Origin of the sequence: Streptomyces sp. NPDC006544 (assembly GCF_040611715.1) — a bacterium.
GTDB lineage: Bacteria > Actinomycetota > Actinomycetes > Streptomycetales > Streptomycetaceae > Streptomyces.
This window is the reverse complement of record NZ_JBEXOV010000067.1, coordinates 1-40441: the sequence shown is the minus strand read 5'-3', so window position 1 is coordinate 40441 and position 40441 is coordinate 1. Positions and strand designations below refer to the sequence as shown.

The 40441-nt window shown below is 73.4% G+C and carries 29 protein-coding genes; 13 read left to right on the top strand and 16 right to left on the bottom strand.

What is annotated here, in order from left to right; genetic code table 11:
• A partial coding sequence (locus ABZY44_RS26700; RefSeq protein WP_356658029.1) for an SWIM zinc finger family protein occupies positions 1-1080 on the top strand: 1080 nt, incomplete at its 5' end.
• 275 nt (positions 1081-1355) lie between these two features.
• Positions 1356-2912 (top strand): DUF5691 domain-containing protein, encoded by a 1557-nt coding sequence (locus tag ABZY44_RS26695; protein ID WP_356658027.1) that lies wholly within the window; start codon positions 1356-1358, stop codon positions 2910-2912.
• A 112-nt stretch (positions 2913-3024) separates the two neighbouring features.
• Here ABZY44_RS26695 and ABZY44_RS26690 read toward each other — a convergent pair whose 3' ends face one another.
• Complete coding sequence (locus ABZY44_RS26690) at positions 3025-3435, bottom strand: cobalamin B12-binding domain-containing protein (protein ID WP_356658025.1); 411 nt, start codon at positions 3433-3435, stop codon at positions 3025-3027.
• Between the two features lie 186 nt (positions 3436-3621).
• Between ABZY44_RS26690 and ABZY44_RS26685 the strand changes: the two genes are divergently transcribed.
• Both ABZY44_RS26685 and ABZY44_RS26680 read left to right on the top strand, forming a co-directional pair.
• Positions 3622-4416: an alpha/beta fold hydrolase gene (locus tag ABZY44_RS26685; RefSeq protein ID WP_356658023.1), complete on the top strand. Its 795-nt coding sequence runs from the start codon at positions 3622-3624 to the stop codon at positions 4414-4416.
• Positions 4417-4650: 234 nt separating this feature from the next.
• Positions 4651-6129, top strand: coding sequence for a M23 family metallopeptidase (locus ABZY44_RS26680; protein WP_356658021.1), 1479 nt, complete (start codon positions 4651-4653; stop codon positions 6127-6129).
• A gap of 70 nt (positions 6130-6199) precedes the next feature.
• Here ABZY44_RS26680 and pcrA read toward each other — a convergent pair whose 3' ends face one another.
• A complete protein-coding gene (gene pcrA / locus ABZY44_RS26675; RefSeq protein WP_356658019.1) occupies positions 6200-8737 on the bottom strand; it encodes a DNA helicase PcrA in 2538 nt (845 codons plus the stop codon).
• A gap of 208 nt (positions 8738-8945) precedes the next feature.
• Here pcrA and ABZY44_RS26670 point away from each other — a divergent pair, with 208 nt between their 5' ends.
• Together ABZY44_RS26670 and ABZY44_RS26665 are read left to right on the top strand one after the other, a co-directional pair.
• The gene (locus ABZY44_RS26670) at positions 8946-9299 is read left to right on the top strand and encodes a hypothetical protein (protein WP_356658017.1); all 354 of its coding nucleotides are present in this window, start codon (positions 8946-8948) and stop codon (positions 9297-9299) included.
• A 248-nt stretch (positions 9300-9547) separates the two neighbouring features.
• Complete coding sequence (locus ABZY44_RS26665) at positions 9548-10600, top strand: NlpC/P60 family protein (RefSeq protein ID WP_356658015.1); 1053 nt, start codon at positions 9548-9550, stop codon at positions 10598-10600.
• Between the two features lie 82 nt (positions 10601-10682).
• Here the strand turns inward: ABZY44_RS26665 and ABZY44_RS26660 are convergent, their stop codons facing one another.
• From ABZY44_RS26660 to ABZY44_RS26650, 3 genes are all read right to left on the bottom strand, one after another.
• Positions 10683-11795 (bottom strand): alpha/beta hydrolase-fold protein, encoded by a 1113-nt coding sequence (locus ABZY44_RS26660; RefSeq protein WP_356658013.1) that lies wholly within the window; start codon positions 11793-11795, stop codon positions 10683-10685.
• Between the two features lie 96 nt (positions 11796-11891).
• Positions 11892-12614, bottom strand: a complete 723-nt coding sequence (locus tag ABZY44_RS26655) for a response regulator transcription factor (protein WP_356658011.1) — start codon at positions 12612-12614, stop codon at positions 11892-11894.
• Positions 12611-13906 (bottom strand): PspC domain-containing protein, encoded by a 1296-nt coding sequence (locus ABZY44_RS26650; protein ID WP_356658009.1) that lies wholly within the window; start codon positions 13904-13906, stop codon positions 12611-12613. Before ABZY44_RS26650 ends, ABZY44_RS26655 begins: the two co-directional genes overlap by 4 nt.
• A 131-nt stretch (positions 13907-14037) precedes the next feature.
• On the opposite strand from ABZY44_RS26650, the gene ABZY44_RS26645 reads away from it, so the two are divergent.
• Both ABZY44_RS26645 and ABZY44_RS26640 read left to right on the top strand, forming a co-directional pair.
• A complete protein-coding gene (locus tag ABZY44_RS26645) occupies positions 14038-15411 on the top strand; it encodes a PspC domain-containing protein (RefSeq protein WP_356658007.1) in 1374 nt (457 codons plus the stop codon).
• Positions 15398-15622: a hypothetical protein gene (locus ABZY44_RS26640; protein WP_356658005.1), complete on the top strand. Its 225-nt coding sequence runs from the start codon at positions 15398-15400 to the stop codon at positions 15620-15622. The genes ABZY44_RS26645 and ABZY44_RS26640 overlap by 14 nt, the downstream gene beginning before the upstream one ends.
• Here the strand turns inward: ABZY44_RS26640 and ABZY44_RS26635 are convergent.
• The 4 genes from ABZY44_RS26635 to guaA all read right to left on the bottom strand — a co-directional run bounded on the left by ABZY44_RS26635 (position 15568) and on the right by guaA (position 20003).
• A complete protein-coding gene (locus tag ABZY44_RS26635) occupies positions 15568-16032 on the bottom strand; it encodes a DoxX family protein (RefSeq protein ID WP_356658031.1) in 465 nt (154 codons plus the stop codon). The two genes, ABZY44_RS26640 and ABZY44_RS26635, sit on opposite strands and share 55 nt — an antisense overlap.
• Positions 16033-16143: 111 nt before the next feature.
• Positions 16144-17409, bottom strand: coding sequence for a hypothetical protein (locus ABZY44_RS26630; RefSeq protein WP_356658003.1), 1266 nt, complete (start codon positions 17407-17409; stop codon positions 16144-16146).
• A gap of 102 nt (positions 17410-17511) precedes the next feature.
• Complete coding sequence (locus ABZY44_RS26625; protein WP_356658001.1) at positions 17512-18291, bottom strand: class II aldolase/adducin family protein; 780 nt, start codon at positions 18289-18291, stop codon at positions 17512-17514.
• Positions 18292-18416: 125 nt separating this feature from the next.
• The gene (gene guaA / locus ABZY44_RS26620) at positions 18417-20003 is read right to left on the bottom strand and encodes a glutamine-hydrolyzing GMP synthase (RefSeq protein WP_356657999.1); all 1587 of its coding nucleotides are present in this window, start codon (positions 20001-20003) and stop codon (positions 18417-18419) included.
• Positions 20004-20299: 296 nt separating this feature from the next.
• On the opposite strand from guaA, the gene ABZY44_RS26615 reads away from it, so the two are divergent.
• Positions 20300-20644 (top strand): chorismate mutase, encoded by a 345-nt coding sequence (locus ABZY44_RS26615; protein ID WP_356657997.1) that lies wholly within the window; start codon positions 20300-20302, stop codon positions 20642-20644.
• 361 nt (positions 20645-21005) lie between these two features.
• Here the strand turns inward: ABZY44_RS26615 and ABZY44_RS26610 are convergent, their stop codons facing one another.
• From ABZY44_RS26610 to ABZY44_RS26580, 7 genes are all read right to left on the bottom strand, one after another.
• A complete protein-coding gene (locus ABZY44_RS26610; protein WP_356657995.1) occupies positions 21006-22667 on the bottom strand; it encodes a peptidase in 1662 nt (553 codons plus the stop codon).
• 165 nt (positions 22668-22832) lie between these two features.
• Positions 22833-24632, bottom strand: coding sequence for a GMC family oxidoreductase (locus ABZY44_RS26605; protein ID WP_356657993.1), 1800 nt, complete (start codon positions 24630-24632; stop codon positions 22833-22835).
• Positions 24633-24643: 11 nt separating this feature from the next.
• Entirely contained in the window at positions 24644-26272 is a 1629-nt protein-coding gene (locus tag ABZY44_RS26600; protein ID WP_356657991.1) for a succinic semialdehyde dehydrogenase, read from the bottom strand.
• Between the two features lie 124 nt (positions 26273-26396).
• Positions 26397-28106 carry a serine/threonine-protein kinase gene (locus ABZY44_RS26595; protein WP_356657989.1) on the bottom strand — a complete coding sequence of 570 codons (1710 nt, stop codon included), beginning with the start codon at positions 28104-28106 and terminating at the stop codon, positions 26397-26399.
• 114 nt (positions 28107-28220) lie between these two features.
• Entirely contained in the window at positions 28221-31040 is a 2820-nt protein-coding gene (locus ABZY44_RS26590) for a protein kinase (RefSeq protein ID WP_356657987.1), read from the bottom strand.
• A 141-nt stretch (positions 31041-31181) separates the two neighbouring features.
• Positions 31182-33881 (bottom strand): protein kinase, encoded by a 2700-nt coding sequence (locus ABZY44_RS26585; RefSeq protein WP_356657985.1) that lies wholly within the window; start codon positions 33879-33881, stop codon positions 31182-31184.
• 150 nt (positions 33882-34031) lie between these two features.
• On the bottom strand, positions 34032-35687 hold the full coding sequence (locus ABZY44_RS26580) for a glycerol-3-phosphate dehydrogenase/oxidase (protein WP_356657983.1): 1656 nt from the start codon (positions 35685-35687) through the stop codon (positions 34032-34034).
• Positions 35688-36238: 551 nt separating this feature from the next.
• Between ABZY44_RS26580 and ABZY44_RS26575 the strand changes: the two genes are divergently transcribed.
• The 4 genes from ABZY44_RS26575 to ABZY44_RS26560 all read left to right on the top strand — a co-directional run bounded on the left by ABZY44_RS26575 (position 36239) and on the right by ABZY44_RS26560 (position 40346).
• Entirely contained in the window at positions 36239-37468 is a 1230-nt protein-coding gene (locus ABZY44_RS26575; RefSeq protein ID WP_356657981.1) for a nucleotide sugar dehydrogenase, read from the top strand.
• Between the two features lie 69 nt (positions 37469-37537).
• A complete protein-coding gene (locus ABZY44_RS26570) occupies positions 37538-38101 on the top strand; it encodes a hypothetical protein (RefSeq protein WP_356657979.1) in 564 nt (187 codons plus the stop codon).
• Positions 38102-38304: 203 nt separating this feature from the next.
• Positions 38305-38559: a hypothetical protein gene (locus tag ABZY44_RS26565; protein ID WP_356657977.1), complete on the top strand. Its 255-nt coding sequence runs from the start codon at positions 38305-38307 to the stop codon at positions 38557-38559.
• Between the two features lie 11 nt (positions 38560-38570).
• Positions 38571-40346 carry an insulinase family protein gene (locus ABZY44_RS26560; RefSeq protein WP_356657975.1) on the top strand — a complete coding sequence of 592 codons (1776 nt, stop codon included), beginning with the start codon at positions 38571-38573 and terminating at the stop codon, positions 40344-40346.
• Positions 40347-40441 lie beyond the last annotated feature (95 nt).

Below are 40441 nucleotides of genomic sequence, written 5' to 3'. Positions count from 1 at the left end.
CCTCTTCAACGAGCACGAGGTGCTCTCCCACGTGTTCTTCTGGGACGTCGTGCAGGACACCGTGCGCTCGTACCTGGCGCAGGGCGACCCGGACGCAAGCGGGCCGACCGGCGGGCGGCACGGATCGGCGCGGGTGTCACCGAGCTGGAGCAGCGGCTCGCGGACCTGGTGCGCGGGGGCCTGGCCGGGCAGGAGCGGGCGGGGTACGCGGCATGGGAGGAGACCGCGGCCCGGATGGTCGACGCGCAGGCTCCCGGACTGGCTGCGCGGGTGAGGGAGTTGGGGACGATACCCAGTTGCGGCACCGGCTGGCCCGCCCGGATGCTGGAGGAGGCCGCGCTGCTGCACCTGCTGGACCGGGCCTGGCTGGGGATGTCCGGACTTCCGGAGACCTTGGCCTCGACGGTCCGCAGCAGGGTGGGGCTGCCGTCCACGGCGGAGGGCGAAGCGGTACGGGACCGCTGGCTCGTGCTGGCCCAGTACGACACGGCGTCACCCGACGGCCGCCTCACCACCCGCCGGATATGGCTGCGCGGGTTGGCGAGCGGCCGGCCGGCCCTGGTCCTGGACTTCGGTCCGCCGGGGCGGCCTCCGGGGCTCGCGCTGCCCGTCGGGCTGGTGCTGGACGCGGAAGCCCGCTTCCGCCCCGGCTCCGCCGGGCTGCGCGCGGACCTCGGCGAGCGGTTCGCCGCGGCCGAGCCGTACGGGGGCACGCCGACGGGCGTGAGCACGGGCGCGGCACTGGAGGCGTACGGCGCGGCGCTGCGCGAGGACCCCTGGCTGGAGTCCTGGCCGGTGCTGCTCGGGCCGGTGGTGCCGATACCGGGTGGGCCGGGGGGCCCGCCGGGCGGGCCTCCGGGGGAAACGGCATGGCAACTGGCGGACGTGGAAGGGACGTCCGCCCTGCCCGTGCCCCTGACCGGGGCCGGGAGCCGGCCCCGCGCGGGGCTCTGGCAACTGGCCGCGCTCTCGGGGGGCGGGCCGGTGACGGTGTTCGGCGAATGCGGGCACCGCGGATTCACCCCGTTGACGGCATGGCAGCCGGGCTCCTCGGAGCCGGTGGCACTGACGTCGCCCTGAGGGGCACCGGGGGGCGGGAAACGGCGGCGCCGGGGGGCGCCGCCGTGTGCGAACGACTGAGCCGGGGGGCTTTTGTGGACGACAACCACGCCAGTTGAGGCCACGGTCGTGGCGCCGGGGCCCAGGGAGGTCACGGCGCCACGGCGCCAGGGGGACATCGAGCTGCTCCGGTCCCGCGGAGGGGGCGGGACCGGAGCACGGCACACGACACATGGCAAACAACGCATGGCACACGGCAGATGGCAGATGGCACACGCACAGAGGGAGGGGACCCGATGAACGCGGACACGACGACCTACGGGGACTGGGACGAACTGGTCGGCGCGGCCCTGCTGGGGACCGAGCGGCGCCGGGGCAGTCCCGAGGCACTGCTCGGGGCCGCGGCCTTGCAGACCGTGCGGCGCCGGGCGGGCCTGCTGCCCGCCGAAGCGGGCCCGCGGCCGGAGCCCGCGCCGCGCGATCCGCGCCCGACGCCCCCGGAGCCGGCCCGGCAGCGCCTCGCGCAGCTGCTGGCGGGCCGGACCGGCGCGGGCAGCGCAGGCGGGCGGCGGGGGGCCGCGCCGGACCTCACGGAGCTGCTGCCGCAGTGGCTGGCCGCCGCCGGGCTGCACGGCTACCGCGCCCCGGCCTCGCTGGTGCCCGCGCTGCTGGACGCGGCGCGGGCCCGCACCGACCTGCGGCCACAGGCGCTGGCCCTGGCCGGAACGCGCGGGCTGTGGCTGGCCCGGCTCAATCCTGAGTGGCGGTTCGCCCTGCGCGGCGGATCCGGTGGCGCGGGGGAACTGCCCGCGGCGACGGACGCGGCGGGGGTGGAACGGCTGTGGCAGGAAGGGCTGTTCGCCGAGCGCGTGGCGCTGCTCGGCCTCGTACGGGCCCATGAGGCGGCGGCCGCGATCCGGCTGCTGACGACCACCTGGGCCACCGAACGGGCAGAGGACCGGCTGATGTTCCTCGACTCGCTGCGAGTGGGACTGTCGGACGACGACGAGCCGTTCCTGGAGGCGGCGCTGGGCGACCGGAGCCGCAATGTACGGGCCACCGCCGCCGAGTTGCTCTCCGCGCTGCCGGGCTCCGCGCTGGCCGGCCGGATGGCGGAGCGCGCCCTGGCCTGCGTCGGCCCGGAGGGGGTGACACCGCCGGCCGAGTGCGATGCGGGGATGCTGCACGACGGGGTGGTCAAGCGGCCGCCCGCCGGGCGCGGGGAGCGCGCGTGGTGGCTGGGCCAGCTGGTGGAGTCCGCGCCGCTGTCCTGCTGGCAGGAGCGGTTCAGCGGTCTCGGCCCGGCGGAGATCGTGGCACGGCCCCTGGCCGAGGGCTGGGCGGAGGAACTGCACGCGGCCTGGTGCCGGGCAGCGGTCCGCCAGCGCGATCCCGCGTGGTCGCGGGCCCTGCTGGGTTCGGCTTCCGCCCCGCCGGCGGCCGGGCCGGCGACGGCCTCGCTCGCGGAGCGGGCGAAGCTGCTGTCGATCCTGGAGGAGGAGCAACGGGCGGCGTGGGTCGCGGAGTTCATACGGGCCCACGGGCTGTCCGAGGCGTTCCAGCTGCTCGGGGCGTGCGTGGTGCCGTGGGCCGGAGCACTGGGCCGGGCCGTGGTGGAGGCGCTGGACTCCGCGCGCGACGCGGGCGGCTACCCGTGGAGTTTCAGCGGGGTCATGGGCCTGGCCGAGCGCTGCCTGGACCCGGCGGAGGCGGACCGACTGGCCGCCATGACGACGGAACCCGTCGAGGCCGGGGGCGCCGCGGCGTACTGGGCGGAAGCCTTCCAGCGCCTGGCCGCCACCCTCCGGCTCCGCGCCACGATGCACGCCGAGCTGGCCCCGCCCGGCCCGTAGCCGGGCGGGGACGGGCCCCGGCCGGGGGCTCGACTACGGCTCACCGCCGCCGTCACCGTCGACAACGACAACGACAACGACAACGACAACGACAACGAGTACGCCTACCCGCCTACGCCTGCACCTGTCGCACGTGTGCCCGGACCCAGTCGACGATGGCTGTCGTCGTCGCGCCCGGGGTGAAGATCTCCGCCACACCCTTTTCCTTCAGCGGAGCGATGTCCGCCTCCGGGATGATGCCGCCGCCGAACACCTTGATGTCCTCCGCGTCGCGCTCCGCGAGGAGCTCCAGCACGCGCGCGAACAGCGTGTTGTGGGCCCCGGAGAGGATCGACAGGCCGATCGCGTCGGCGTCTTCCTGGATCGCGGTGTCCACGATCTGTTCGGGGGTCTGGTGGAGGCCGGTGTAGATGACCTCCATGCCCGCGTCCCGCAGGGCCCGCGCGATCACCTTGGCGCCCCGGTCGTGGCCGTCGAGACCAGGCTTGGCCACCACCACACGGATCGGACCGGTCACACCCATCGCACTGCCTCCCGAGTGAACGAACGTTAAGTACAGCATTGCGCACGCCCCCGTTTCGCGGTCAACCACGAGGGGGAAATCACACGTGGGATGGCGTGCACCGCTCCCGTGCCGCCACACCGTGCCGACAGCCGCACGGCACGGCGTGGCCGGCCCCGCGGTCCCAGAGGCTGAGGGAGGCCGTCCATGGGGCTGTCCATGTCCGGAGCCGCGCTGCGGGCCGGCGTACTGGAAGTGATAGTGCTCGGCGGGCACATCCTGATGTATCCGACGGGGATGCGCCAGGAGCGCCCCGCCGCCGCCCGCCGCGCCGCCGAGTCCGGCGCCCCCGAGCCGGGCGCCGCCGCACCCCCCGTGCTGCTCCTGCACGGGTTCACCGACAACCGCTCCGTCTTCGTCCTGCTGCGCCGCGCCCTCGACACGGGCGGCAGGCGCCGGGTGGAGACGTACAACTACTCCCCCTTCACCCTCGATCTGCGGGTCACCGCCCGCCGTCTCGCCGAGCGCGTCGAGGAACTGTGCGAGCGCACCGGGCAGGAGCGGGTGGACCTGGTGGGGCACAGCCTCGGCGGTCTGATCGGGCGGTACTACGTCCAGCGCCTGGGCGGCGACGCCCGGGTCCGGACCCTCGTCACGCTCGGCACCCCGCATTCCGGCACCGGCGTCGCCCCTTTCATGGACGCGCACCCGCTGGTCCGGCAGATGCGCCGGGACTCCGAGGTGATGGCCGAGCTGCGCGCGCCCGCGCCCGGCTGCCGGACCCGGTGCGTGGCGTTCTGGAGCGAGTTCGACGCGCTGATGGACCCGGCCGAGACGGCCCGTATCGAACACCCGGACCTGCTCACGGAGAACGTGCAGGTCATCGGCATCGGACACCTCGCCCTGCCCGCGCATCCCACCGTCATCGCGGCAGTCCGGCGCTCGCTCGACGGGCCCGGCCCCGTCGCCGTCCGGCACCCCGGTGCCGCGTCCGCCGCCTGATCGAAATCGGGCTCCCGACCCGCCCTCAATCGAACGCATTTCGAACTCAAGGCCAAGGGTGGCCCTTTGCGCGACCGAAAGGCGGCCGAATGCCCGGTTCCCCCAGGGCTGGACCCCGCCGAAGATTGTCGTGGCGTGTAACCGGCGGGTACAGTCACGCCACTGCTCTCCTCCGAGGAACTCCACATTCCTCGGCCACCCAGGCCCCCCGCTGCCGAGGCGAAAGAGAAGTTGGTGAACGACCGCCCTTCGTCGGGCCAGTACCCCGATCTCGGGTACGACGGCCTTACCACCACCACCTTCGCTGGCGATTCCGCCTATGCGTCCTATGAATCACAGGGCCAGGGGTACAACTACGCCGCATACGGGTCCTACGACACCGGTACCGGCGCGTACGACACCACCGCGTGGAACACCCCGCAGAGCGGCTACTCCCCGCAGCCCGACGCCGGCGGCCACGACGGTTACCTGTCGACCGTCCCCACCCAGGGCATCTCCACGGACTACCAGTCCACCGCCTTCGGTTACGACACGTGGACGACCCCGGGTTACGGCACCGACACCGGCGCCTACGACGCCACCGCCTGGAACACCGCCTCCGAGCCGCAGCACCAGCAGACGCAGGAGCCCCAGCAGGGTTACGCGTACGGCTACGAGCAGGCGCAGGCGCAGCCCCAGGAACAGCAGTACGCCTACGAGTACGAGTACGCGGCGCCCCCCGTCTACACCGAGACCGCGGTCTTCGAGGCCATCGCCGAGGACGACGCCCCCGGCGGCTTCCACGAGGACTCGCTCGGCGACTCCCCCGACGGCCCCCACGGTGACGGAGGCCAGGGCGAAGCCGAGGGCGAAGGCGAAGGCGCCGCCCCCGACTTCCGGGTGCACGACCTCCCCACCCAGGCCATGCCCGTCACGCGGCCCGCCCCGGTGGCCGCGCCGTCCGCGCCGCGCCCCTCGCGCCGCGCCGGGAACAGCCGCCGCCGCACGCCGGCGAAGCGCTCCGCCCTGCTGACCGTGGCCGTGCCCTCCGCCTGCGTGATGGGTGTCGCGGGTGTGGCCGCCGCCTCCGTCGGCGGACTCACCGGCGCGGAGAACCCCGCCGAGGGAACGACCACGCTGGCCGCGCCGGACCCGGCCTCCATCAAGCCGGTCGCGGCGAACAGCAAGCTCGACACGCAGCTCACCGCCCTCAGCGCCGACGCCGGCGATTTCGCGGACCGTGCGAGCCGCACCCAGGAGCGCATCGACCTGCGCCTGCGCCAGGACGAGGAAAAGAAGAAGAAGGCGGAGGAGGAGGCGGCCAAGGAAGCGGCCCGCCCCAAGTTCGCCCTCCCCGTCGCGCGGCACGGCCTCAGCGCGGGCTTCGGCCAGGCGGGCGTGAACTGGATGTCCGTGCACACGGGCATCGACTTCCCCGTGGGCTACGGGACTTCGGTCATGGCCGCGACCGACGGCACCGTGCGCAGCCAGTTCAACAGCGCCTACGGGAACATGGTGATACTCACCGCGCCCGACGGCACCGAGACCTGGTACTGCCACCTCAGCAGCGCCAAGATCCGCTCCGGCAAGGTCAAGGCCGGCGATGTGATCGCGTACTCCGGCGACACGGGCAACTCCACCGGTCCCCACCTCCACTTCGAGGTACGGCCGGGCGGCGGCTCCCCCGTCGACCCCCAGGCGTGGCTGCGCAGCCACGACCTGGACCCGAACTAGGAGCCGGCCGAACCACCGGACCGGGCCGACCGGCTCCCGCCGCCCGACCGGCTCCCGCCGCCCGGGCGGCCTAGAGCTTCTGCACCGGCGCGTACCGCAGCAGCAGCCGCTTCGGCTTCTCGTCCCCGAAGTCGATGGTGGCCTGCGCGTCCGCGCCCGCTCCCTTGACCTCCATGACGGTGCCCAGCCCGAACTGGTCGTGCGTGACACGGTCCCCGACCACCAGCGCGATCACCGGCTTGTCGGAGGCCCGGCGCGTAGCGAAACCGGACGGACCCGTCTTCGACCGCGACGAGGACAGGAACGCCTCCGGCGAGGTGCCGAACGAGCTCTTCGAACCGCCGCCCGAGCCCGAGGACCCGTAGCCCGAGCTCCGCACCGGGCCCGCCGGCTTCTGCGCCGCGCCCGTCCGCTTCCACTGCAGGTACTCGGCCGGGATCTCCTCGAGGAACCGCGACGGCGGGTTGTACGAGGGGGTGCCCCAGGCGCTGCGCATCGAGGAGCGGGTGAGGTACAGCCGCTCCCGGGCGCGCGTGATGCCGACGTACGCGAGGCGGCGCTCCTCCTCGAGCTCCTTGGTCTGGCCGAGCGCCCGCATGTGGGGGAAGACGCCGTCCTCCATGCCGGTCAGGAAGACCACCGGGAACTCGAGGCCCTTGGCGGTGTGCAGGGTCATGAGGGTGATGACGCCGTTGCCGTCGGTGTCCTCGTCCGGGATCTGGTCGGAGTCGGCGACGAGCGCGACCTGCTCCAGGAACTCCGCGAGGGTGCCGGGGCCCACCGGCGGGGCGCCGTTCTCGGCGGCTTCCGCGGCCGCGGCTTCCCTGGCCTGCTCGAACTCGAGGGCCACGGCGGCCAGTTCCTGGAGGTTCTCGATCCGGGTCTCGTCCTGCGGGTCGGTCGAGGCCTGGAGCTCGGCGAGGTAGCCCGTGCGCTCAAGCACCGCCTCCAGGACCACCGCCGGGCCGGCGCCCGAGTCGACGATCGTGCGGAGTTCTTCCATCAGCACGTTGAAGCGCTTGACCGCGTTCGTCGAGCGGGCGGCCATGCCGAAGGCCTCGTCGACCCGGCGCAGCGCCTGCGGGAAGGTGATCTTCTCGCGCAGGCCCAGCGCGTCGATCATCGCCTCCGCGCGCTCGCCGATGCCGCGCTTGGGCACGTTCAGGATCCGGCGGAGCGGGACGGTGTCCTCGGGGTTCGCCAGGACGCGCAGGTACGCGAGGACGTCGCGGACCTCCTTGCGCTCGTAGAAGCGCACGCCGCCGACGACCTTGTACGGCAGTCCGACGCGGATGAAGATCTCCTCGAACACGCGGGACTGCGCGTTCGTCCGGTAGAAGATCGCGACGTCGCCCGCCTTGGCGTCTCCCGCGTCCGTCAGCCGGTCGATCTCGTCGGCGATGAACTGCGCCTCGTCGTGCTCGGTGTCCGCGACGTACCCGGTGATCACGGCGCCGGTGCCGGCTTCGGTCCACAGGTTCTTCGCACGGCGGTTCTCGTTGCGCTCGATGACCGCGTTGGCGGCCGACAGGATCGTCTGGGTGGAGCGGTAGTTCTGCTCGAGCAGGATCGTCGTGGCGTCCGCGTAGTCCTCTTCGAACTGGAGGATGTTGCGGATGGTCGCGCCGCGGAACGCGTAGATCGACTGGTCGGCGTCACCCACGACGCACAGCTCGGCGGGCGGCAGGTCCGGGTAGCCGGTGCCGACCAGCTCGCGCACGAGCGTGTACTGGGCGTGGTTGGTGTCCTGGTACTCGTCGACCAGGACGTGCCGGAAGCGGCGCCGGTAGTGCTCGGCGACCTCCGGGAACGCCTGGAGCAGGTGGACCGTGGTCATGATGATGTCGTCGAAGTCGAGCGCGTTCGCCTCGCGCAGGCGCCCCTGGTACATCGCGTACGCCTGGGCGAGGGTCTTCTCGAAGCCGTCCACCGCCTGACCGGCGAAGGCGTCCTCGTCGATGAGCTCGTTCTTCAGGTTCGAGATCTTGGCGTTGAAGGCCTTCGGCGGGAACTTCTTCGGGTCCAGGTCGAGGTCGCGGCAGACGAGCGCCATCAGGCGCTTCGAGTCGGCCGCGTCGTAGATCGAGAACGAGGAGGTGAAGCCGAGCCGCTTGGACTCGCGACGCAGGATGCGGACGCACGCACTGTGGAAGGTGGAGACCCACATGGCGTTCGCGCGCGGGCCGACCAGGCCCTCGACGCGCTCCTTCATCTCACCGGCGGCCTTGTTCGTGAAGGTGATCGCCAGGATCTGGCCCGGGTGGACCCCGCGCGCGCCCAGGAGGTGGCCGATGCGGTGCGTCAGCACGCGCGTCTTGCCGGAGCCGGCGCCGGCCACGATGAGCAGCGGCGACCCCGCGTGCACCACGGCGGCGCGCTGCTCCGCGTTCAGCCCCTCGAGGAGGGCCGCGGGGTCGATGACGGGCCGGGGGGCGCCGTCCCGGTAGTACGCGTCCCCGCGCCCGCCGCTGCCGTGGGCCACGTCGAACCGGCCCCCGAAGAGATCGTCCGCGCCCGGCTCGGGGGCGGCGTGATCCTCGGGCGGCGGGGGGACCTCGTCGGAGGGGGAGAGGTCCGTCAGGAAGCTGTCGTCAAAGAGGCTGCTCATCGCCTTCCGAGTCTAGGGGGCGGGACCGACAGCGTGTCCCGGGCCCGGGAAATTGGGCTGTACATGCCCGGTGAACCCCGCGCGGACCCCTACGGGGCGGCGCCGCCCGGGGCCTGTCCTCGCGGGGCCCGCGCCTGCCCCACCGGGCCCCGACAGCTTCGTACACCTGACCGAAATCTGCGGGGGGCCACCGCCTAGGCTCCTCGGCATGAACGTTCTCATCCATGTCTTCCTCGGCCTGCACATCATCGGCATCGCCTCGCTCCTCGGCGGCTTCCTGACCCAGATGAAGGCGATGAGCGCCGGCACGGCCCGCTTCGTGCCCGCGATGCTGCACGGCGCGCTGACCATGCTCGTCACCGGTGTGCTGCTCGTCGGCTTCCGCGAGATGGACGGCGGAACCGTCAACAACGTCAAGATCGGCGTCAAGCTCGCGATCCTCTTCGTGATCCTGGCCCTCGTCTACGTCAAGCGCGACGAGGAGCGGGTGGAGAAGGCGCTGTTCGGCGCGGTCGGCGCCCTCACCGTGGCCAACATCTTCATCGCCGTTCTCTGGCACTGATCCCGGAAGGCGGGGCCGGGTACCGGGAGCGGGTACCGGGAGCGGGTCCCCGGGCGGGGCCTCCGCCCCTCCGGGACGACCCGCGGACACCCCGACCGGCCATCGGCGGTCATCGACGGCCGCCGCACGGCGGCCGGACGACAAGATCCGGTCGCGTGCGGCCATTTGCGATCACCCGTCATCCGCCCGTTACCTCCGGGTCTAGCGTCCTCCTCCAAGCCCCGACAGAGGAAGGACGTGAGGCCCTCGTGGCCAGTCATCGAAAGCCCAGGCAGCGCCCGTTTTCCGGCGGCACCGCACGGACCACCGCACGGACCACCGCCGCCACCCTCGCCCTCGCGGGCGCTGCCACCGCCACCGTGTTCGAAGGCACCTCCCACGCCGATCCCCAGTCGACGCCCTCGCAGGTCAAGGCGGAGGTGGACCGGCTCTACGGGGAGGCCGAGGCCGCGACCGAGCAGTACAACGGGGCGAAGGAGAAGGCCGACGACGCGGAGCGGGCGCTCGCCGGACTGCAGGACGAGACGGCCCGCAAGACCGATCAGCTCAACAGCGCCCGCAACACGCTCGGTTCGCTGGCCGCGACCCAGTACCGCAGCGGGACCCTGGGCGCCGCCGTCCAGCTGGCGATGTCCGACAGCCCGCAGGAGTACCTGGACCGGGCGGCCCTCATCGCGCACGCCGGGAACCGCAACGCCGCGGACATCTCCGTCGTGCGCCGCAAGGTCGACGAGGTAGGACAGCTCAGGGAACAGGCCTCCGGACGCCTCGCCGACCTGCGCGCCCGGCAGGGCGAACTCGCCGGCCACAAGGCCGAGATCGAGGCGAAGCTGACCGCTGCGCAGCGGCTCCTGGACAAGCTGACCGCCGAGCAGCGCGCGGCGTACGAGGCCCGGTCCGCCGGCGGCGCCACCCCCGGCCCGGCCGGCCCGGTCCCGCCCCCGTCCGACGGATCGCGCGCGGCCCGCGCGGTGGCGTTCGCGTACGGGGCGATCGGCAAGCCGTACGTGTGGGGCGCGACGGGGCCGGGATCCTTCGACTGCTCGGGCCTGACGCAGGCGGCCTGGCGCTCGGCCGGGGTGTCGCTGCCGCGCACCACGTACACGCAGATCAACGCCGGGCAGCGGATCTCCCGCGACCAGCTGGCCCCCGGTGACCTGGTGTTCTTCTACTCCGGGATCACCCACGTGGGCATGTACGTGGGCAACGGGCAGATGATCCACGCCCCGCGCCCCGGCTCGACGGTGCGTCTCGCCCCCGTGGACTCGATGCCGTGGGCGGGCGCGTCCCGACCGGCGTAGCGGGCGGCGGGCACGGACCCACACCCGGCGCCGGACCCGGACCCGCCCACGCCCACGCCCACGCCCACGGACCGTACGGAACCTACGGCGCCTTGACCGTCTTGCTCAGCCAGTCGAAGGTCTGCGGCAGCTGCTTCGACCAGCTGTCGAGGTTGTGGCCGCCGGTCACCTTCTCCGCGTGCACCGCGGTCGGGCCCTGCGCGATGGCCTTGAGGTCCGTGCCGGACAGGTAGCCGTCCTGCTCGGCCCCGGACATCCACAGCGAGACGGCCGGCGGCGCGGCCGCCTCCTTGAGCAGGTACTTCAGGTTGTGGGTGCGGCGCAGCTCCGGATCCTGCGCGACCAGCGAGGAGGGCTCCTGGCCCGGGTCGTTGTAACCGGACAGGGAGACGGCGGCGCTGTAGCGGTCGGGGTGGCCGATCGCCAGCTTGGCGGCGCAGTACGCCCCGGCCGAGTACCCGGCCACGCCCCACGTGCGGGCTTCTTCCGAGACCCGGAAGTTGTCCGCGACCATCTTGCGGACGTCGACGCTGAACCAGCTGTCGGCGTTGACCTTGCCGGGGATGTTGGCGCAGCCGGTGTCGGCGTTGCCGAGCAGCATGGCCCGCGGCGAGACGAGGATGAACGGCTGCACCTTGCCGCTCTTCATGAGCGGTTCGAGCACCTCGTGCGCCTTCAGCCCCTGGAACCAGGACTTGCCGGTCCCCGGTATGCCAGGGATCAGCTCGACCACGGGGAACTTCTTGTCCTTGAAGGCCGGGTCGTCGTACTGCGGCGGCAGCCACACCAGGACGTCGCCCTTGACGCCGGAGACCTTCCCGTCGAGCTCGGTCTTCTTGACCCGGCCGCCGAGTCCCTCGACCGGCTGGAACTCCTGGAGCACCTTGGGCGCGGCCTTGACCTCGGCGGCCTTCTTCCCGCCGAGCCCGTCGGGGCCCAGGTCGGGGGCGGCGGTGACGTACGTGCCGGTGCCGAGCAGATCGCCCCAGGTCGCGTAGAAGTTCATGTCGCGGTTGACCGCGACGAACACCAGCGCGACGGCCGTGACCTGGGCGAAGAGCATCATCACGGCGCGCGTCACGACGCGCACGGCGACGGGTCCGCGCACCTTGCCCCACACCGTCAGGGGCAGGAGGACGGCACACGCCGTCAAGGCGATCGCCGCCGCGAAGAGGGGGGTACCCGTCAGACTCATCACGGACGCAAGAGGGGTCCGCGCCGTGCTCGGGTTCCCGCGACCGGCTGCGGCGTGGATCACAGGCTTTCGGCCCGGGACCCGCACCGCCCCGGATCAGACCAGCCGGCGGGCCGTCGCCCAGCGGGTCAGCTCGTGCCGGTTGGACAGCTGGAGCTTGCGCAGGACCGCCGAGACGTGGGATTCCACCGTCTTCACCGAGATGAAGAGCTGCTTGGCGATCTCCTTGTAGGCGTATCCGCGGGCGATGAGCCGCAGCACCTCGCGTTCGCGCTGGGTGAGCCGGTCCAGGTCCTCGTCGACCGGCGGGGCGTCGGTCGAGGCGAACGCGTCGAGTACGAAGCCGGCCAGGCGCGGGGAGAACACCGCGTCCCCGTCCTGCACCCGGAAGACGGAGTTCACCAGGTCCGCGCCGGTGATCGTCTTGGTGACGTAGCCGCGCGCGCCGCCCCGGATGACGCCGATGACGTCCTCGGCGGCGTCGGACACCGACAGCGCGAGGAACCGCACGGGGTCCTGTGCGGCCGACATCAGCGGGGCGCAGCGGCGCAGCACCTCGACGCCTCCGCCGCCGGGCAGGTGCACGTCGAGGAGCACCACCTCCGGGCGGGTGGCGGTGATGACGGTGACGGCCTGGTCGACGTCGGCGGCCTCGCCGACGACCTCGACCCCGGTCCGGTCGGTCTCACCGATCTCGGCCTGGACTCCCGTGCGGAACATGCGGTGGTCGTCGACGAGCACCACCCGGACCCTGCCCCGGCCGCCGCCGGGGGTACCCCCGGGGGTCGTGCCGCCGGTGTTCGCGTCGTCCTCGGTCATGCTGCCTTCGCCGCCCTCTCCATTTCCAGCTCGACTTCCGTGCCGCCGTCGGGCGCGGACCGCAGCCGCGCGGTCCCGCCGTTGCGCTGCATCCGGCCGATGATCGATTCTCGTACGCCCATCCGGTCGTCCGGTACCGCGTCCATGTCGAAGCCCGGCCCGCGGTCGCGCACGGACACGAACACCGTCTGCCCCTCCACTTCGGCGTACACCTGGACGGGGCCGCCGTCGCCACCGTACTTGGCGGCGTTGACCATCGCCTCGCGTGCGGCCTGCATCTGTGCGGCCAGCTTCTCGTCGAGGGGGCAGTCGCCGACGACGACCACCTCGATCGGGACGCCGTGGTGGTCCTCGACGTCGGCGGCGGTCTTCTTGACGGCCTCGGCGAGCGTCGTGGGTTCCTCGGCCTCGTCCTTGCCGGTGCCTTCGGGTTTGTACAGCCAGTTGCGCAGTTCCCGCTCCTGGGCCCGCGCGAGGCGCCGTACTTCCCCGGGGTCCTCGGCGTTCCGCTGGATCAGGGTGAGGGTGTGCAGCACGGAGTCGTGGACGTGTGCGGCGACTTCGGCGCGCTCCTGGGCCCGGATGCGCATGAGGCGCTCCTCGGAGAGGTCCTGGGTCATCCTGATCAGCCAGGGGCCGGCGAGGAGGGCGACGCCGACGAGGACGGCGAGCGTTGCGGTCAGGACGTTGCCCAGCTGGGCGGCGGAGCCGCGGACGACGATGAAGACCGTCAGGCCCACGCCGACGAGGGCGACGCCAGCGAGGGCCCGGGCGGTCTGGAGCAGCCGGGCGTGCCGGCCCGCGGCGGCGTTCCAGTGGGCGCGGCGGGCGTTGTCGGCCTGCCGCCAGACGAGGACCACACCGGCCCCGACCAGCAGCGTCGGCCATACGTACCGTCCGGAGGCGCCGCCGACCTGGACCTTGGAGATGAAGATGCCGGCGCCGACGCACAGCGCGACCAGCGCGGTGATCTGTCCCCGCTCGGGCTTGCGCAGCCGCCGGGTGCCGTCGGGGAGGGTGTCGAAGAAGGAGCGGTGGCCGCTGCGGCCTCCGATGCCCAGCGGGACGAACACCCAGAACGCGGCGTACAGGAGGACGCCGAGGCCGTCGCCCCACAGGAACAGGCCGAAGAAGGCGAGCCGGACCCAGATGACGGGCACCCCGAGGTGTCCGGCGAGGCCGCGCGCGACGCCGCCGAGCATCCGGCCGTCGGCGCTGCGGTAGAGCTTGCGCTGCGGCGTCTCGTCGGATTCGGGTGCGTACGGCGGGCGGGGGGCGGCTGCTACGGGCATGTCACCGATGGTCACATGCGCGCGGTGCCCGGTACATCAGGGCAGCCCCCCAGTTCTCTCGGGGGGATATCAGGGTTGCGCCAGGGTAGATCCGGATGCCCGCGGCGGCGGCGGGCCGTCACCATGTACACATGACCGAAGTGCACGATTCCCCGCCGCCGGACGCAGGAGCCGGCCCGGCCGCCGGCTCGGCCCCGCCGCCCGGCGAGCGCCCTCCCCTGCGCCGCAGCAAGCGCGACAAGGTGCTCGCGGGCGTGTGCGGCGGCCTCGGCCGGTATTTCGACCTGGACCCGGTGGTCTTCCGGATCGTGCTCGGCGTCCTCGGGGTGACCGGCGGCGTCGGTCTGATCTTCTACGGATTCGCGTGGCTGCTGCTCCCCCAGGAGGGAGAGGACGACAGCGAGGCGAAGAAGCTGCTGACGGGCCGGGTCGAAGGCGCGACGCTGGCAGCGGTGTTCGCCGCGCTGGTGGGCTGCGCCCTGTTCCTGTCGATGCTGGACAACGGCGCTCTGGCGGTCTTCTCCGTCCTGGCCGCCCTGGCGCTGGCCGGCGCGGCGTACTGGTCGCGCCACCATCGCCACACGCACCCGGCCGTCCCCGCCCCGGAGGAGAAGTCCGCCGGGGGCGCGGAGTTCGTCTGGCCGGTGGCGACGCGTGTGGGGCACCGGACCGCGCACAGCCCGGCGCCCCCGGAGACGCAGGCGCCGCCCGCGCCCGGTGGCCCGTCCTGGTGGCGGGACCCGCTGGTCAAGGACGGCACCACGGGCCCGGTCGGCTCGACCGGCTATCTGTGGGGCCCGGACGACACGGCGGGGGACGTCCCGGGCGGCCCTGCGGCCGCTCCGCCCCGCGCGCGCGTCCCCCGCGCGCCGCGCGGCGGCATAGGCGGGCGGGTGTTCGTCCTGGCCCTGCTGGCCGGGGCGGTCTCCTCCGCCTCGGTCTGGGAGGGCAGCACCCTCAGCCACGCGCTGCAGGTCGGCTTCGCCAGCGCCCTCGCCCTCTTCGGCCTCGGTATCGCGGTCAGCTCGTTCAAGGGCCGCACCGGCTTCGGCACCGTGCTGCTCTCGGTGATCACGGCCGGGCTGCTGGCCGGGGCGGTCGCCCTGCCCAAGGAGATCGGCACCGACTGGAAGCAGGTCGAGTGGCGTCCGGCCGCGGTGGCCGATGTGCGCCCGGAGTACGAGGCGGGCACCGGGCTGGCGACCTTGGACCTGAGCCGCCTGGATGTCCCGAAGGGCACCACGGTGGCGGTCCGCGCCTCCATCGAGGCGGGGCGGCTCAAGGTGATCGTGCCCCGGGAGGTCACGGCGCGGGCCGACGTCTCGGTCGAGCTGGGCGACATCCACATGCCCGGGGAGACCGGCCGGGACGTCCGGATCCGGGAAGGCGGCGAAACCCGGGAGACGACGCTGGAGCCCGCCGCCGGCACCGAGGCCGGCGGGACGATCGAGCTGCACCTGAGCGCGGGTGTGGGACAGGTGGAGGTGGCCCGTGCGGCGTCATGAGTTCCAGCCGGGACGGCTGATCGCGGGCCTGGTCCTGATGGCGGCCGGTGTGCTCTACCTGCTCGCTGCGGCCGGCGAGGCGGACCCGCCCTGGTTCTTCGTCCTGTTGATGGCCCTGGGCGGCCTCGCCTTCGCCGCCGTGGTCGGCCTGGTGACCTATGCCGTGCGCCGCGACCGGCGGGACCGGATCACCGAGTCCAGCGACAGGTAGGGCGCCCCGGCGAGGACCAGCGGCAGCCAGGCCATCAGGTAGATCAGGTCGTTGCCGTAGTAGTAGGGGGTCACCGCCCAGGACACCGTGAGCCACAGGCTGAGCGAGATCAGTGCCCCGCCGAGGGCCGCCAGCCGGGTCAGGAGGCCGGCCAGGACGCCCAGGCCGACCAGGAGTTCCCCGATCGCCAGGGCGACGGCGAAGCCGACGGGCGCCTTCAGCGCCAGGTCCACCATGGCCGGGATCGCGGAGGTGTCGCGCACCCCGCGCATCAGCTCTCCGATGGAGCCGTCACCGGTGGAGGAGAGGAACGCGGAGTCGGTCAGCTTGTCCAGGCCCGCGTAGACGAAGGTCACGCCGAGGAAGATCCGCAGGGGCAGGAGGGCGTGGCGGGCGGCGAGTGCGCGCAGGCCGCCCGGGCCGTTGCCGAGACCCGGGGCATCTGCTGCGCCGGGGGCATCTGCGGCGCCGGGGGCGCCGGAAGGGACGTCAGTTCGGTTCACGCGACATGTGTACCCGCTTCACTCGGCCACGTCGATCGTGCAGCGGTTGGATTCCACTCCGGCGGCGGTCACCACCTGGATCTCGACCCGCCCCGGTTCCACTTCCGCCGGCACCGGCACGGTCAGCACCGCGTCGGAGGGGTTGGTGAAACCGCCCGGCACCGGGACCAGCGGCACGTGCACGTGCACCGCCCCGACCCGGACCACCAGCCGCGCCAGCATCTGCGGCGTCTGCGCGCCGGGCGGCACGAAGCCCACACCCCGGATCTCGATGTCGTCGCCGGGCCGGATCGCCCCGTCCAGATCCCCGGGCTCGCGTCTGCGGACCACCGACAGCACCAGCGGCCGGCTGCCCTCCGCGTACTTCGCCGCCAGGTACACCGCCGCCGACAGCGCCACGAGCAGGGCCAGCGCCCACGGCAGCTGCGGCAGCCGGTCCGGGAACCGGGCCAGCGACACGGCCGCGAAGCCCAGGACGACCGTGGAGACCAGCACGTACTGGGCGTCCGGGAAGGAACCCCGGCCCGCGTCGTCCGTCAGCAGGTCCGCGCCGGTCGGGCGGTCCGCCGGCAGCTTCTGCAGCCGTTGCCCCATGATCCGCACGGAGACCACGCGGCGCACCAGCACGGCCACCGCCGAGGTCATCGTGAGCACCGCGAGCAGCGGCAGCGCCCGGCCGAGCGCGAAGCCCGCGTACAGCGCCTCCCGCTCCGGTCCGGGCACGGAGGCCGCGAGCCGCAGGGCGGGCAGCAGCGCCGCGAACGCGGTGAGCACCAGCCAGGCGCTCGGCACCACCTTCGAGGTGGACAGCCGGTTGTCCTCGCCGACGAGGGGGGCCAGCAGGCCGCCCCGGACCGTCTGCGCCCGGGCGGCCACCGTCAGCAGGCCGGCCAGGACGAGCGCGGCCAGCAGCCCGGCGGTGCGCGCCGTGGACCAGCCGGTGCCGAGCGCGGCGGCGACCTGGACGAGCAGCAGCACCCCGGCGGCGATCCACACGGCGAGCACCGCCCGCCGCGACAGCAGGTACAGCCAGGAGTGGCCGGCTTCCCGCCCCCGGTCGGCGACCGTCCGGGCGGACAGGGTCAGTTCGTCGGACACCCACTGCCGGGACGCTCCGGCGGAGCGGGCGACGGCGGCGGGGAGCCCCTGCCCGGCGGCGAACTCGTCGCGCTTCTCCAGGAACGCGGCGACCGCGCGGCGGTGCCCTTCACGTGCCCCGTGCGGGCAGTCGTCGCAGGTGCAGCTGCCGTTGTGGGTGGGGCGGGAGATCTCTTGGACAGCCACGTACGTGCCGCCTCTCTGAGCTTCGGTGCAATGCCTGCGAATTGTGCACCACTGCGACAGTGCTCCGGATTGCGCACGATGTCAGAGCAGGTGATTAACCGTTCATGATGTTGACGCCACCTGTTCGAGCATCGGCTGCAGGCTCACCCAGGCGGCCAGGTCGGAGCCGAACCGCTCGCGCGTGGCGACGGCGCCGTGGTGGCCGATGAGCACCGGCTTCCCGGCCGCCCGCGCGGTCAGCTGTACCTGCGCGGCCCGTTCGGCCGCGATGAACCACCAGGCCGCCGCGTCCACCGAGCCGCCGACGGTCAGCAGCCCGTGGTTGCGCAGGACCAAGGCCTTGTACGGGCCGAGCGCCTGCGCGATCCGGCCGGCGTCGTCGGCCGCCGCGTACTCGTCGAGCAGCGCGTGGTCCTCGTAGAAGGCGCAGGCCTCCCGCGTGATCGGGGCCAGCAGTTCACCGAGGGCGGCGAGGGCCCTGGCGTACGGGGACTGCGTGCGGACCACGGCCACCACGGCGGGACGGGCCCGGTGCACGGCAGCGTGCACGGCGAAGGCCAGCTGGTTGACCCGGCGTTCCCCCTGACGGACCCGCCCCTCCCCGTCGACGAGCAGCAGGTCCTCGGGGCCGAGCGCGCCGAAGGGGCGGCCGAAGGGGTTCACCCAGTAGCAGTCCTCGAACTCCGGGTCGCGGGCGCTGACGTGGCCGTCGACCCCGTCCTCGTACCCGAGCCGCCCCAGGAGCCGGAGCACGGCCGCGAGCCGCTCCTTGCGGTGCGCGCGCTCTTCGGCGGCGACGGCGAACACCGGCGGCATCTCGAAGCCCAGCCGTTCGGCGGGCACGGGTGCGGGTGCGGCCGCGCGGGCCGGCTGCTCGGTCATGGGGAGCCCTCCTTCGCGTCGCGGCGCAAGGTACCGGCGCCCGGGCGAAGAGGCCATACACGCGGCGAAGCCGCCGCTCCCTGCCCGGGAGCGGCGGCCTCGTCACGTACGGCGAGCGGGCGGGACTACTCCCACTCGATGGTGCCCGGGGGCTTGCTCGTGCAGTCCAGGACGACGCGGTTCACGTCCGCGACCTCGTTGGTGATGCGGGTGGAGATCCGCGCGAGCACGTCGTACGGCATGCGCGTCCAGTCCGCGGTCATCGCGTCCTCGGAGGAGACGGGGCGCAGCACGATCGGGTGGCCGTAGGTGCGGCCGTCGCCCTGGACGCCGACGCTGCGGACGTCCGCGAGCAGGACGACCGGGCACTGCCAGATCTCCCGGTCGAGGCCGGCCGCGGTGAGCTCGTGGCGGGCGATGGCGTCGGCCTCGCGGAGCAGGTCCAGGCGCTCCTTGGTGACCTCGCCGACGATGCGGATGCCCAGGCCGGGGCCCGGGAAGGGCTGTCGCTGGACGATCTCGGCGGGCAGGCCGAGCTCCTGGCCGACCATCCGGACCTCGTCCTTGAACAGCTGGCGCAGCGGCTCGACGAGCTCGAACTCGATGTCGTCGGGGAGCCCGCCCACGTTGTGGTGGGACTTGATGTTGGCGGTGCCGGTGCCGCCGCCGGACTCGACCACGTCCGGGTACAGGGTGCCCTGCACGAGGAAGGCCACCGCGGGGCCGTCCTCCTGGAGGATCTCCAGCTGGGCCTGCTCGAAGACGCGGATGAACTCGCGGCCGATGATCTTGCGCTTGGTCTCCGGGTCGGAGACCCCGGCCAGCGCGTTCAGGAAGCGCTCCTGGGCGTCGACGACCTTCAGCTGCACGCCGGTCGCGGCGACGAAGTCCTTCTCGACCTGCTCGGTCTCGCCCTTGCGCATCAGGCCGTGGTCGACGTAGACGCAGGTGAGCTGCGAGCCGATGGCCTTCTGCACGAGCGCGGCGGCGACGGCCGAGTCCACGCCGCCGGAGAGGCCGCAGATGGCTCGCTTGTCGCCGACCTGCTCGCGGATGGCCGCGACCTGCTCCTCGACGATGTTGCCGGTGGTCCAGGTGGGGGCGAGGCCGGCGCCGCGGTAGAGGAAGTGCTCCAGGATCTGCTGGCCGTGCGTGGAGTGCATCACCTCGGGGTGGTACTGCACGCCGTAGAGCTTCTTCTCGTCGTTCTCGAAGGCCGCGACCGGTACGACGTCGGTCGACGCGGTGACGGTGAAGCCCTCGGGGGCGGCGGAGCAGGCGTCGCCGTGGGACATCCAGACCGACTGGTCCGCGGGGGTGCCCTCGAAGAGGGTGGACCCGGTCTTGGAGACGGCCAGCCCGGTGCGCCCGTACTCGCGGGAGCCGGTGTTGTCGACGGTGCCGCCGAGGGTGACCGCCATCAGCTGGAAGCCGTAGCACATGCCGAAGACGGGGACGCCGGCCTCGAAGAGCGCGCCGTCGAGCTGCGGGGCGCCCTCCTCGTAGACGGAGGAAGGCCCGCCGGAGAGGATGATCGCCTTGGGGTTCTTGGCGAGCATCTCGGCCACGGGCATCGTGCTGGGCACGATCTCGGAGTAGACCCGTGCCTCGCGGACTCGGCGGGCGATGAGCTGGGCGTACTGGGCGCCGAAGTCGACGACGAGGACCGTGTCCGGAGCGCTGTCGTGGGTGGCGGAGGTGGCTTCAGGCACGGGGCAGGCCTTCCGGCGGAAGAGGGGGTTGTTTTGTCGATTCTAACGGGGGACCGACCACCCCCCTCGTCTCACCATCCGAACCCGCTTGGCCGACGGCAGGACAGAGGGCAATAATCCACTCCATGCGCAAGCAGCTGAGCTTCCTCTTTACCTATGGCACCGGCCGGTCCGGTCGCCATGGGTCATCGTGATGCTCGCTTGAGCCGCTGACTTCCCAGAGCGCCCCGGTCCGACAGGACCGGGGCGCTCCGGCGTTTCCGCTCCTGCCGGTCCCCCAACCACAGGAGATCCCCGTGTCCGCCACCGCCATCGCCACCGCCACCGTCGTCACCACCGCCACCGCGGCCGTCACCACCACCGGAGACGCCGCCACCACCGGAGACGCCGCCACGCCCCCCGAGCAGCTGATCGCCGCGTCCCGCGAGCGGATCGACACCCTCGACGACCGGATCATCGGCCTGATCCAGGAGCGGATGGCCGTCTCCGCCGTCATCCAGGAGGCCCGGATCGGGTCGGGCGGCCGGCGGGTGCACCTGTCGCGCGAGATGGAGGTCCTGGGCCACTGGAGCGACGCCCTCGGCAAGCCCGGCACCACGCTCGCCATGACCCTGCTGGAGCTGTGCCGCGGCCGGGTCTGAGCGCCACCGGCCGCGCCCGTGCCCGGCCGGCCGCCCGCACGGCCGCGCCCGCACGGCCGCGCCCGGGCGCCGTAGGCCGCCCGCGCGCCCCTGACGCGCGTTCGTCACCCGTCCGGACCGTGACCGCCCCCGGGGCCCTTCGTTGATGCGGGTGTCCGCGCCATCCAGGTGCGGGACCGCACCACCACGCGTGGCTCCGACGGAGCGATGAGACGCACCCCTCCGGGGTGCGTCGTGGGACCTCGCTCCTTCGTGTGACCGGACGGCAGGGGACAGCAGCCCGGTCACCCCAAAGGGAACGGCCGGCCCGGGGGACGCCCCTGGCCGGCCGTTCTTCTGTTGTTCCGCGAGGGCTACGGTGCTACGCCCGTGCGGCGGCCCGGCGCCGGAAGGCGAGGTACAGCGCGCCGCCGGCCGCGACGAGGGCCGCTCCGCCGATCGCGACGGGCAGGGCGGTGCTGCCGGTGGAGGCCAGGCCTCCGTTCGCCTTGGCCCCGCTGCCGGAGCCCGGCGCGGCCGTGACGGGCGCGGAGGAGGCCGGGGCGGTGGCCGAGGTGCCCGGGGCGGGGGTGCCGGTCCCGGTGGACGGACCCGTGGTCGGGGTGGTGCCCGTGTCCTTGCCGTTGATCACGAAGGCGGCCTTGTTGTTGGCCTTCACCGGGTCCCAGTCCGGGACCGTGGTCTCCTCGGGGCCCCACTGGCCGACCGAGACCGAGCCCGTGGACTCCTCGACGACCTTCTCGATCTTCAGCTCGAACGGGTAGGCGAACTTCTGCTTCTCGCCGATGACGTGCGTCGTGGAGCAGTGGTAGCGCGGGGCGCCCAGGTTCTCCTTGCGGTACTCGCCGTTGGCCTCGACCCCGCGGCATTCCGCCGGCACCTTGGTGACCTTCACGCCGGCCGGGACGACGATGTCCGTGCGGGCGACGGCCTCCCCGGAGCGGAGGTAGGCGACCCAGGCCGGCCCGTTGTTCCGGAACCCGAGCTCCGCCTTGAGCGTCTCGCCCGCCTTGCCCTTGAGGGAGACGGCGCCGGCCTCGAGGTCGGCGGAGTTCTTCACCGAGAAGTCGAACTCGTGGTAGTTGTTCCACGGGTCCAGGTCCGCGGAGCGCAGCGCGGCGGCCTTGGCCGGACGCTCCTCGAGCATCAGCTTCTTGCCGGTGGCGGACGTGGCGCGCTTCTCCGACGCCTTCGGCTGGTCGCCGTTCTCGTGGAGCACGTAGGTGAGCGATTCGATGAAGGCGTGGGGGGCCGCCTTCAGGGTCAGCGGCTCCGCGGTCTCGTAGACCGATCCCGGCTTGATCTCGTCCGTGAAGGTGCAGACCGTGGTGCCCCAGCCCGTGTTCCAGGGCTGGCCGTGATCGTCGGACACGCTGTAGGAGCAGTTGTCGTACTTCTCGACGAGGTCGATGCCGTGCGTGGTGTCCATCTTGAGCGCCACGCCCCGGGCGGACTCGGTGCCCGCGTTGGAGAAGACGATCGGCAGGGCCTGCGTCTGGCCCGGCGTCATCTCCCTCTTCAGGGGGGCCTCCTCCAGCACCAGGTCCGGGCCGCCGACCTTGACCTTGGTGGTGGCGGCCTTGAAGGTGGCGCCCTCCGTCGAGCCCGTCATCGTCAGGTCGACGACGGTGCCGACCTTGCTGTCCTTGGCGGCCGTGAGGTCCAGGGACAGGACGTGGCTGTTGTGCGTCCAGATCGACCAGCCCTTGCAGGTGACCTTCTCGGCCGCCAGGGTGCAGCCGGTGGACTGCTCCTTGGTGAGCGCGACGTCGGCGACGCCCTTGAGCGCCCTCAGGTCGACCGTGTAGGTGCTCTGCCGGTCGAAGACGCTGCCGGTCTCGTTCCCGACGCCGAATTCGACCGTGGTCCTCTGCGGCTCCCCGCCCTGGCCGGGGTGCGGGCGCAGGCCGATCTCGGCCGGGCTGTAGAGCGTGAAGACGGGATCCGCGGCGAGTGCGGGGGTGGCGGCCAGGCCGAGGGCCGTGAGACCCACCGCCGCCAGCAGGGAGATGCGCTTTCTCATGCCCCCTTGACCCGCACCGGCCCGCCGCAGTTGCGCCGTTCACCCTGTGATGGACACCACAGCCTCCGCTGCCGGATTCCGGTACAACCATCTGGGCTGGACATCTGTCACCCATATGCCTCGGTGGGTACCGCGCTCGGAGGGGGAGCGCGGTACCCACCGGTGTCAGCCGGCCGGTTCCGCTTTGCGCGGCGGGAGTTCCGGGACCGCCAGGAACGGCAGCCGCAGCGCGCCGAAGGCGTCCTTCGGAACCGCCGGACGGGCCGGTTCCACCGCCGTGAGGCGGGCGTAGGCCGCTCCCTGTTCCGGGCGCGGGTCCCGCTCGCCGTTGTTCGGCCAGTAGGACATCGCCCGCTCCGCCTGCGCCGTGATCGTCAGCGACGGGTTGACCCCGAGGTTCGCGGAGACCGCCGAGCCGTCCACCACCGAGATGCCGGGGTGACCGTAGAGCCGGTGGTACGGGTCCACCACGCCCTCCTCGGGCGAGGCGCCGATCGGGCAGCCGCCGAGGAAGTGGGCCGTCAGCGGGGTACCCATCAGCTCGCCGATGTTGCTGCCCGCGAACCCGTTGATCTCCTCCGCGAGCAGCGTCGCCGCCTGTGTGGCCTCGGCGATCTGCACCGGGTTGGGCGCACCGTGGCCCTGGCGGGCCGTGAGCAGGCCCTTCCCGAGGCCGCCGGGCTTGCGGTAGGTGGTCAGGGAGTTGTCGAGCGACTGCATGACCAGGCCGATGATGGTCCGCTCCGACCAGCGCCGGTTGGAGAGCGAGCGCACGAGCTGCACCGGGTGCCGGGCGGTCCGCCCGAGCCAGGCCCGGACCCGGTGGCCGGAGTACGGCACCTGGAGGATCGTCATGAACCCCATGGCGTTGGAGCCCTTGCCGTAGCGCACGGGCTCGATGTGCGTGTCGGCGTTGGGGTGCACGGAGGAGGTGATGGCCACGCCCCGCGTGAAGTCGGCGCGCTGCTCCTGGCCGGGGCCCGCGCCGTGCCGCCTGCGGTAGCGCCGGTTGTCGGTCTGGGCGCCTACGAGGCCTTCGGAGTTGGTCCGGGTGAGTTCGCCGAGCCGGTCCGAGAGACGGGGCAGCTCGCCGAGGTCCTTCATCGTGTGCAGGAGGGTCTGGGTCCCGTACGTGCCCGCCGCGACGACCACGTAGCGGGCGCGCAGGACCCTGGCCTTGCCGCGGCGGCGTCCGTCGGTGGGGACGGTGCGGACGCGGTAGCCGCCCTCGGGGTGGTCGGAGAGGGCGGTGACGGTGGTCATCGGGTGGATGACGGCGCCGGCCCGTTCCGCGAGGTGCAGGTAGTTCTCGTTGAGGGTGTTCTTCGCTCCGTGCCGGCAGCCGGTCATGCACTCCCCGCATTCGGTGCACGCCGTGCGGGCGGGGCCCGCGCCGCCGAAGTACGGGTCGGGGACCTCGTCGCCGGCGCGGACCTTCGCCTGGCCCCGCGCGTCCTCGCCGTCTCCGAAGAAGACGCCGACGGGTGCCATGTGGAAGGAGTCGGCGACGCCCATCTTCTCGGCGGCGGCCTTGAGGTGGACGTCGGAGGGGGTGATCGTCGGGTTCAGCCGCACCCCGAGCATCCGCTGGGCCTGGTCGTAGTGCGGGGCGAGCTCGTCGTGCCAGTCCGTGATGGACGCCCACTGCCGGTCCTCGAAGAAGGCCGCGGGGGGTACGTACAGGGTGTTGGCGTAGTTGAGCGAGCCGCCGCCCACCCCGGCGCCCGCGAGGACCATCACGTTGCCGAGGAGGTGGATGCGCTGGATGCCGTACAGGCCGAGGGCCGGGGCCCACAGGTAGTTGCGCAGGTCCCAGCTGTTCTTCGGCAGGCTCTCGCGGGTGAAGCGGCGCCCCGCCTCCAGGACGCCGACCCGGTAGCCCTTCTCGGTGAGCCGCAGCGCCGAGACCGACCCTCCGAAGCCCGATCCGATGACGATGACGTCGTAGTCGTAGGACTCAGACACGGTGGTGCCCCTTAGCGGAGTCGGAGGGCCTTCATGACCTTGAGGCTGCGGGTCATGAACGCCGCGTACTTCTCGTCGTCCATGCCCAGCGAGGGCGCCATCGGCAGCAGCCGCTGGTGTGCGACGGTCTGGGCCTCCGTGTACTTGAGGATCCCCTCGGAGCCGTGGCGGCGGCCGAGGCCGGAGTCCTTCATACCGCCCATGGGGGCCCCGGCGCTGCCGTAGGCCGGGGCGTAGCCCTCGTTGATGTTGACGGTGCCGGTGCGCAGGCGGGCGGCGACGGCGTGGCCGCGGCGGGAGTCCTTGGTCCACACGCTGGAGTTCAGGCCGTAGGCGGTCGCGTTGGCCCGGGCGACGACCTCGTCCTCGTCGGTGAAGCGGTAGACGGAGACGACCGGTCCGAAGGTCTCCTCCCCGCAGACGGCCATCGGGGCCTCGACGCCGTCGAGGATGGTCGGCTCGTAGAAGAGCGGGCCGATGTCGGGGCGGGCGACGCCGCCGGCGACGAGGGTGGCGCCCTTCGCGACGGCCTCGTCCACGTGCCGCTGTACGGCGGCCAGCTGGCGCTCGCCGGCCAGGGAGCCCATCTCGGCGCCGTAGGCGAGGGAGGAGCCGAGGCGCATGGCCTTCGTACGGGCGGCGAAGCGGGCGACGAACTCGTCGGCGATCGAGGCGTGCACGTACAGCCGCTCGATGGAGATGCAGAGCTGCCCGGCGGAGGAGAAGCAGGCGCGGACGGCGCCGGCGGCCGCCTTGTCCACGTCGGCGTCCCGCAGGACGAGCATGGCGTTCTTGCCGCCGAGTTCGAGGGAGGCCCCGACCAGGCGGGCGGCGGCGCCCTGGGCGACCTCGCGGCCGGTCCGCGTGGAGCCGGTGAACGAGACGTAGTCGGCGTGCCGGACCACCTCGGGGCCGACGACCGGGCCCTCGCCGAGGACGATCTGGAACACCTCGGCCGGCAGGCCGGCCTCGATCATCAGGTCGCGGGCCCACAGGGCGGTGAGCGCGGTCTCGGTGTCGGGCTTCATCACCAGTGCGTTGCCCGCGGCGAAGGCGGGCAGGGCGTCGCCGATGGACAGCTCGAAGGGGTAGTTCCAGGGGGCGATCTGGCCGACGACCCCGCGCGGCTGACGCAGCTCGGTGACCTTGGTGAGGGTGGGCATGGCGCCCGCGTGGCCCTTGGGGCGCAGGTAGGAAGGGGCCCGGCGGCCGTAGTGGCGCGCGGCGACCGTGACGGCCTGGACCTCCTCGTGGGCGTGCAGGCGGGCCTTGCCCGTCTCCAGCTGGATGAGGTCGAGGACCTCGGCCTGGCGCGACAGCACCAGGTCGTGGAAGCGCAGCAGTACGGCGGCCCGCGCGCGGACGGGCACGGCGGCCCAGGCGGGCTGCGCGGCGCGGGCCCTGGCGAAGGCCCCGGCCACGTCCTCGGGGGTGGCCTCGGGGAGGTCGGCGAGCTTGTCGCCGGTGAAGGGGGTGTGGTTGGCGGTGCGGCCGGAGCCGGCCACTCCGCGGGTCAGCCGGGCGACCAGTTCGGGGGTCACGACGTCGGCGGCGCTGCGGGCGCCGGCCGGAGCGGGGGCGACCGGGTTGGTGGGCTGAGGGGCGCTGCGGAGGGGGGCCGGGGCCTGCGTTTCCGTCATGCCGGTGAGCGTATTGCGCCCGGAGCCCTTTGGGTACCCACCGGTAACCGGATTTTCCTATATATGCCAGTGATCGCTGGCAGGATGGCGGAAAGGGGGGCCCGGCGGGCGGCCCCCCTCCGGATCAGGGCTTCTTGGCGGGCGGCTCCCAGCCGCTGAGCACGATGTCGAACTGCTGCTCGGTCGTGGCCCAGTCGGCGACCGGGCTCGACATGTAGACGGCGTACTCCGTGCCGTCCTGGGCGACGTACATCTGCTCCTTGGCCCGGCGGGGACCGGGGTGGTTCTGCTTCTCCGTCCAGGTGAAGTCCCAGAGCGCGGACCGGGTGCTGTCCCGGAAGGTGTTCTGGTTCAGCCGCACCTTCTTGTAGTCCGTGCGCTTGCGCACCTGCTTCTCCAGGTCGAGCAGGTGCGCGTAAGGGTCCTGGTAGTCCGGGGTGGAGTCGGCCGCGATCCGGATGAAGTGGTTCCCGTCGTCCGCGGTGTAGTCGATCTGGTCGCCGTTCGCCTGGCGCGTCCACCCGTCCGGGACGAACAGCGTGAAGCCGGCCAGGGGGTCGGTGACCTTGGTGTAGCCGGCCGGTGGGCCCCCCGCCTGCACCTTCGCGTCGCCGCCCGACTGCCCGGCGGTCGAACCCGCGACCTTGTCGTCCGCCCCCGCGTCACCGGTGTACTTCAGCACCCCGAACACCCCGCCGCCGCCGAGCAGCGCCGCGACCAGGGCGACGACCGCCGCGCGCCGGAGGCGGCCGGGAGCGGTGCCGGAGGGGGCCGGGGGCCGCCCGTCCGGGGCCGCCCGCGGATCCCGCCTCGTCTTCGCCTCCGTACCCGGCTCGGACCCGAACGCCGAGATCTCCGCGCCCCCGGAGACGGAGGGTGCCCGCGCGCCCGTCCCGGCGTCAGCGGCCCCGGGCGCCGGCCCGTCCGCCGCGTCGTCGCGGGCGGGGGACAGCTCGTCGGAGCCCAGCGCGCGCGTCGGTACGAACGCGTGCGCCGCCTTCGGTTCCCGGCCCTCCATCGCCTCCAGCAGCAGTTGCTCGGCGTCGGCGGCCGACGGCCGGTGGTCCGGGTCCTTGCGCAGCAGCGCCGTGATGACCGGGGCCAGCGGGCCCGCGTGCGTGGGGGCGGGCGGCTCCTCGTTCACCACGGCCTGGAGGCTGGAGATGGGCGAGGTGCGGCGGAACGGCGAGCGGGCCTCGACGGCCGTGTACAGCGTCGCGCCGAGCGACCACAGGTCGGACGCGGGGCCAGGGGCACCGCCGGTGACCCGTTCGGGGGCCAGGTAGTCGATGGAGCCGACGAGTTCGCCGGTGCGCGTGATGGAGGAGTCGCCCTCGATCGCCGCGATGCCGAAGTCCGCGAGCATCACGCGGCCGTCCTTGGCCAGCATGACGTTGCCCGGCTTCACGTCCCGGTGCAGGACGCCGACCGCGTGCGCGGCGCGCAGCGCGCGCAGCACGTGCAGCCCGATGCGGGCCGCCTCGCGCGGCTCGATCCGCCCGGCCGTCTTCGCCGCGTCCGCGAGGGAGGGGCCGTCGATGTACTCCATGACGATCCACGGCCGGTCGTCGTGCTCCAGGACGTCGTGCACGGTGACGACGGCGGGATGCTGGATCCGGGCCGCGGCCCGGGCCTCCTTCTGCGTCCGGGCGTGCATGACGTCCCGGTCGGCCTGGGCGACGTACAGACCCGCTGTCAGTTCCTTGACGGCGACGGTCCTGTGCAGCAGCTCGTCGTGTGCGCGCCACACCTTGCCCATGCCGCCTCTGCCGATGGCCTCGACGAGCCGGTACCGGCCTGCGAGCACCGCGCCCGCACCTGTCTGCTGTTCCACGAATCCCCGCCGCTCTGTGCACTTCCGGCCAGACTACGGAGCTCGCGGGCACTGCCGGAACCTCTCGGCGGCCGTTGGGCCGCACTGTGACGCAATTGCCGTACTGATTCCTCGTCAGCCGCCCGTTCGGTAACTGGCCGTTGCCTGCTCGAAGGCCTCGGTGACCTTGCCCTCCTGGTCCTGCGGGCCGGTGACCAGGACGACGTGGTACGAGCCCGCGAGCGCGACGACGTAGTTGCGGGCCACGACCGACCGGCCGTTGCCGTCGATCCAGGTGTACCGGCCGGTGACCCGGAGCTGGTTGCCGACCTTGGTGGACTTGATGTCGCTGACGCTGGACCAGGTGGAGGAGCGGTACGGAGCCAGCTCGGGCTCCTTGTCCTTCTGGTAGGTGGCCGGGTCCGGGGTGCCCTCGACCTTGTCCCGGCCGGGGACGACGGTGAGGGCGAACTCCCCCTCCGTGTAGCGCACCTGACCGGACTCGTTCATTCCGCGACGGTCCCACCCGTTCGGGACGGTGATCTCGAAGTGCTCGGCGTCCTGCTGGGTGGTGTACCCGGCCGGGGCGGGGGCGTGGGTCTGCGGCGCGGGCTTGGACTCGGGCGCGCTGGGGCCCGCGCCCGAGGCGTCCGGTTTCGGGCTCGGACTCGGGCTCGCGCCCGGACTCTTCGACTGTCCCGCCGGCGGCTTCATGCCGGCCGCCTTGTGTCCGCCGTCCCCCTGCGGACCGGCGGACCGGGGCATGAAGAACAGGGCGTACGCTACGGCTCCGGCGAGCAGGACGAGGACCCCGAGGAGCAGGGTCCGGCCCAGCGCGAGCGGCTTGCGGGGGTGATCGGCGCTGCGGTGCCGGCCGTGCAGTTCGCCCCGCCGCCGCACGACGGGCAGCCGCGCGGGATCCGGGGGCGGCATCGGGAGCAGCGCGGCGAAGCCGTAGTCGGGTTCCGGTGCGGACCGCACGAGGGAGCGCAGCCAGCCGCGGAGCTGCTCGAAGTCGGGACGCTCGGTCGGGTCCTGACGCAGCAGCGACTCCACCACCGGGCGCAGCGGGCCGCACTCCTCGGCGAAGGCCGGCGGCTCGGAGCAGACCATCTCCACGAGCTCGGCGACGGTGTCCTCGGGGTACGGGGCGTGCCCCTGTACGGCCCGGTACAGCAGTGCGCCGAGCCCCCAGAGGTCGGTGGCCGGCCCGACGGGCGCGGCCAGCTGCCACGGGCCGTGCGCGGCCTGCGCCTGCTCGGGCGACCACCGCTCGGTGACGGCGCCGACGACGGCCATCCGCGTCTGCCGGGCCCGCTCGGCATCGAGCCCGCTCCGGGGTCCGGTCCCGGGCCCGCTCCCCCACCCGCCCCCTCCCCCGGCGGCCGGAGCCACCCCGGGGGCACCGCCCGCACCGTCCCGCGGCCGGCCGGAGCCGCCCGGGCCGTCCGCCTGGCGGTAGCCCTGCGGGAGGGCGAGCTGCGCGGGCAGCGGGAGACGCCCCGACGTGCTCTGCGCTTCGGTCAGCGCCTGGCGCTCCGGCGGGGTGTGCGGCTCCGGCAGCGCCGGACGGACGGGTGGGGTCTGCGGCTCGGGCAGCGCCCGGCGCTCCGGCGCGCTATGCGGTTCGGTCAGCGCCCGGCGCTCCGGCGGGGTCTGGGGTTCGGCTTCGGCGCGGAGCGGCGGGGCGGGCAGGGCGGCCGGGCGCCGCGGCGTGGCCCCGTGCCAGGCCGCTCCGCCGTCCGGGCCCCCGTACGGGTACGAGTACCCCTGCGGCAGGTTCGACCCCTCCGGCCTCGGCTCCGCAGCCTGTTGCTCCGGGACGGGACCCGGGACGGGTCCCGTCCCGGCCTTGCGCTGTTCGGTGATCCGCGCGGCGGCCTGCGCCCCGGCCCGGTACGCGGCGATGGCCCCGGCCCGCGCCGCGGCCTTCAGATCGGGCCGCTCACCGGCGTCGCCGGTGCTCCCGGGGACGATGTGGTCGGTGTACCGCGGACCGGTGTCGTACCCGGGAGCCACGATCGGCGCGTACTCCGCCCCTCCCCCTCCCCCGGCGCCGGATCCGGTCTCGGCCCCCGTCCGGTGGCCACGCGCGGGGTCCATGGGATCGGCGGGTTCGATGGGGCGCGCGGGACTCTCGTGACCCGCCAGACCCGTGTAGTCCACGGAGCCCACCGTGTCCACGGAGTCCGCGGCGTCCACGGAGCGGGGAGGAGCCGCCGGGCCCACGGGTTCCGAGCCGTAGCCGGCGACCGGCGCCGCACCCCTACGGAACCCGTCCCCGTCGCCGTCCCCGCCCCCGAGCCCGAGTCCGAGCCCTGTCTCCGCGTCCACGCCCCGGGGCGGGAGGGCCGGCCCCCCGAAGCCGTCCGGCGACGGGACCGGGTCGTACCCGCACAGCGCGTCCTCGGCGGCTCCCGCGGCCAGCCCGGTGAGGACGACCCGCCCGTCCTCGCATATCAGTACCGTCCGCATGGTGATGTTGCGGTGGGTCCACCCGTGCGCGTGCAGCACCCGCAACGCGGTCAGCACGTCCGCCGCCACCTCCGCCGCGCGGTACGGGCTCAGCGGTTCCTCCGCGATCAGCGCCGCCAGCGGTCTGGCCGGGACGAGTTCGCTCACTATCCACAGCGAACCGTCCTCCGCGAACACGTCGAAGACCTGGTCCAGCCGCGGATGGTCCGGCACGGACGCCGCCGCCTGCGCCGCGGCGATGGCCCTGCGCACGGCGGGCAGTTCGCCCGGAGCGCGCCGCCCGTGCGCCGCGACGGGGCCGCCCCGCGTGCCGTCCAGCAGCTCCGCGTCCACGACCTCCGGTAACGGCACCTGCCGGACCAGGACTTCCTGCCCGCTGCGCGTGTCGAAGGCCCGGGTCTCGATCAGCTCGTACTCGTCGGACGGGGGCAGCGGCAGGCGGTAGCGCTCGGCCAGGATCCGGCCCGCGTAGTCCTCCACGTCGCCTCCCCCGAGAGCTGTGGGCCCGTCCCTGTGGCCCGGCTGACACGATACGTCGCCCAGGGCGCCCGCGTCCCGGCCCTGACAAGGCTCACCCCCGTCCCGTACCGGGCCCGGCCGTCGACCCGGGCCCGGATCCGGTCAGCCGAGCGGCTGGAACGTCTCGAACGCCGTCTTGCGCATCTGCGCGCACTCCGGGGCGTCCCACTGGTCGGCGGCGCAGCTGATCATGATGGCGTAGCCGTGCTTGGCGTCGATCTTGAACCCGCGGTCGAGCACGCGGACCCGGATGCCCTTCTGGTCGCGCTCGAACTCCCAGTCCGCGACGGTCGGGTAACCCCGGTACTCCGTCGCCTCGAGGCGCAGCAGCTTGTAGTTCGTGCTGCTGCCCGCGACGGCCGGGGCCAGCTCCGCCCAGGCGGCGCGGGCGTCGTCCAGCGGCTTGCTGTTGAAGTCGATCTGGATCCGCGGGAAGCCGCCGTCCCGGCTGTAGATGACCCCGTCGTTCTTGCCTATGGTGTCGGTCTGTTTGAAGCCCTCGGGCATCGCCATCGCGAAGTGGAAGCCGGGGTCGCTGACCTGCGCGAACCCGGACGGAAGTGAACTCCCGGAACCGCCGGGCGTCGCGCCCTGTCCCTGGCTCGTGTTGGTGCCGGTGCCCGCGCCGCCCGCGCCCGCGGCCGGGCCGGGGGAGCTCGCGCCGCCGCTGCCCGCCGAGTCACCGGCCTTCGGTGAAGGCGAGGGCGAGGGCGAGGCGGGCGGCGAGGAGCCGGCCGCCGGGCTCGAGGCGGCCGAGCCCTTGCCGTCCTTGCCGTCCTGCTTCGCACCGTCCTTGTCGTCACCCGCGAAGGCGTAGGCGACGAGCGAACCGATGACGGCGAGCACGAGGACCACGCCCGCTATCGCCAGGGCGATGGTGCGGCGCGGCATGACGTCGGTGAGCGGCGCCGCGACGGGCGCGGGGCGCGGGCCCGGGCGTTCGGCCGCCGTCACCGCCGTGGTGGCGTCGGCGGCGGTGGCCGCCGCCGCCTTGCGGGCCGACTTCAGCGCGGCGCGGGTGCGCTCGCGCTGCTCGCGGTCCCTGCGCTCGCGTTCCTTCTTCTCCGCCTTCTCGGCAGCCTTCGCCGCCTTCTCGGCGGTGACCTTCTCCGCTGCCTCCTGGGCCTCGGCGAGCGATATCTGCCGGGTCTCCTCGGGGCTCGGGCCAGCCACCGCCACCGGCGGCTCGGGGGCTTCGATCACGGCCGAGAGCATGGCCCGTGCCCGGTCGTCGTCGAGCCGGTGGACCGGGTCCTTGACGAGGAGGCCGTAGATGACCTCGGTGAGCGGACCCGCGTTCTTGGGCGGGTCGACCGGCTCGGTCATCACGGCGGTGAGGGTGGCGAGCGCCGATCCCTTGTCGTACGGGGGGACGCCCTCGACCGCGGCGTACAGCAGGCCGCCGAGCGACCACATGTCCGCCGGCGGACCGGGGCGCTGGCCGCGGGCCCGCTCGGGCGAGATGTACGAGGGGGCGCCCACGAGCATGCCGGTGGAGGTGACGGACGGGTCGCCCTCGACCTGGGCGATGCCGAAGTCGGTGAGGATCACGCGGCCGTTGCCGTGGTCGGCGAGCAGCACGTTGGAGGGCTTCACGTCCCGGTGCAGGATGCCCTGACGGTGCGCCGCGCGGAGCACGTCGAGCACGGCGAGGCCGACCTCGGCGGCGCGGCGCGGGGTCAGGGGGCCGTTCTCCCGTATGAACTCGGCGAGCGAGGGGCCCTCGATGAGCTCCATGACGATCCACGGCCGGCCGTCTTCGTCGACGACGTCGTAGACCGTCACCGCGCCGCCGCTGCGGATCCGCGCGATGGCCTTGGCCTCGCGGAGGGTGCGGGTGATGAGGCGGCGCTTCTCGTCGTCGTCGACCCCGGTACCGAACCGGAGTTCCTTGACGGCGACCGTCCGGCCGAGGGTCTCGTCCTCGGCACGCCAGACGGTGCCCATGCCGCCCTTGCCGAGGACGGCGCCGAGCCGGTACCGGCCCGCGAGCAGCCGCCCCTCGTCGTGGGGGCCCTCCTCCGCCTTGGCCGCGGCCGCCTTGACGGCGGCGGCCACCTCATCGGCCTTGCTCACGGCGGCCGGCTTCGCGGCGGCGCCCTGCCCGACCGCGGGCTTCGCGTCCTGAGGCTCGGCGGCCACAGCGGCCTTCGCCGCAGCGGACTTATGCAGATCCGCCCTGGCCGCAGCGGGCTTGCCCCCCTCCGCCTTCGCAGCGGCAGGCTTCGCGTCAGCGGGCTCAGCCGCATCGGCCTTCACCTCGACGGGCTTCACACCGGCAGGCTTCGCGTCCTCGGGCTCCACCACCACAGCGGGCTTCACACCGGCAGGCTTCGCGTCCTCAGGCTCCGCCACCACAGGGGGCTTCGCACCGGCAGGCTTCGCGTCCTCGGCCTCCGCCGCCACAGCGGGCTTCGCAGCGGCACGCTTCGCATCAGCGGGCTCAGCCGCATCAGCCTTCACCTCGACGGGCTTCGCAGCGGCAGGCTTCGCGTCCTCGGCCTCCGCCGCCACCGCTGACTTCGTCTCAGCGGGCTTGACCGGATCGGCCTTCGCCTCGGCGGCCTTCACGGCTGCGGGCCTCGCGACTGCGGGCTTCGCCGCCGCGGGCTTGCCCAGATTCGTCCTCGCCCCGGCAGGCTTACGCGGAGCGGGCTTCGCGTCCTGCGGCTCCGCCGCCACCGGCGGCTCCGTGGGCTTCGACTTCACGGGCTTCGCGTCCGCGTGATCGGCCGCCGGAGACACCGGCGTTCCCGTCCCGACAGACGGATCCGGCGACTCGGTGTACTCCGGCTTCGACATGCGTCCCCTCTGCGATCGTGCCGCCTGCTCCGGTTGCCCCCGGCAGCGGCCGAGGTGCCCGGTAACCCGCCCCGGCAGAACCCTCATTGTCCCTTACTCCGCAACGGACGGGAGCCCCGGGTCCGTGGTTCCCCCCTCCGCATTGCGGAGTTACAACGGGACGATGTCCGGCGCCCCCAACCGCGCGGCGTCCGCCGTCTGGTCATCCGGCTGACGCTGAGATTCCCGCTCCGCCTGTACCCGCTTCTCGTAGTGCTCCACTTCCTTCTCGATCTGCTGCTTGTCCCAGCCCAGGACCGGAGCCAGCAGCTCCGCGCATTCCCGCGCCGAGCGCGTCCCCCGGTCGAAGGTCTCGATCGAGATCCGCGTCCGCCTCGTCAGCACGTCGTCGAGGTGGCGCGCCCCCTCGTGCGAGGCCGCGTAGACGACTTCGGCACGGAGGTAGTCGTCGGCGCCCGTCAGCGGCTCCCCCAGCGACGGATCCGCCGCGATCAGCGTCAGCAGTTCCTCCGTCAGCGACCCGTATCGGTTCAACAGGTGCTCCACCCGGACCACATGCAGCCCCGTCCGCGCCGCGATCCGCGCCCGGCCGTTCCACAGCGCCCGGTACCCCTCGGCACCCACCAGCGGCACGTCCTCCGTGACGCACTCCGCCACCCGCTGGTCCAGGCCGTGGACCGCCTCGTCGACCGCGTCCTTCGCCATCACCCGGTACGTCGTGTACTTGCCTCCGGCGACCACCACCATCCCCGGGACCGGATGCGCCACCGTGTGCTCGCGGGAGAGCTTGCTCGTCGCGTCCGACTCCCCGGCCAGCAGAGGCCGCAGGCCGGCGTAGACCCCTTGGACGTCGTCCCTGGTGAGCGGTACCGCCAGCACCGAGTTCACGTGCTCCAGCAGGTAGTCGATGTCCGCGCTGGACGCCGCCGGGTGCGCCTTGTCGAGGTCCCAGTCGGTGTCCGTGGTGCCCACGATCCAGTGCCGGCCCCAGGGGATCACGAACAGCACCGACTTCTCGGTCCGCAGGATCAGCCCGGTGGACGAATGGATCCGGTCCTTGGGGACCACGAGGTGGATGCCCTTCGACGCCCGCACGTGGAACTGCCCGCGCTCCCCGATCAGCGCCTGGGTGTCGTCCGTCCACACCCCCGTGGCGTTCACGATCTGCTTCGCGCGGATCTCGTACTCGCCCCCGCCCTCCACGTCCCGCACGCGCGCGCCGACCACCCGTTCGCCCTCGCGCAGGAAGCCGACGACCCTCGCCCGGTTGGCGCACTGCGCCCCGTACGCCGCGGCCGTCCGGACCAACGTCGTCACGTACCGCGCGTCGTCCATCTGGGCGTCGTAGTACTGCAGGGCGCCCACCAGCGCGTCCTTGCGCAGTGCCGGAGCGATCCGCAGGGCGCGCCGGCGCGAGAGGTGGCGGTGGGTCGGCAGGCCGCGCCCGTGGCCGCTGGAGAGCGACATCGCGTCGTACAGCGCGACCCCGGATCCCGCGTACCACCGCTCCCACCCCTTGTGCTGCAGCGGGTAGAGGAACGGCACCGGCTTCACCAGGTGCGGGGCGAGGCGCCCCAGCAGCAGGCCGCGCTCCTTCAGCGCCTCCCGCACGAGGGCGAAGTCGAGCATCTCCAGATATCTGAGCCCGCCGTGGATGAGCTTGCTGGAGCGGCTGGACGTGCCGGAGGCCCAGTCCCGCGCCTCGACCAGCCCGGTCGCCAGGCCTCTGGTCACCGCGTCCAGGGCGGTGCCGGCGCCCACCACGCCCGCGCCGACCACCAGCACGTCCAGCTCCCGCTCGGCCATCGCGGCGAGCGCCTCGGCTCGCTGGACAGGGCCCAGTGCCGCCGCCGCGACACCCGTCCCGCCCCTGCTCCGCCCGCCGGCGCTCCCGCCCGCCGGTGCACCCCCGCCCGGCGTCGCACCCGCGCCCGGCGTCGCACCCCCGCCCGGCCCGGCCCCTCCTCCTCCTCCTCCACCACCGCCACCGCCGCCTCCTCCGCCGCCCGCACCGGCCCCCGCGCCGGTCCCCGTGCCAGCCCCCGCGCCCGTCCCCGCGCCAGTCCCTGTCGTCGTCACAGCCGCCTGCCTCCCGTTGACGCGGGTCGCCCCGCCCGGCCTATGGGTCATCCCGCTCGTCGTGGGTGATCCCGCTCACATCGCCCGTTCACGATTCTGACCGCACGCACCCACATCGGCCACCGCCTGTGGATAACACGACGGCGGTCACCCTCTGCGAATGCGACATATCTGTCATATATACGCCTAGTCTGACATTGCGCCAGCTCTCCTCCTCCACAGGACTTGCGCGCTCCGCCCCCTCATGCTTGTCAGGGAAGGGAAGGGACGGCACCCCCATGCCCGCAGATCTCGCCGTCATCGGACTCGGCCATCTCGGTCTCCCGCTCGCCCAGGCAGCCGTGGCCGCCGGGATCGAGACGGTCGGCTACGACAGCGGTCCGTCCACGGACTCCACCCTCACCGCCGCCGAGATCCGCCGCATGTCGGCGGCCGGCTTCCGGATCACCACCAACCCCGCCGAACTCGGCCGGGTCCGCACCGCCGTCATCTGCGCCCCTACCCAGCTCGGCGCGGACCGTGCACTCGACCTGTCCTCGGTCGGCGAGGCGGGCCGTACGCTCGCCGCCCGGCTGCGCCCCCACACCACCGTCATCCTCGAATCGGCGGCCCACCCCGGCGTCACCGAGGAATACCTGCGCCCGATCCTCGAATCGGGCTCGGGGCTGCACGCCGGCCGGGACTTCCACCTGGCCTACTCCCCCAGCCGGCTCGACCCGGGCAACCGCACGCACGGCATCTCCAACACCCCCCGGGTCATCGGCGGCCTGACCCCCGCCTGCACGGAGTCCGCGCACGCCTTCTACGCCCGCCTCACCGACAAGGTGGTGCGCGCCCGCGGCCTGCGCGAGGCCGAGACCGTGCAACTCCTCGAAACCAACTACCGGCACGTCAACATCGCCCTCATGAACGAGATGGCCGTGCTCTGCCACGACCTGGGCGTGGACCTGTGGGACGTCATCCGCTGCGCCGAGACCAAGCCGTACGGCTTCCAGGCCTTCCGCCCCGGCCCCGGAGTCGGCGGCCACGGCGTCCCCCTCGACCCCAACTACCTCCCCCACACCACCCGCACCCCGGGCCATCCGCTGCGCATGGTCGGCCTCGCGCAGGAGATCAACAACCGGATGCCGCAGTACGTCATCCAGCGCAGCGCCGCCCTGCTGAACGAGCACGGCAAGTCCGCGCGCGGGGCCCGGGTCCTGCTGCTCGGGGTCACGTACAAGCAGGACCTCGCCGATCAGGAGGGCTCCCCCGCCCGCGAGATCGCCAGCCGGCTCCTCGACCTCGGGGCGCTGATCAGCTACCACGATCCCTACATCAGCGGATGGCGCGTCAGGGACCAGCCCGTCCCCCGCGCCGAATCGCTGTACGAGGCCGCGGCCAACGCCGATCTGACGATCCTGCTCCAGCACCACCGCACCTACGACCTCCAAGGACTGGCGGTCAAGGCGCAGTTGCTGCTGGACACCCGTGGCGCCAGCCCGGCGGGCGCCGCGCACCGGCTGTAGGCCGTCGGCCGAACGCCACGCACAGGCGTGCGGTTTGCCGTGCGCACCATCCCTGGGGGGGATTTCTCCATGAGCCAGCAGTTCCAGCCGCCCGCGCCCGAGTCCGCCGCACCCGAGTCGGCCGCGCCGTCGGCCGCACCTTCGGCCGACGCGACGGCCACGGCCGCCCGCCCCGGCCCGTCCGGGGTCGACTTCCTCGCCCCGTCGCCGGCCCCGGCCCCGGTGCGCCCCGGCAACGTGGGCCTCGGCATCGCCGCCGCGCTCGTCGCGGCCCTGGTCGCGGCCGCCGCGTACGGCGGCATCATGAACGCCATCGACCGCGAGATCGGCTACGCCGCAGTCGGCGTCGGCGCCCTCGTCGGCTTCGCCGCCGGCAAGGCCGGCGGCCGCAACCCCGTCCTTCCGATCGTCGGCGCGATCCTCTCGGTCGCCTCGGTCTTCCTCGGCGAGCTGTTCTTCTACGCGCTCGCGCTGGCCGACTTCGAGCACGTCGGCGTGGGCGACGTGCTGAGCACGCTCGGAGTGTCCGGCCTGGTCGACGCCTGGAACATCGACGCGGACTTCATGAGCATCCTCTTCTTGGCCCTCGCCGCGTTCGCCGGATACGGCTCCGCCAAGAAGATCGGCGACTGATACAGCTCCGTCTCCCGGCCCCGCGGGGGCCGGGAGAACGTGACACCGGGCCGGCCCCGCGGCAGCGCTCAGCCGCGCGCCCGCACACGCCGGGCAGCACGGCGCGTCCGCTCGCCGCGCCCCTGCTGAGCAGGCACTCCCATGATCAAGATCCCGGACCGAAACCCTGTCGTCCGCTGGATCGCCGGTCATATGATCCGCACGTGTCCGCTCACCCCCCGCCCGGCCGTCCCGTGTTCGACCCCGCCGCCCGGGCCGACGCGTACGCCCGCACCGACGCCCACGACGCCTTCGCGGCCGCCCACGACGCGGCCGCCCGGCCCACCGACGCCGCTGCGCACTTCCGTGTCCTCGGCGACCGCCCCGGCCAGTTCCCCTGGGGCTACCTGGGCACCGGGGACCACGCGGCCGAGTTCGCCCGCCACCGCCACCGCAAGAGCGCTCAGGCCAAGGGCTGAGGGACATCACGATGAGCACCGAAACGCACCCCGGGCCCGAGTCCGCCGCCTCTGCGGACGGCATCGTCACCACCACGGTGAACGGCATCCGCACCGTCCTCGCCCACCGGCCGGGCCCCCTCACCGCCGGACTGCTCTTCCGCGTCGGCTCCGCCGACGAGACCCTGGCCACCCGCGGCATCACCCACCTCGTCGAGCACCTGGCCCTGCACCGCCTCGGGCGGCCCGGCGACCCGCACCACGACGGCGGCGGCGCCGCCGCGTACACGCGCTTCGAGGTGACCGGCACCCCTACCGAGGTGGGCGAGTACCTCAACGGCGTCTGCGCCGCCCTGCGCGACCTCCCCATGGACCGGCTGGACACCGAGAAGGAGATCCTCCGGGCCGAGGCCGCCGTCAGGAGTCCCGGTCCGGGCCGACTCTCCACCCTGTGGCGCTACGGATCCCGCTCCTACGGCCTCGCCGGATACGCCGAGGCCGGGCTCGCTCAGCTCACCGGACAGCAGGTCCGCGACTGGGCCCGGACCCGCTTCACCGCCGGCAACGCCGTCCTGTGGATCACCGGCGACGCCGTGCCCGGCGGCCTCGGGCTCGCCCTCCCCCGTGGCCCGTGGCAGCCGGCGCCCGAGGCCGCCTCCGCCCTGCCCGTCCTCCCCGCCTTCTTCCGGGGCGCGGACGGGAGCGTCGTCCTGACCTCCGTACTGCCCCGCTCCACCGGAGCGGGCCTGTTCGCCGAGGTGCTGGGCAAGGAGCTGTTCCGCGCGCTGCGCCACGAGAGCGGGTACGCGTACACGGCCACCTGCGCGTACGACCCCCGCGACGCCGGCTCGGCGACCCTCGTCGCGCACGCCGACGCGCTGCCCGGGCAGCAGGAGGCGATGGCCGGCGCCTTCGTCGGCGTCCTCGCGAAGCTGCGGGAGGGCCGGATCGATCCGGCCCTCCTGGAATCCGTACGGGCCTCCGCGCTCGCCCGCCTCGAGGCCCCCGGGCTCGCCGCGGACCGGCTCCCCGGGTACGCGGTGGACCTGCTGCTGGGGCACCGGAGCCCGACCGTCGCCGAGGAGCGGGCCGAGATCGAGGCGGTCACCGCCGCGTCCCTGCACGAGATCGCGCACACGGTAGGGGCCGGCGCCCTGCTCCAGCTGCCCGGCCGGAGCGCGGACCGCGCCGCGGAGCTCGCGCCGGGGTTCGCGGCCGCGCCCACCGGATCCGCACAGACCGTCACCGGGCGGCGCCACCCCGCCCTGGGCACCCCCGGCACGGTCCTGATCGTGGGCGACGACGGCGTCAGCCTGGTCTCGGAGCGCCAACGGATCACCGTCCACTACGCCGCCTGCTCCCTGGTGCAGGCCTTTCCGGACGGCGCCCGCCACCTGGTGGGCCACGACGGCTTCACGCTCACCGTCGAGCCGGCCCTGTACGGGATAGGCCCCGCCGACCTGGCCCCGCTCGACGCGGCCGTCCCGCCCTCCGTGGTGATCACCATGCCGCCCCGCGAGGCGTCCCGGATCCCGCGGCCTCCCCGGCCCGCGCTCGGTCCCGGGCCCGGCCACGCTCCAACGGCCGCCGGGCGCGCCGTCTGGTTCACCGTCCTGCTGTGGGCCCTCGGCACCCCCGGTCTGCTCATCGGCGGGGCCGCGATCGTCCTCGGCTACGTCATGGGCGACGAGCACGGGCAGATCGCCGAGGACAACGCGTGGTTCCTGTTCAGACTGCTGCTCCTCGCGGGCGTCCTGCTGATCCCGTGGGGCATCTGCGTGCGCCTGAGGGCCAAGGGAAGGAACTGACCCGCGCACCTGTCGGCGGCGGCGCCCCCGCCGCCGAGCACCGGACCGGCGCCGGACGTGCCGGAGGGCCGGCGCCCCGCGGGGCGCCGGCCCTC

Excerpts from the sequence above, each read along its gene's own strand:
- ABZY44_RS26695 (WP_356658027.1), top strand. The coding sequence starts at position 1,356 with ATGAACGCGGACACGACGACCTACGGGGACTGGGACGAACTGGTCGGC.
- ABZY44_RS26645 (WP_356658007.1), top strand. The coding sequence starts at position 14,038 with ATGACCGAAGTGCACGATTCCCCGCCGCCGGACGCAGGAGCCGGCCCG.
- ABZY44_RS26625 (WP_356658001.1), bottom strand. The coding sequence starts at position 18,291 with ATGACCGAGCAGCCGGCCCGCGCGGCCGCACCCGCACCCGTGCCCGCC.
- ABZY44_RS26575 (WP_356657981.1), top strand. The coding sequence starts at position 36,239 with ATGCCCGCAGATCTCGCCGTCATCGGACTCGGCCATCTCGGTCTCCCG.
- ABZY44_RS26585 (WP_356657985.1), bottom strand. The coding sequence starts at position 33,881 with ATGTCGAAGCCGGAGTACACCGAGTCGCCGGATCCGTCTGTCGGGACG.
- ABZY44_RS26560 (WP_356657975.1), top strand. The coding sequence starts at position 38,571 with ATGAGCACCGAAACGCACCCCGGGCCCGAGTCCGCCGCCTCTGCGGAC.
- ABZY44_RS26670 (WP_356658017.1), top strand. The coding sequence starts at position 8,946 with ATGAACGTTCTCATCCATGTCTTCCTCGGCCTGCACATCATCGGCATC.
- ABZY44_RS26600 (WP_356657991.1), bottom strand. The coding sequence starts at position 26,272 with ATGACGGAAACGCAGGCCCCGGCCCCCCTCCGCAGCGCCCCTCAGCCC.
- ABZY44_RS26685 (WP_356658023.1), top strand. The coding sequence starts at position 3,622 with ATGGGGCTGTCCATGTCCGGAGCCGCGCTGCGGGCCGGCGTACTGGAA.
- ABZY44_RS26570 (WP_356657979.1), top strand. The coding sequence starts at position 37,538 with ATGAGCCAGCAGTTCCAGCCGCCCGCGCCCGAGTCCGCCGCACCCGAG.
- ABZY44_RS26690 (WP_356658025.1), bottom strand. The coding sequence starts at position 3,435 with ATGGGTGTGACCGGTCCGATCCGTGTGGTGGTGGCCAAGCCTGGTCTC.
- ABZY44_RS26580 (WP_356657983.1), bottom strand. The coding sequence starts at position 35,687 with ATGGCCGAGCGGGAGCTGGACGTGCTGGTGGTCGGCGCGGGCGTGGTG.
- ABZY44_RS26610 (WP_356657995.1), bottom strand. The coding sequence starts at position 22,667 with ATGAGAAAGCGCATCTCCCTGCTGGCGGCGGTGGGTCTCACGGCCCTC.
- pcrA (WP_356658019.1), bottom strand. The coding sequence starts at position 8,737 with ATGAGCAGCCTCTTTGACGACAGCTTCCTGACGGACCTCTCCCCCTCC.
- ABZY44_RS26660 (WP_356658013.1), bottom strand. The coding sequence starts at position 11,795 with ATGAGTCTGACGGGTACCCCCCTCTTCGCGGCGGCGATCGCCTTGACG.
- ABZY44_RS26650 (WP_356658009.1), bottom strand. The coding sequence starts at position 13,906 with ATGCCCGTAGCAGCCGCCCCCCGCCCGCCGTACGCACCCGAATCCGAC.
- ABZY44_RS26655 (WP_356658011.1), bottom strand. The coding sequence starts at position 12,614 with ATGACCGAGGACGACGCGAACACCGGCGGCACGACCCCCGGGGGTACC.